This is a genomic window from Streptomyces sp. NPDC001514, from assembly GCF_053597075.1.
Map to the genome: position 1 here is coordinate 56,661 of NZ_JBSFHO010000026.1, position 55,825 is coordinate 112,485.

Below are 55,825 nucleotides of genomic sequence, written 5' to 3' on the forward strand. Positions count from 1 at the left end.
AGCGGACGCGGCTGCTGGTGGAGATCCCGGCCGTGCGGGCCCGGATGACCGAAACCATGGCCGAGACCTCCCTCCTGCTGTCGCGTGTCCTCGCCGAGCACACCGGACGGGAGGCGGACGACCTGGAGGTCCGGGTCTTCACGGCCGCCGTGATGGGCGCTCTGCGCGAGGTGACGATCTACTGGGCGGAGCGCGACCAGCAAGGTGATCTGGTCGCGCTCCTCGACCGCGCCCTGGACACGCTCCAGGGCGGGCTGACCCTCTGAGCTAGCCCCTAAGGTCTCCCTTTCCGCAGGTCCGGCCGTCCCCGTCCGGGTCGAGCCGCAGCGGATCGTCCTTGCCGTTGACCTTCAGCCGGCCGTACCCGTGCGCCGCCAGCCAGTCGCAGCGGGCCTTCGTCGTCGCCTGCACCGGCTGGGGGAAGGCGAGCGGGACGCACACGTTCGCCGAGCCGTAGTGCCGGTCGCAGCCCGCGATCTGCGGGCTCACCGGGGCGGACGAGCGCTTCTTGCCGTTCTTCTTCGGGGACTCGGCGAGGTCACCCGCGAAGTCATGGACATGCGCCGTGGGAGCGTCGCCGGTGGCCGCGAGCGCCGCGGGTGCGGCACCCAGATGGACCCACTCGGCGACCGTCGGAATGCCGTTGGCGTCGACGCCGAACAGCATGTACCAGCCGGGCGGCGCGAGGTTCGGGTTGCCGGTGACGTTCAGGTCGATCGTGCGGTCGTCGATCACGCTCATCGGCAGATCGACGAACCGCTGGTTCGGGTCCGACGAGTGGGTGACGGCCGCCGGACGGATCAGCTCCGCCTTGGCGATCGGCCGGTCGACGGTGATCCGCTGCGTGTCGCCGTACTGCCACTCCCTGTCGATCACCGAAGTGATGTGCGGGCGCGGGCCCTTGAGCAGATACGGCGGCGTGTAAATGGACACGTTGTGGTTGTACGTGCCGTTGCCCGGGTTGTCGCCGACGGCCATCACCCGGCCGTCGGGCAGCAGGAACGCCGAGGAGTGGTACGTCCGCGGGATCGGGTCGGCCGCCAGGCCCTCCTCGTACGTGTTCGTCGTCGGGTCGAAGAACGACGCCTCGTACACCGGGTCGGCCCGGTCGTGCAGTCCGCCGCCGGTCTCCAGCACCTTGCCGTCCGGCAGCAGCACGGCGGAGACGAACATCTTGCCCTCGTCCCCGGTCTGCGGCCGCTTGCCCTGGCCCTGGTCGACGAGGCCCTGCGGGAGCGGCGGACCCGCCGTGTACCGGGGGCTCGGCTGCTTCAGATCGATGATGTCGGTGAGGCGATTGGCCGCCGGGTTGGTCTCGTTGTTGCCGCCGCCGATCGTCAGCACCCGCTGGTCCTGCGCCGGGGGCAGCAGCACGCTCGCGCTCTCGTCGCGCTGGTCCTTGTTCCGCAGGCCCGGCACGTCGGTGATCGTGTTGGCGTCGTAGTCGTAGACCGAGGCGCCCGTGCCCGGGGTGCCGTTGCCGAAGACATGGCTGCCGGAGTAGAAGAGCCGGCCGTCCTGCATCAGGATCATCGACGGGTACAGGCCCCAGTACGACCAGGTCTGATTGACCTGGTTCATCGGCAGCCACGCGTTCTGCGCTGCCGAGAACTTCTCCGCCGTCACATTGCCCGTCGAGTCCTCCTTCAGCCCGCCGAACGAGATGACGTCACCGTTGCCGAGGATCGTCGCCGACGGATACCAGTGGCCGTCGTGCATGTCGTTCGTCCGCGTGTACGTCTCCGTCTCCGGGTCGAAGATGTACGAGTCCTTCAGGCCCTGGTAGCCGATCCTGCCGTCGGCCGACGGATATCCCTTGTTGCCGCTCATCACGAGCACCCGGCCGTCGGAGAGCTGCACATGGCCGGCGCAGAACATGTCGGCGGGGGTGGGGATGTTCTTGTACGTGCCGGCCACCGGGTCGTACACGGCGGAGGTGAAGGTGCCCGCCGCGAACATCGACGCGTCGTTCCCGGAGCCCGCTATGAGGAGCACCTTGCCGTTGCGCAGCACGACCGAGTGCATGGAGCGCACCGGGTTCTGCGTGGGCATGACGTCCCACCTGCCCTTGACGCACTCCTCCGGCGTGCCGGTGCACACCGGGTCGGGCGCGGGCGGGACGACCTCCTCCATCACATAGTCGTCGGTGGTGACGCTGCCGGTGCCGAAGACGGAGACGCCCCAGGTGATCTGGTCCGTGCCCGGCGGGATGACGGGCGTACGGACCTCGCTGCGGGTCCAGCCCGACTCCATGGGGAGGGTGCGCAGGTCGGTCCAGTACTGCCAGCCGAGTGCGGTGTCGTGCCGGAAGAGGGTGAGGGCGGTGTCCGGGGTCGTCGACCTGTACCAGAACGACAGGTCGTACTGGCGCTCCGGGACGACGTGGGGCGCGCAGGTGGCGGACTCGGTGATGAGGGCCTTGCGGTCGCCGTCGAGGCGGCGGGTGAGCTCGACCTTCATCGCGGCGGAGCCGGTGTGGGCGTCGGTCGTCGTGGTGAACGTGAAGTCGTTGTCGCCCCAGCCGGACTTGGACCAGCAGGACGGCATGTCGCCGGTGCCGGCGGTCTCGAAGCCGGGGTTCTTCACGAGGTTGGGGCCCGCGGTGGCGGGCTGCTGGGCCGACAGGAGCAGGCCCATGGTCATGACGGCGACGGTGAGGAGAGCGGTACTTCGGCGTTTGGACGCGATCAACGGAATCAACGGGTGCTCCTTGCTGTGCGACTCCCACGCCCCTTTCGGGGCAGGCTGTGCTTTTCCGGGGGAGCTGCATCCGACTGCCGCTGCGCGGCGGGCCCGGACCCCCGGCCGAAAGAGCGGGTCACCGGGGGGTTCCGGTGCGGTCACGGCGACGCCCACCGGCGTAGACGAGCGCTTCGGTCCCGGCGAAGCGCAGGACGAACGTGGTGAGCAGCGCCAACGCCGTCGCGGGCAGCACCGCTAGCCGGAACTGCCCGACGAACAGGGCGATCAGCGGGATGCGCAGCACCAGATCGGCGTTGGCGAGCAGCGCGAACCGGCCCGCCCGGTCCGCCCAGTGCCGGTGATGGCGCCGGTCACGGAAGAGCAGCACCTCGATGAGGAGGAAGTTCCACAGCACGCCCAGCTGGTTGGCGAGTATCTCGGCGGGCAGATAGTGCAGCCCGGCGCCTACCAGCGCATGCAGCCCGAGGAGGTTGGGGACGAAGCCGGTGAGCCCGATCAGACCGAAGGCGATCATCCGGGCGAGCGGCGACGCCGTGCGCAGCTCGACCAGATGCCGCAGAAAACGCGCGCCTTCCTTCGCCGTCGACTTGGACTCGCCCGCGAAACGGTCCTGGAAGACGAACGGCACCTCGGCGACGGCGGCCGGCCGGCAGCGTACCGCCAGCTCCAGCAGGATCTTGTAGCCCAGCGGCTTCAGCGCATCCGCGGTCACCGCGGCGCGGCGGATCGCGAAGAAGCCGCTCATCGGATCGCTGATCCCGCGCAGCGCACGCGGAAAGAGCCCCTTGGCCAGCCAGGTCGCCCCGCGCGAAACGGCGACCCGGTAGCCGCCCGCGAGCCCGGCGCGGCTGCCGCCCGGCAGATAGCGGCTGGCCACGACCAGGTCGGCGTACTCCTTCTCACCCGTGGCGACGAGATCGGGCACAAGGGCCGGCGGATGCTGCAGATCGGCGTCCATCACGACGATCCAGTCGGACCCGGCGGCCCGCAGCCCCTCGACGACCGCGCCACCGAGCCCGCCGTCGGGCGAGTCCCGGTGGATGACGGACACCGGGAACGGGCAGTCCTGCGCGGCCTCGGTGATCACGGCCGGGGTGTCGTCGGTGGAGTCGTCCACGAAGACGACCTCACAGGGCAGCCGCACGGGTACCGACTCGGCGAGCCGACGCAGCAACTCCCGTACGTTCCCCGACTCGTTGAAGGTGGGGATGACGATGGTGACCACAGCGGGCTCGGCGACGGCGGCCGTCTCCGGCACCTCGGCGGTCCCGCGCACCGGCGCGATGAGCGGGGCGTCCGGCCCCGCCGACAGCCCGGCCCGGAGCCGCGCCAGCGGCGCATCCGCCCCGCTGGCACCCACGCCGCTCCATGCGGACCCGCTTGCATCCGGCTCACCGGCGCCCGGCCCGGCACCGGGACCGGACGGGTGCCCGGAGGTGTGGTGATCGCTTCCGGCGCCGCCGGCCGCGGCGGCCGGCTCGCCCGCCGCACCGCCATGCGGCGGTGCGGCGGGTGCCGGATCCGGGGACTGCGGCGCGAGCCCGGCCGGGTCCCGGGGAGGCCGGGATCCGCGCGGCGGGCGCGACGCGGGCGTCGGTGCGCTGGGCGGGTCGGCGAGACCCTCGGCTGCTCCTGCCTGATGCGCGGTCAATTCCGTTCAACTCCCCCGATTTCGCGGATCTCGATCCGGTCCTCGCCCTCGCCGAAGACGACGACGGGTGTCGAATGCTCCAGCGTGGCCTTCACGTTGGGCAGGTCGCGCGCGTCGCGCCGTACCGTCGGGGAGGCGACGACATAGTCGAGGTCGCGCCAGCCGCCGGGCATCGTCTTCGTGACCGCCGGGTCGAGGTCGGCCTTGTAGAACCAGATCGCGCCGAGCCCGGGCTCGTACCTCGCGTGCACGAGGTCGAGCCAGAGCGCGTCGTCGACGAGGACCCGGGTGCGGGCCGGGTCGGGGACCTCCGTGGCGAGCCAGTGGGCCGCGGCGCGGTACGGGGCGTTGGCGTCGGCCGTCATGGCGGTGCGGTCGCCGTCGTACCAGCGCGGTACGACGTACACGGCGGCGCCCGCCGCCAGCAGCACCGCGACCGTGCGCCGCGCGAGCGTCAGCGGGCGGCCCTCGTCCGGTCGCCGCCACCGGCGCAGCACCGCGTGCGCGACGCTCGCCGCGCCGCCCGCCAGCACCAGCGCCAGGAAGGGCAGCGCCTGGATGACGTACATCGCGGGCAGATAGCCGGACGGCCGCAGCGCGACCGCCGTCAGGATCGCGACGGCCAGCGCGGGCCCGGCGAGCGCCCGCGCGGTCACCGACCGGCGCAGGGTGGCCAGCAGCAGCGCCGCGCCCGCGAGGCCCCCGAGCGGGAGGACGCGGTCGTAGTAGAGCCAGGACCGGAGCACACCGTACGAGCCGGTGCCCTCGGTGAGGAGGAAACCGGAGCCCGGACGGCTCATCTGGTAGGTGATGCCCTCCCACAGCGACACATGGCCCGCGCCCGGCATCAACTCGCCCTTGAGCAGGGCGAACAGCGGGTACGACAAGCCGATCAGCGCGCACGCCGTGACCGCGCCGGTGACCGCGAACTTACGGGTGTCGCGGTGGCTGAAGCGCCACATCGTCACCAGCAGCGCGGGCAGCACGACCAGCATGGTCTCCTTCGTCAGCACCCCGACCGCCGCCGTGAGCCCTGCCGCGAAGTGGTGCCACAGATGCCGGCTCGGCGAGGCAGCGAGGCAGAACGCCAGCAGCATCCACATCACGGCGAGGTTGTCGAGGAAGATCTCCCGCTGGAGGACGACGGACAGCGGCGAGAGACCGAAGAGCACCATCGCGAGCCCCGCCGCCCACCGCGGCAGCAGCAGGCGACGCGCCAGCACGTACAGCAGGACCGCGCTGACCCCGCTGACCAGCAGCATCGCGCCCCGCATCGAGCCGACCGTCATCGACTCGGGCGCGATCAGCGAGGGTATCCACGTGAGCGCCGCGAGCTGGATCCAGCCGAGCGGCGGATGGTCGTACCAGTACGTGTAGTGGGCGAGGCCCTCGCCCTCCTGCACGGCCCACGCCTGGGCGAGGTACGTGCCCTCGTCGTCGCTGAGGGTCGGGAAGTGCTGGATGTTCCAGCCCTGGACCAGCAGGATCGCCACCAGCAGCGCCCCGCACAGCAGCAGATCGGGCCGGGAGGAGCGGAAGCGGACGACGGGCCGGACGGACAGAGGTATTCCGGGATCGGCGGGGCGGGCGGCCGCCACCGGTGGCGCCGCCGTGAGGGTGGAGGTCACGCGAGGACGTCCTCTCGGGATTCGCGGGATTCGCGGGATTCGCGGGATGCGCCGGAGTCGTGGGCGTCGTGGGAGAGATGCGCGCCGACATGGCTGGTCAGCTCCCATCCGCGTCGTCCCCGCAGCTCGCGCCACACGGCGCGTACGGCCGCGCCCGCGAGGACCACCTGGTAGAAGGGGCCGCCGACGATGAGCTTGAGGTAGTGCGGGAAGCGGATCCTGAGCCCGTACTGCGTACCGAAGTCGTGGAGCCCGACGATCTCGAAGACGAAGGTCACCAGCGCGGTGATGAGCGGCAGGAAGGTGATGAAGGCGATCCCGACGGGCACGTCGAGGAAGAGCGCGACCGCCGCGTTGAGCGGGATGACCAGACCGGTGAAGGCCTGCATGAACGGCGTCGTCAGCGTGTAGCGGGCGAGCATCCGCTGCCCGAGCGTGGGCAGTTGCTTCCACTCCTTCTTCCGGTAGACCTGCAGGAAGCCCTGGTTCCAGCGGGTGCGCTGCTTGAGCAGCGACATCAGCGTGCCGGGGGTCTCCTCACGGGTCACCATGTCCGCGTCGTACGCGACGACGACCTTCTTGCCCTTGCTGGACAGGCGGACACCCAGATCGCAGTCCTCGGCGAGGCAGTTCTGGTCCCAGCCGCCGGCCTCGCGCAGCACGTCGGTGCGAACGAAGACGGTGTTGCCGCCGAGCGGGATGAAGCCCTTGGCCGCGTGGAGATGGAGCCGGGAGCGGAACCAGAAGAAGTATTCGAGGCAGTTGCGCAGCGCGTACCACGACGAGTGGAAGTTGATCAGCTGGACACCGCCCTGGACGACGTCCGCGCCGGTGGCGGTGAAGGCGTGGTCGACATGGGCGAGCAGCTCGGGATGGACCTGGTCCTCGGCGTCGAAGACCCCGACGACATCGCCGCGGCAGTGCGGCAGGGCGGTGTTGAGCGCCTTCGGCTTGTTCTTGGTGTCATGGGTGTCGACGACGACCCGCACCCGGTCCGGGTCGCGGGCCGCGGCGCGCGCGGCGACCTCGGTCGTCTCCGGATCGTCGTGCCCGACGATGACGATGATCTCGAAGTCGCGGTGGCTGGACTCCAGCAGCCGGCTGATGGTGTGCTCCAGCACCAGCTGCTCGTGCCGGGCGGGCAGCAGCAGCGAGAACGACAGCCCCTCCGCGCCGACCGGACTCTCGAAGCGTGTCGACGCGAGCGTCTCCGGCGTACGCCACGCATGCATCTGCCACCAGAGCGTGAACGCCGCCATCCAGAACAGCGCCATGGAGACAGCAGAGACGAACACAGATGTGAGCAATTGACCCCCCTCAAGCAGGGGGGACCGGCGTCACGGCAGGCCCCCTCGCCCGCCGCGCGCTTCCCCCCTGAACCCCCCTGCGCATGTCCCCCACGCGCAGCTGCCGTGTCAGCAGTGGAGAGAATAGGCCGAAACTGTGACGGTCGTGTGGCCGATTCGATGAATGACGCGTTTCGGTCAGGCCACCGGATTCCCTCGGAACCCCTTACGTACCAGGCGTCAACTCCCGCATCAGGACATCTACTTCGGTGACCGGCGCGGCGCAGACGAAGTGCCGGCACACGTACGCCGCGGGACGGCCCTGGACCAGCGGGCGGTCCGCGAGCAGCGGAAACTCCGAGCTGTCGGGCTCTCCCACGGCGACCACCGAGCCCGGCGCGGAGCCGAGCAGCGCGGCCTGGTGCAACTCCCGGGTGCCCGGGTCGCCCTGCGGCCCGACCACCGCGATCTCACGCGGACCGTCGAGCAGCGCCTCCGCAACCGCGAGCCCCCAGCCGATGAACCGGGGCGCCCGGGGACCCAGGGCCTTCACCACACCCAACGCCCCTTCGGCGGCGGTGCGATGGACCTCTGAACCGGTGTGCGCGGCGTACGAGAGCAGGGCGCCGGCCGCGGCCGTCCAACCGGAAGGGGCCGCATTGTCCGTGGGGTCCTGCGGACGCCGGATGAGCGGCTCTGCGTCATGCGCAGTATCGAACAGAGCCCCGTCGTCCGAGACGAACTGGTCGAGCACGATGTCCAGCAGAAACCCCGCGAACTCCAGCCACACGCCCTCGCCACTGACGGACGCGAGCGAGAGGAAGCCCTCCGCCACGTCCGCGTAGTCCTCCAGCACCCCGGCGTTCGCGCCCCGGTGGCCGTCCTTGGAGGTACGAGCCAGCCGCGCGCCCTCGTCCATGTGCAGCCGCACAAGCAGATCGGCGGCCTCCGTCGCCCGCTCGACCAGATCGGGCCGGTCGAAGTACGCACCGGTCTCCGCCAGCGCGGCGATCGCCAGCCCGTTCCACGACGCGACGATCTTGTCGTCCCGCCCCGGCCTGGCCCGCTCGGCGCGAGCGGCGAGCAGCCGTGCCTTGACGCCGTCCACCCTTGCGGCGTCCACGGGACCGGCATCCTGCGGCAGCTGGAGTACGGAGGCGCCCTCCTCGAAGGTCCCTTCCTCGGTCACCCCGAAGTACCGCGCCGCGAAGGCCGCATCCTCCTCGCCCAGCACCTCGGTCAGCTGCGCGGGCGTCCAGACGTAGTAGGCCCCCTCCACATGCCTGCCCGTACCTCCCCCAGAGCCTTCGGCCTGGGGGTGCCCCCATCCGTCTTCGACGGCACTGTCGGCGTCCAGCGCGGACGCGAAGCCGCCCTCCGGCGTGCGCAGCTCCCGCACCATGAAGTCCGCGGTCTCCAGGGCGACCCGGCGGGCCAGATCGCTCCCGGTCACCCGCCACAGATGCGCGTACACCCGGCACAGCAGCGCATTGTCGTACAGCATCTTCTCGAAGTGCGGCACCACCCATTCGCGGTCCACCGAGTACCGCGCGAACCCGCCGCCGAGCTGGTCGTAGATCCCGCCCCTGGCCATCGCCTCGCACGTGTCGGCGGCCATCTGCAGCGCCCCCTCGGCGCCCGTGCGCGCGTAGTGCCGCAGCAGGAACTCGACCACCATCGACGGCGGGAACTTCGGCGCCCCACCGAACCCTCCGTGCCCCGGGTCGTACTCCCTGGTCAGCCCCAGCAGCGCCTGCGCGAGCTCCTCCTCCCCGGGCTGCCCCTGCCCCCCGAACGCCAGCGACCGCCCCGCCAGATCCCTGACGATCTTCCCGGCCACCTCCGCGACCTCGTCACGCCGCCCGCTCCAGGCCGATGCGACGCCCTCCAGCACCTGGCGGAAGGAGGGCATGCCGTGGCGGGGGGCGGGCGGGAAGTACGTACCGAAGTAGAAGGGCTCCGCGTCCGGTGTCAGGAACACGGTCATGGGCCAGCCGCCCTGGCCGGTGGCGGCCAGCACGGCTTCCATGTAGACGGCATCGACGTCGGGGCGCTCTTCGCGGTCGACCTTGATGTTGAGGAAGTGCTCGTTCTGGTACGCGGCCGTGTCGTCGTCCTCGAAGGACTCGTGCGCCATGACATGGCACCAGTGGCAACTCGAGTACCCGACACTGAGCAGCACCGGCACCCCACGCTTGCGTGCTTCCTCGAAGGCCTCGGGGGACCAGGGCCACCAGTCGACCGGGTTGCCGGCGTGCTGGAGGAGGTAGGGGGACGTCTCATGGGCCAGGCGGTTCGGCATACCTCCATCCTGCCCCACGGCCCCCGATCAGCCCCGCGACCCGTCCATCAGGCAGCGGGTGCAGGTGGACCCTTACGGATGCACAAACCTTCCAGCAGCGCGGTCAGATAGCGGCGGGCGGTCTCGATGCGGGCGGCGGGGACGCTGTGGACGTTCGCGGCGTAGGCGATTCCACACATGAGCGGGACCAGGTCCTCGGAGGTCAGGTCGGCGCGCACATCCCCGGCGTCACGGGCCCGCTCGAGCAACTGCCCGCCGACCGACCGCAGGGTCCGCTTCAGTTCGGTGGTGCGCGGCAGCGCGTCCGTGGGCGCGGCGGTGACCGTGGACAGGGAAGCGTCGGTGATCTGCGCTTCGATGGTGCGGGTCAGGAAGCCGACGAGGGCGCGCCCGGGGTTGTCGTCGGCCAGCGCCTGCTCGCCGTGGGCGGCGAGTGCCTCCAGGCAGGGGGTGGCGACGGTCTCCAGGAGCGCCTCGGCGGTGGGGAAGTGGCGGTAGACGGTGCCAACGCCCAGTTGGGCGCGGCGGGCGACGTCGTTGAGCTGCAGTGGTGTGCCTTCGTCCACGAGATCGCGGGCCACAGCGACGATCCGTTCCCAGTTGCGGGCGGCGTCCTTGCGCAGAGGGGCGGTCGTCATGGGAGAAGTCTATCTGGATAGCTCATCCGCATTGCTGTGGCGCGCGAACGTGATGAGCCACCCGTTTCCTCTTCGGGGCAACTCCGTGTCGAGCCTGCAAGTTTGGCGCGAGTCCCTGCGGGTCGCGACCGTCGACCTCTTCACACCTCCCGGATGCCCACCTCGCTGCGCTGAGGAGCCGATCCGCGTTGCGGTCGTGCTGATCAGCTTCAGCTCTCGTCACTCCGCCGTGAGTGGCGCGAGGCGCTCACTCAGGTGACGGACGGCTTCGGCGATGCGGGGATCCGTGGCCGAACGGAAGGGGGCGATCGGATGCGCCTGGGGCCCGATGACGACGCCGGTCCGGCCGGTCAGCGAGCCGTCGGTCGCGGCGAGGATCGAGGGCTTGGCCGCCACGGACGCCGGGCCCGAGGTCGAGCGTTCGAACTTCCGCCGGACCAGCGGCCAGAGCAGCCGCAGCCCCGGCGAGACGATCTTCGGATCGCGCATGGTGCCGTTGGTCATGTCGGTCGCGGCGCCGCCGGGGTCTGCTGCGAAGACCGAGACGCCCGTGCCGTCGAGCCGGCCGGCCAGCTCCAGCGTGTAGGCGAGGTTGGCGAGCTTGGCGCGGCCGTACCAGTGGAAGCCGTAGTAGCCGCCGGGCGGCTCGACGTCGTCGAAGACGCGCTTGGCGACGCCGATCGCGCCCGAGGTGACGTTCACGATCCGGCTCGGCACACCGGCTCGGAGTGCGGGCAGCAGCAATTCGGTCAGCAGGTACGGCGAGAGGTGGTTGACGGCGAACGTGGCCTCGATCCCGTCGACCGAGTCCTGCCGGTCCGGGAACATCGCCCCGACGTTGTTGACCAGCACGGCCAGCGGACCGTCGGCGGCGATCCGGTCGGCGAGCGCGCGGACCGCGTCGAGCGAGGCGAGGTCGGCGGCCAGGAACTGGGCGGGATGCGCCGGTGCCGTGGCGTTGATCCGTTCGATCGCACGGGCACCGCGCTCGGCGTTGCGCCCGACCACGGTGACCGCGAGGCCTGCCGCGGCCAGCCCCAAGGCGGTCTCCAACCCGATTCCCGCTGTACCTGCCGTGACCACCGCTGTCCGCTTCATCGCACGACCCCGTTCCGCATATGTGGATAGGTTATCCGGTTGACGCACCATAGCAGATCCGGATGACCTATCCGATTGGGTTGGGTGGGGTGGAATGGCGTTGCGGCACCTCAGCCCGTAGCGCACAGCAGTCGAGCCCTCGGCCGGCTGCAAGCCGGAGATCCCAGCCGTCAAGATCCCCCTGCAGTGGCATGGCGGGACGCCGACGTCCGACACTCGCCACAACGGGCGAATGCCGTGCAGGGCACGTGATCGCCGGACTCCCTCGCGCCGACGCGCGTCAAGCTGGACACTTGACGCCGGAACGGAAGCGGAAGCTCTCGGAGGGGGACCCACATGCGGGACAGCCATCGGGCGGAAGCCGAGCGGCTGTTGGTACGTGCCGTCGAGGAGGAGGTGCGCCGCTCGGGTGGGCGCAGCGACTCCGCGGCGTTGCTCGCGCGCGGGCGGGCGGCGCTGGACGCGATGGCGGGTACGGCGGGCGAGGAGTACACGGCGTATCTGCGGGCGGTCGAGGATGCCGAGGCGGGGCGGCTGTCGCTGGCGGAGGGGTTCAGTCGGCAGAACATGTCGACTGCCGTGCTGGTCACGGCAGTTGCCGCGGTCGCGGCGATCGGCGCGGACGTGGCGCTGGGTACGGCGACGGGGACGGCGCTCGGGGCCGGGGCGGTCGTCGCCGTGGCCGGGGCAGCCGCGACCGTGCTCAAGGTGACCGCGTCGCACTGGCCCGCCGCGCATCGCAGGGCCGGGGCGCTGGGGCAGCCGGGCGGGCCCGAGCAGTTGAGGCTGCAGTGGCTGACGGCACTTGAGGTGCGGGGCATCCGTCCGTTCCTGGATCAGCAGCGGATGCTGGCGGCTTCCACGGCGCGGCCCGCGAAGAAGGCCGCGACGGGGCCGGTGCTGCGCGGCGCGGACCGGAGTCAGGCCGCGCGCAGGCGGAGCGTGCTGGAGCAGTCGTTCGGGCATCTGCCCGCGCCGGCCGGGCCGTTCGCGGGCCGGCGTGAGGCGATGACCCGGATCGCGCAGTGGGTGCACGCCGCCCGGGCGTCGACGGAGACGAAGCCTACGGTGGTCGTCCTGCACGGCGAGCCGGGCTCGGGGCGGACGACGCTCGCGGTACGGGCCGCGCACGAGCTCAAGGACCAGTTCCGGGGCGCGTGCGTCGTCGATCTGCGCGGCGGTTCGGCGGACGAGCAGCCGCTGCCGACACGGGACGCGCTGCTTCATATGCTGAACCGGCTGGGCGCGCCCCGCGAGCAACTGCTGTTCCGGGAACGGTCGTCGGCGGAGCAGCAGGTGCGGCGGCTGAGCGAGCTGTACCACCAGCATCTGACCGGGCTGCCGGTCACGGTGGTCCTGGACGACGCGAGCGACGCCGCTCAGGTCCGGACACTGCTCCCGGAGCGCTCGGACTCGCTGGTGCTGGTCACCGCGCGCGGGCCGCTGGAGCTGCCCGACGACATACCCGCCTGGGTCCACCAGCTGCCGGTGGAGGCGCTGGACGCGGCGGGGGCCGAGGAGCTGCTGAACGTGGCGGCGGAGGAGCCACCGTCGGGGCCGTACGACTCGCAGTCGACCGATGCCGTGCGGGAGTTGTGCGGCGGGCTGCCGTTGGCGCTGCGGATCGCGGGCTCGTCGCTGGGGGCGCGTAGCGCGCAGGAGCTGGCCGCGGACCTGTCCGCCTACGGTCCGGTGGGGCCGGTCGAGCGGGCGCTGTGGCTGCGCTACACCGACCAGCCCGAGCAGGCGCGCCGGCTGCTGCGCAGGCTCGCGCTCGCCGGGCGGGCCTCGCTCGGCGCGGCCGCGGCGGCGGCGCTGCTGGCCACGGACGAGGCGGAGGGGCAGCGGCTGCTGTCCGCGCTGGCGCGGGCCGGGCTGCTCGATCACGTACGGGGCGAGCGCTACCGCCTGCACGATGCCGTACGCGCCTTCGCGCAGGCGCGGCTCCTGGACGAGGAGGAGCCCGCGGAGCGTACGGCCGCGCAGGAGCGGCTGATCATCGGGTACGCGGAGCTCGCGGACTCGGTGATCCGGCTCGTCGACGGAAAGACGTCGACGCGCGCGGATCAGTTCGGGGGGCACGGTTTCGCCTCGCTCGAGGCGGCCCTGCGCTGGCTGGACGACGAGTCGAGCTTCATCACGGCGGCGCTGCGGCACGCCGAGGGCGTCGACCAGCAGGCGGTGCTGAATCTGCTGGGCGCCCTGTGCGACTACTGCCTGCTGCGCGGCGACCTCTACCGCCTGGGCGAGATCAACGAGCTGACGCAGGCCGTCGACCAGGGGCTGCTGGTCCGCTCGGTCCAGTGGCGTACGGGTATCGCCGCCCGCCAGCTGGGCGAGCTGGACAAGGCCCGGACGACCCTGTCGTCGGTGGTGGACCTGTACCGGGAGGCGCAGCACGACGCGGGTGCCGCGCGTGCCCTGTGTTCGCTGGGCATCACGCTGCATCACCAGGGCAATCTCACCGAGGCCGCGGCGAAGTTGCGCGAGGCGATCGAGCTCCAGTCGTCCGATGCGCTCGCCGCCGACCGCGCCTGGACCCTGCACGCGCTGGCCGCGGTGGAGCGGGACCGGGCGAACCTCGCCGAAGCGCTCACCCTGCTGTCCACCGCGCTGACCCTGCACCGCGGCGGCGAGTCCCTGCACGGGGAGGCATGGACCCACTTCCAGCTGGGGCAGGTGTGCCTGCGGATGGGCGATGTGCCGCGCGCGGAGTCGGAGCTGGGCGAGGCGCTGGATCTGTACGGTCGCACGCGCGACGACCGCGGCGAGGCGTGGGCGCTGACCCAGCTGGCCCGTGCCCGGCTGGTCGACGGCGACCCGTCCCCGGCCGTGGACCAGCTCCGCCAGGCGCTGTCCCGGCATCGCGAGAGCGAGGACGCCCGGGGCGAGGCGTGGACCCTCTACTACCTGGGCCAGGCCCTCGAGGAGCGGGGCGACCGCGATCAGGCGATACGGGAGCTGGAGCGGGCCCGCACCATGTTCTCCCGGATGCGGGACGTCTACGGCCTGGCGTGCGCCCGCCACCACTCGGGCCGTGCCACCCGCGACCAGCGCGCCGCGCAGACCGGCAACCTGCGCAACTCCGGCTTCGCCCGCCAGCTTCTCGTGGACGCCCGAGCCGACTTCCACCGTATCGGCGTGGCCCACGGCGAGGCCTGGACCTGTCTGGAACTCGCCATCATCGACGCGGGCAACAACCGCCCGTCCCAGGCCCTCGACCTGTGCGACGAGGCGGCCGCGCTCTTCTCCTCGTACCACGACCGCCGCGGCGCCGACTGGGCCGGCTTCCTGCGCTGCACGCTGCTCCCCTACGCCTCCGCGGGCGGCGTCGAGGTCGGCACGGTCGTCGCGCAGGAGGAGCTCGCCCGCCTCCGCGAGGAACGGCACCCGACGCGCGACGGCAAGCTGGAGGACTGCATGGATGCCTTCGCCCTGGTGCTCGAGCGGGGCGTACGGCTGGAGGACGGCTGGCAGGCGTGGTCACTGGGAATGGTCCCGAACCGGCACGCGAGGGAAGTGATGGGCGTGCCGGTGGAGCCGACGCGGCGCTGAGCCCCGCGGGTGGCCCGGGGGCGACTGCTGCGGGTGGGCCGGGGCGAGCTCCGCGAGCGGGCGCGGGACCTTCCGGGAGAGACCCCGCGGCTAGCCAGGGGGCTGACCCGGGCGGCAGGCCCGGGGGCGGCCGCGCGGCTAGCCAGGGTGGCCCGCGAGAGACCCGCGCGGGGTGTTCACGGGGCTGCCCCCGCGGCTAGCGAGCGGGCTGACCCGGGCTGCAGGCCCGAGGGCGGCCTCGCGGGCGCCCGCGGGGAGTGACCCCGCGCGCAACCCCTGCGGGTAGGCCCCGCCGGTTGGTCCGCGAGAGACCCGCGCGGGTGTTCACGGGGCTGCCCCCGCGCCTAGCCAGGGGGCTGAGCCCGGGCGGCTGACCCGGGCGTCAGCACGGGGGCGGCCGCGCGGGCGCGTGACCCGCGAGCGACCCTGCGGGTAGGCCCCGCTGGGCCCGCGAGAGACCCGTGACCCCTGCGGCTTGCCAGGGGGCTGCCCCGGGCTGCCCCGAGGGCGGCCGGCCGGGGCGCGTCGGGGGTGACCCCGCGGGCGCCCCTACGGGGGCATCCGCCGGGGGGACACCCCCGACGCCTACTCCTTGGCAGCGCCCTTCGGCGACGTCGGCGCGCCCGGCTCCGGCGCCTCCTCGAAGTTCACGCGCCCCATGTGGCGGTTCATGGACTTCATCAGCATCCACACGCCCACGGCGAGCGCCGCGAAGACGATGAAGCCGAGGACACCCGGGGTCACCTTGTTCTCGTCGAGCTCCCTGGCGGCGAGCGGGACGAGGTGTGTCATGGCGAGGTTTGCGCTTGCGCTCATGTCAGGCATTGTCGCGGATGCCCGCGAAGAGGTCGCTCTCGGGGAGGGAGGTGTCGACGAGGGACTTCGCGAGCTCGTACTCCTCGGTCGGCCAGACCTCCTTCTGGATGTCCATCGGGACGCGGAACCAGCCGCCGTCGGGGTCGATCTGCGTCGCGTGGGCGATCAGGGCCTTGTCGCGGATCTCGAAGAAGTCGGCGCACGGGACGTACGTGGTGAGGGTGCGCTCGGCGCGCTGGAACTCCTTCCAACGCTCCAGCCACTCGCCGTACGGGGACTCGAGGCCGCGGGCGAGCAGTGCCTCGTGCAGGGCGACGGTGCGCGGACGGTTGAAGCCCTGGTTGTAGTAGAGCTTCTGCGGCTGCCAGACCGGGCCGTACTCCGGCTCCGGGTACTGCTCGGGGTCCGCCGCACCGTCGAAGGCCACCATCGTGATCTTGTGGGTCATGATGTGGTCCGGGTGCGGGTAGCCGCCGTTCTCGTCGTACGTCGTGATGACGTGCGGGCGGAAGGAGCGGATCCGCCGCACCAGCTCGCCGGCGGCCTTCTCGACGTCCTCCAGGGCGAAGCAGCCCTCCGGCAGCGGGGGCAGCGGGTCGCCCTCCGGGAGGCCGGAGTCGACGAAGCCGAGCCACTCCTGCTTGACGCCGAGGATCTCGCGGGCTTCGTCCATCTCCTTGCGGCGCACCTCGTGGATGTTCTCCTCGATGTACGCGTCGCCCTGGAGCTTCGGGTTGAGGATGGAGCCGCGCTCGCCGCCCGTGCAGGTCACGACCAGCACGTCCACCCCCTCGGACACATACTTGGCCATCGTGGCTGCGCCCTTGCTCGACTCGTCGTCGGGGTGGGCGTGAACGGCCATCAGTCGCAGCTGCTCAGTCAAGACTCGATCCTCAATGATTCGTCGCGAAAGGTCGGGGCCGTCCCGTCGGGGCATCGCTATGGGCCGGCGGTCGGGGGCGGGCGGGCGGCTTCTATAGTGACGGATCCGGGGGACGGAAAATTCCGGCATCCCGAGTCTGGGAGGACGATCATGGGCGCCGTACGCGAAGGGGTTCCCCAGGGCCGCTACGGCCGCTCGGCGGACGAGCGCGCGGACCGTCGACTCAAGATCGTGGGCGCGGTGCTGGGTACCGGCCTGCTCGCCATGGTCGGCTGGTTCGGTTACGACTACGTCAGCGGCCAGCGGATCAGCGCCGAGCTGATCAAGTGGGACGTGACCGCGGACGACCGGGTCCAGGTCCATCTCGAGGTCCGCAAGGACAAGGACGCCAAGGGTTACTGCACCCTGCGCTCCCGCGCCGAGGACGGCAGCGAGGTCGGCCGCAGGGACGTCCGCTTCGACGGTCCCGAGAGCCGTGTCGACCAGATCGTCACGGTGCGTACGACGGCGCGGGCGACCAGTGCCGAGCTGGCGGGCTGTACCGCCGACAGCGGTCCGAAAGGCTGAGACCGGCCTACGTCTCTTCGGCTCTGACCTGCATTGACGCATTTTTAAGGTCTTTTGGTCCTCCCCCTTTTCGCCACTCGTTGTTAGGCTCGTGGTTTCGCCCACTCCTGGAGGCACATGCTTCTGGGTAGGGCGATGCTTTGTATTCCCAGTACCTACGAGGAGCACCTGTGACCCAGACCAGCGAGAACGTCACCTGGCTCACCCAGGAGGCGTACAACCAGCTCAAGGCCGAGCTGGAGTACCTGTCTGGTCCCGCGCGCACGGAGATCTCTGCGAAGATCGCGGCGGCGCGTGAGGAGGGCGACCTGCGGGAGAACGGCGGGTACCACGCGGCCAAGGAGGAGCAGGGCAAGCAGGAGCTCCGTGTGCGCCAGCTGACCCAGCTCCTGGAGAACGCCAAGGTCGGCGAGGCCCCGGAGGCCGACGGCGTGGTGGCGCCCGGCATGGTCGTCACGGTCGCCTTCGACGGCGACGAGAGCGACACCGAGACCTTCCTCCTCGCCTCCCGCGAGTACGCGTCGGGCGACATCTCGACGTACTCGCCGCAGTCGCCGCTCGGCGCGGGCGTCAACGGCAAGAAGGTCGGCGAGGACGCCGAGTACGAGCTGCCGAACGGCAAGACCGCCATGGTCAAGATCCTCGAGGCCAAGCCGTACCAGGGCTGAGTCCCGCCCCCCACAGTCCGTATACGGAAGGCCCCGGCAGCGTCGTCACTGCCGGGGCCTTCCGTCGTATGCGGGTACGGGTACGGATACGGATACAGGTCAGGCCGTCGCCGAGCGGTACTTGCGCACGGCGAGCGTGCGGAAGACCACCAGGATCAGCACCGACCAGATCACCGAAGCCAGGATCGGGTGCTGCATGGGCCAGGCGTCCGGCGTCTTGAAGCCGGGCGGCAGGTTCCCGAACAGCTCGCGGCATGCCTGCACGGTGGCGCTGAAGGGGTTCCACTCGGCGATGGTCCGCAGGAACGTCGGCATCTGGTTGGCGTCCACGAAGGCGTTCGAGATGAACGTCAGCGGGAAGAGCCAGATCAGTCCGCCGGAGGTGGCGGCCTCGGGCGTACGGACCGAGAGGCCGATCAGCGCGCCGATCCACGAGAACGCGTAGCCGAGCAGGAGCAGCAGCAGGAAGCCGAGCAGCACCTTGCCGATGTTCTCGTGCACACGCCAGCCGACGATCAGGGCGACGACGGCGAGCACGACGAGCGTGAGTGCCGTCTGCACCAGGTCCGCGAGCGTACGGCCGGTGAGGACCGCGCCGCGTGCCATGGGCAGCGACCGGAAGCGGTCGATGAGGCCCTTGTGCATGTCGTCGGCGATGCCCGCACCGGCGCCCGCGGTGGCGAAGGTGACGGTCTGGGCGAAGATGCCCGCCATCAGGAACTCACGGTACGCCTGGGGCGAGATGGACCCGCCGACCTGGATGGAGCCGCCGAAGACGTAGGTGAAGAGCACCACGAACATGATCGGCTGGATCATGCCGAAGATGATCATCTCGGGGATCCGTGTCATACGGATCAGATTGCGCTTGGCGACGACGAGCGAGTCGCCGACCGACTGCGTGATGCCGCCGCGCGGGCGGGGGGCTGCCGCGACGCGGTCCGCCGCTTCCTGGACGGTGGTCACTTCACGGTCTCCTTCACGGGCTTCCTGCCCCTGCGATCGGCGACCTCGGCGTCCGTCTCTTCGGCCTGCTCGGCCGCATGGCCGGTCAGCGAGAGGAAGACGTCGTCGAGGGTGGGTCGTCGCAGGCCGATGTCGTCGATCTCGACCCCGCGCGTGTCGAGCTCGCGGATGACCTCTGCGAGCAGCTTGGCGCCGCCCGTGACCGGGACGGTCAGCATGCGGGTGTGGTCCTCGACGGTGACCTCGCCCTTGCCGAAGCCGGCGAGCACCTCGCGCGCCGGGGCGATCTCGTCGGGGCGGTGGACGACGACCTCGACGCGCTCGCCGCCGGTGCGGGCCTTGAGCTCGTCCGACGTACCGCGGGCGATGACCTTGCCGTGGTCGACGACGCAGATGTCGTCGGCGAGATGGTCGGCCTCTTCCAGGTACTGGGTGGTCAGCAGCAGCGTCGTACCGCCGCCGACGAGGTCCTTGATGACCTCCCACAGCCCCTGGCGGTTGCGGGGGTCGAGGCCGGTGGTGGGCTCGTCCATGAACATCACGGGCGGCCGGACGACCAGCGCGGCGGCGAGGTCGAGGCGGCGGCGCATACCGCCGGAGTAGGTCTTGGCGGGGCGGTCAGCGGCGTCGGCAAGATTGAACTGCTCCAGCAGCTCGCCCGCCCTGGCCTTCGCGGCCTTCGCGTTCATCTGGTAGAGGCGGCCGACCATCTGGAGGTTCTCGCGGCCGGTGAGGTATTCGTCGACCGCGGCGAACTGGCCCGAGAGGCCTATGGACCGGCGGACTTCGTTGGGGTGCTTGAGGACGTCGATGCCCGCGACGACCGCCTTGCCGCTGTCGGGCTGGAGCAGGGTGGTCAGCACGCGCACGGCGGTGGTCTTGCCCGCGCCGTTCGGACCGAGAAGTCCGAGGACCGTGCCCTCGGGAACATCGAGATCAACGCCGTCCAGAGCCCGGACGTCGCCGAAGGTCTTCACCAGGCCTTCGGCATAGATGGCGCCTGGCATATGGGTTCTCCCAGTGCAGAGGATGGCTGCGCCTTTTCCCGCGCAAGCTTAGGTTCGGCCAACTCTCCGCGCAGGCGGTTTTCGTGGCCGGCCGCCACCTTAGACGCGATACATCGCGATACACAAGGTGTCGGTGCCACTACGGCGCCACCGCCCCGCCACTGCCGGGTCCATGAGGGTCTCCGCGTGCCCTCAGCGGATGACGCGATACCCCGCCTCGCGCAGCGCCCCCTCGACCTCCGCGCAGTGCTCGGGCCCCTTCGTCTCCAGATGGAGCTCCACCTCGACCTCCGTGAGACCGAGGCGCGGGTCGGTACGGACATGGCCGACGTCCAGGACGTTCGCGTCCACCGCCGAGAGGATGCCGAGCAGCGTCGCCAGCGCCCCCGGCCGGTCGGCGAGCCGCAGCCGCAGCGACAGATAGCGGCCGGCCGCCGCCATGCCGTGCCGAAGGATGCGCTGCATCAGCAGCGGGTCGACGTTACCGCCCGACAGCACAGCGACCACCGGTCCCTGGAACGCGCGCGGATCGCTGAGCAGAGCCGCCACCGTACTCGCCCCGGCCGGCTCGACCACCAGCTTCGCCCGCTCCAGACAGAGCAGCAGCGCCGACGACAGCGCGTCCTCGGAGACCGTCCGCACCTCGTCGACCAGTTCCTCGACGATCGCGTACGGAACGTCCCCGGGGCGGCCCACCTTGATGCCGTCCGCCATCGTCGACGGCGCCTCGATCGACACGGGGCGGCCCGCCGCCAGCGAGGGCGGATACGCCGCGGCACCCTCCGCCTGCACGCCGATGATCTTCACATCGGGGCGCAGCGCCTTCACCGCGACCGCGATGCCCGCGACGAGCCCGCCGCCCCCGATGCCGACGACGATCGTCCGCACCTCGGGGCACTGCTCCAGGATCTCCAGGCCGACCGTTCCCTGACCGGCGATGATGTCCGGATGGTCGAAGGGGTGGATGAACACCGCCCCCGTGTCGCGCGCGTACTCCTGCGCGGCGGCCAGGGTCTCGTCGACGACATGACCGTGCAGCCGCACCTCCGCGCCGTAGTCGCGGGTCGCCGCGACCTTCGGCAGCGGGGCGCCGACCGGCATGAAGACGGTGGAGCGCACGCCGAGCAGCGAGGAGGCGAGGGCGACGCCCTGCGCGTGATTGCCGGCCGAGGCCGCGACGACGCCCGCCGCGCGCTCCTCGGGCCGCAGCCCGGAGATCCGTACGTACGCGCCGCGCAGCTTGAACGAACCGGTCCGCTGGAGGTTCTCGCACTTGAGGTGGACCGGGGCGCCCACCAGCTGCGACAGATGGCGACTGCCCTCCATCGGCGTCAGCCTGGCAACGCCGGAGAGCATCTTCTGGGCCCCCCGCACGTCATCCAGGATGAGGGGGTGAAAGGGGCCAGCCGTACGGAAGCTCATGACAGCAAGTCTCGCAGCTCAGCGGCCTGACGGCGGCCCCGGCCGGACGGTTGTTCACGGGTTTCCTCAGGGCCGGTACGCACCCGCTGTCGTCCGCGTACTCTGTCCCCCACCAACCGACCACCGCACGAGAGAGCCCCCGCAGCCATGCCCACATCTCAGGACATGACGACTGATCTAGACCCCGGTCTCCTCGATGCCCTCCAGCACCAGGTGGCCGTCTTCGCACGCCGGGCCGAGCAGACCCGGCTCGGCGGGGTCGGTCAGGTCCGCAATTCGATGGACCGTGCCGCGTATCTGCTGCTCAACCGGCTGGACCAGGAAGGCCCGATGGGCGTCAAAGCGCTCGCCGCCGGTATGGGCATCGACTCGTCGACCGTCACCCGCCAGGTCGCGCCGCTCGTCGACACCGGCCTGGTCAAGCGCACGTCGCACCCCGAGGACGGGCGCGCGGTCGTGCTCCAGCTGTCGCCGCGCGGGCAGGCCCGCCTGGAGGAGGTCCGCTCCTCGCGGCGCGAGCTGATGGCGCAGGTGACGGACGGCTGGACCGCAGAGGAGCGGGAGTCGTTCTGCACCCTGCTCACCCGCTTCAACACCGCACTGTCGGCCCGCCAGGCCGGGCTGCCGGCCGCCGAGACGGAGACATCGCCCGCGTCGTGAGCCACCGGCCCGCGGCCGGCCCTGCGGCCGCCCCGCGACCGGTCCCTTGACCTGGCCCCTGACCCGGCCCGGGACCCGGTGCCCGACCACGACCTCACCACGGCCTCACCATGGGCGTCCGACCTCTTGACCGGGGGTGTCGCCCTGGCCTGATATGAACTCATGCGGCAGCAGCGGCAGTCCCCGGTCCTGAGCGGCCGTGCCCGTGACTTCGAGGCGTTCGTCGCGGGCGCGGCCGGCCGACTGCTGCACACCGCGACGCTGCTGACCGGCGAGCAGCCCCGCCACAACCCGCAGGCTCAGCGACTCCTCGTCGCCGCGCTGGCGCATACGTACGCGGAGTGGGACCGGCTTCGCGGCGAGGATCCGTACGACCGCACCCGCGCGGAACTCGCCACCCGCTTCGCCCGCTCGGCCTGGCGCTTCCACCGCCCCTCCGACGGTCTGCTGTCCCGGCTCACCCCGCAGGAGCGGCTGATCCTGGTGCTACGGCTGTACGAGGGCGTGGCCGAGGAGCAGACAGCGGCACTGCTGGGCCTGCCGGTGGAGCGGGTACGGACGATCTGCAGCCGCGCGATCACCATCCTGCGTGCCCCTGGCGCTGCCTCGCCGGGTGCCCGCCCCTGGTACCGGACGGCAGGCGCGTCATGAGCGGCATCAGCAGTCCCGGGCGCCGGGAGGAGGAGGTCCGGCGCATGCTGGACGTCCCGCCGGCGCCGGTGCCCGCCGACCTGGTCGCCCGCGCGACCGACCACGGCACCCGGCTCCTGCGCCGCCGGCGCGTCCTGCACCGCGCGGGCTGGTTCCTGCTGCTGGCCGCGGTGGTCGCCTTCGCGGTCTGGGCGACGGTCGTCGAACCGTGGACCGTGCCTCCGGCCGCGACGACACCGGAGATCGAGGGCTGGTGAGAGCCGGGCTCGGGCGGGGCCGGGGGCCGACTCCGGCCCGAGCACACCCCGAGCGCGGCCCGAGCCCGGCCGGGGGTCGCGGCCTACCCTGGGATGAGCGGCGCAACACACCAGCACGGGAGGTCGTCATGACCAGAAAAGTTGCCGACTGCCGCAAGTTCCCGAGCGAGACGGACTGCACGCTCACCATCGCGGGCGAGGAAGAAGAAGTCCTCAGGGCCGCCACAGAGCACGCGGTGTCCGTCCACGGGCACACGGACACCCCGGAACTGCGCGAGCAGCTGCGCGGCATGCTCGAGGACGAGAAGGTCAGCGCCTGACGCGCCGGCCTTCCCGAACCGAGGGCTTGGCCCCCGGACCCCCTGGGACGTGACCGGTACCGTCCGGTCGGCCCGCGTGTCCGTCCTCAATCCCCGGACGGGCTCCTGAGGAGCCCGCCACCGATCTCCACGCCCGAAGGGCGTAGGAGTCAGGGGCCGGGGGCGGAGCCCCGAAAACGGGGTCTGGGGCGCAGCCCCGGTTCGGGAAGGGGCGGGGCGGGGCGGGGAAAGCCCGCCGCAGGCCCCCGGGGCGCGGGGCCCGGGGGCCAGGCCCCGGCCCCCGCGCCCGCGCGTCAGCCCAGCGCGCGCTGCAGGTCCGCCAGCAGGTCGTCCACCGACTCGATGCCCACCGACAGCCGCACCAGGTCCGCCGGGACCTCGAGGGCCGAGCCGGCCGCGGACGCGTGGGTCATGCGGCCCGGGTGCTCGATCAGGGACTCGACGCCGCCCAGGGACTCGCCGAGGGTGAAGACCTGCGCCCGGTTGCAGACCTCGACCGCCGCCTCCTCGCCGCCCGTGACCTGGAAGGAGATCATGCCGCCGAAGTCCTTCATCTGCTTCGCCGCGATCTCGTGGCCGGGGTGCTCGGGCAGCCCCGGGTAGAGGACGCGGGTCACCTTCGGGTGCTTGGTCAGCATCTCGGCGATCCGTGCCGCGTTCGCGCTGTGCCGGTCCATGCGGACGGCCAGCGTCTTGATGCCGCGGAGCACGATCCAGGAGTCGAACGGCCCGGCGACCGCGCCCATCGCGTTCTGGTGGTACGCCAGCTCCTCACCGAGCGCGGCGTCGGCCGTGATCAGCGCGCCGCCGACGACGTCCGAGTGCCCGCCCATGTACTTCGTCAGCGAGTGCACCACCACGTCCGCGCCGAGCGCGAGCGGCTGCTGCAGGTAGGGGCTGGCGAAGGTGTTGTCGACGACGAGCTTCGCGCCGGCCGCGCGGGCGATGCCCGCGACCTGGGCGATGTCGGTGATCCCGAGCAGCGGGTTCGACGGCGTCTCGACCCAGATGACCTTCGTACGGTCGGTCAGTGCGGCCCGTACCGACGACGGGTCGGAGGTGTCGGCGACGGAGTACTCGACGCCCCACCGCTGGACGACCTTGGCGAAGAGGCGGAAGGTACCGCCGTACGCGTCGTTGGGGATGACCACATGGTCGCCGGGGACCAGGAGGGTGCGCAGGAGGCAGTCCTCGGCCGCGAGACCGGACGCGAAGGCGAGGCCGCGCCGGCCGCCCTCCAGCGCCGCGAGGTTCTCCTCGAGCGCGGTCCGGGTCGGGTTGGCGCTGCGGCTGTACTCGTAACCGCCGCGCAGCCCTCCCACCCCGTCCTGCTTGTACGTGGACACCTGGTAGATGGGCGGGACGACCGCGCCGGTCAGCGGGTCCGCGGTGTTGCCCGCGTGGATGGCGATGGTCTCGAAGCCGTGCTCGTGACCGTGCTGGTGGGAATGCTGGTCGCTCATGAGGCCCGAGCCTAGTCCCGGTAGGTCAATGACCCCGCGTCGTCCGGGACAATGGCGGCATGGAGATTCTCTGGTTCCTGATCGCGATGGCCATGCTCACCGCGGTCATCGGTCCGCTGATACGACGCCGCCGGGGCGCCATCCGGCCGGCCGCGCCCGGCTCGCCGGACGCCGCGGACCCGGCCGCGTACGGCTTCGTACGGCAGGAACTGCTCGACCTGCGGCTGCCGGGACCCGATCAGGACCTCCTCGACGTCCTCGACGTCGTGCAGCGCACGCAGGACTGGCGGGCCGCCTCGCAACTGCTCGCCGGCACACCGAAGGAGGACGAGCAGCGCTGGCAGCGGGTGCAGGCCTTCGCGGGCGCGGCCTCGCTGGAGCTCCAGCAGCAGCCGGGCACGGGCGGCTCCTGGCTGCGCACGTGGCGTGCGGAGTCCCCGAAGGACGCGGGCGGCGCGGCCGTGCACGCGGAGTTCCTGGTGCAGCAGGCGTGGCGGTCGTCGTCGGCCGGTGCGGACGACTTCCGGATCATCCTCGAGGAGGCCCGTACGGTCTGCGGCGAGGCCGCCCTGCTGGCGCCGGGTGACCCCGTTCCGTACATCGTCGAGCTGGCCGTGGCCCGTGGACTCGGCTACTCCCACGAGGAGTTCGACCAGGTGTGGGCGAAGGTGGTCGACCGCACACCGACGCACATGGGCGCGCATCTCGCGGCCCTGCAGTACTGGTGCGAGAAGTGGCACGGCTCCCGCGAGGAGGCCGACCACTTCGCGACGACGGCCGCGGCCCGCGCCCCGGAGGGCTCGCTGCTCTCGGCGCTTCCGCTGTTCGCGGTGTACGAGCACCTGCCCGAGGTCAATCTGGTGACCGGCTTCTACGAGAGCGCGGTCGTCACCCGGGCCGTCGAGGGCGCGCTGTACGCGACGCAGACCGCCGGCGCGGACGATCCGGTGCTTCCGCACGTACGGCATCTGCTGGTGCTCTTCCTGGTGCAGATGGAGCGCTGGGGCGAGGCGATGCAGCAGTTGGTGCGGGTGGACGGGCACGTCGGGGCGCTGCCGTGGACGCAGAGCGGCGATCCGGCTGCGGCGTACACGGTGTACCGGGCGCTGGCGGTCGCGGGGTACGAGGCGAACGGCGGCAGCCCGGCGACGCTGCTGCACTGAGACACGCTGCTAGGTCCTGTCCGCGTCGGCGACGAGACAGAACCGCCCCTGAGGACACCGTTCGCCGGTCCCACCCGGTCCCACCCGGTCCCGTCCGGACCCATCCGGCGGACCCGTCCGGACCCGTCCGGACCAGCGGAAATCCACCTTGCCACTTGCTGCATCGCCGGGTGATACTCCCTGTCCCCCCACACCACTTCGTCATGTCCGTTTCCCGTGGGGGGATCGCCCGATGGGCACCACTCTGCGTGCACTGCGCGCCGTCATTCTGCTCGCCGGCTTCTATCTGCTCGGCTTCGTTCTGCTGGCCGCGCTGGCCGGAATCGACTACGCGCTGTACCTGTGGGCGCCGACCGCGGCCGCCGCCAAGCTTTACGTCGTCTCCGTCCTGCTCGCCATCCCCGTCGTGCGGGGACTGTTCATGCTGCGCACGCCCAAGGACGAGGGCATGGCGGGGCTGCGCGTCACCGAGGCCGACGAGCCCCGGCTGTGGGCGACGGTCCGTGAACTGGCGGAGCAGGTGGGCACCCGCGCGCCCACCGAGATCGTGCTCACCGGCGATGTCAACGCGGCAGTGACCGAGGACGCCCGCTTCCTGGGCCTGCTGGCGGGCCCCCGCCGCCTCTACCTCGGCGTACCGCTGATGCAGGGCCTCAGCGAGGGCCAGCTGAAGGCCGTGCTCGCCCACGAGCTGGGCCACTTCTCGAACTCCGACACCCGGCTCGCCGCCCTCACCTGGCGCGGGCGCACCCAGGTGGTGCGCACCATCGCCCACTTCGAGGAGCGGGCCGCAAGGACGCGGGCCAAGGAGCAGGCCCGCCAGGAGAAGAAGAACGCCAAGGCCGTCGCCAAGGGCAAGAAGGCCAAGGACGTCGAGACGGGAGCCGCCGGGATCACGTACCGGATGATGGCGAAGATCTACACGGCGTACGCCAAGCTCTACTTCCGCGCCACGCTCGCCGGTTCCCGCCGGCAGGAATACGCCGCCGACGCGGCCGCCGCCCGGATCGCGGGCCGCGACGCCACCGCCGCCGCACTCCGCGAGATCCCGGCGCTCGACGCCGCACACGACTTCTACATGGGGCGCTACGCGACGCTGGGCGCCGGTGCCCGGCTGCTGCCGCCGCGCGGCGAGGTGTTCGGCGGCTTCGGCCGGATGCTGACCGCCCGTGAACTCGAACTCGTCCCGATGCGTGCCGACCTCCCCACCGAGCCCGTATCGCCCTACGACTCGCACCCGCCCATCGCGGAGCGCGTCCGCCGGATCGAGGCCCTGCCCGACGACGGCCGCACCGACGAGGCGCCGGGCGCGGCGCTCGGGCTGCTCGCGGACCCGGACCGCACGGTTGCCGACCTCGAAGAGGCCGTGCTCGTGCCGGACGTCCTCACCTTCCGGCGCACGGCCGACTGGCAGGAGCTCCTGGACGGCTCGATGGCGGCGCAGCTGACCGCGCTCGACACCCCGGTGCACCGGGCGCTCGCGATGTACACCCAGGAGCGGCCGACCCTGGCCACGCTGCTGAAGGTGATCGACGACGGACAGCTGTGGAAGGTGGCGCAGCGACTGCCGCTGTCGGACGAGGCGGCGGCCGCGAAGGGGCGCGCCTTCCGGGAGTTCGTACGCCCCTCCCTGCGCAAGGCGCTGAGCAGCATGGCCCTCGCCGAACTCGGCGCGCACGACCGGCTCCGCTGGGAGTTCTCGTGGTCGGAGGCGGCGACGGTGCACCTGCCGAAGAACGCCGACGGCACGGACGCCGACCTGGACGCGGCCGTGGCCGCGGCGGTCGCGGACGTACCGGACACGGCGCCGCTGCGCGCCCTCCTCTCGCCTGTCCGGGAGGGCTGAGCCGTGATGATCGTGCTCTGGGTCGTCCTGACCCCCATCGTCCTCGGGCTGCTGGCGCTCGGGATCTGGTTTCTGAAGGCCATCGTCCAGGGCGCCCTCGAAGGCTGGCGCGGCGAGCTTCCGTACGAACTACCGGACGAGGCCGCCGCGCTCGGACTGCTTCCGCCCGAGCGGCAGAACACCGAGCAGGCGGGGCCGGAACCGGCCCCTCTGACGGCTGCGCTGGCCTCTGCCGTGGCCGGGAACTGGAAGCCCGCCGCAGCCCTCCTGGAGGAGACCGGCCGGAGCTGGGAAGCCCGTTCCTACGTCTGCGGGCGCCTGGCCGAGAACGCCGCCGAGGACGACACCTGGCTCCTCGCCTGGGAGGCCGCCCACCCCGGCGACCCGGACGCCGCGACGGTGCGGGCGCGCAGCACCGTGTTCCTGGCCTGGAGGATCCGCGGCGGCAAGCGCGCGCAGTACACGACCGGCGAGCAGTTCGAGGGCTTCCACCGCACCCTGGCCTCCTCCCGCGAGGAGACGGCCCGCGCCGCGGCGCTCGCCCCGCAGGACCCGACCCCGTACGTCGGCGCGATCTGGACCGCGCTCGGGCTCGGCCACCCGCACGCCGAGATGGACAGGATCTGGACGCAGGTCACCTCGCGTGCCCCGCACCACTACGAGGCGCACTACGCGGCGCTGCAGTACTGGTGCGCGAAGTGGCGCGGCTCGGAGCAGCCGGCCCGCGACTTCGCCGCCCGCGCGGCCGCCGACGCGCCCTTGGGCACCCTGCTCAAGGTCCTCCCGCTCATCGCCCACTTCGAGCACGACGAATCGGACGACACGGCGGTCGACAACACCCCCGAGATGCACGCCCTCGTCGACGCCGCCCTGGCCGACGCGGCCGCGGCCGACCCCGACCACCCGCGCCTGCCCGAGGTCCGCCACCTGCTGGCGTACTACCTGACGCTGCAGAGCCGCCACGAGGCGGCGCTGGAGCAGTACCGGCTGGTGGACGGCTGCATCGGCGCGCTGCCGTGGCGGTACAGGTCGGACCCCGCGGAGAGCTACTGCAGACAGCGTGACGAGGCTGTGCTCGGAGCCGCGCAGGCCGAGCAGGCCACGCAGGCGCGCTGACCACCCATCACCTGTCGCCCATCGCACCCACTCCCTCCCCCCACTCCCCCACTCTCCCGCTCCCCCGCTCCCCCTCTCCATTGCCCCTTCTTGACCCCATCCGAGGACCCTCCATGCCCCGCCTGATCCCCCTGATCGTCATCGCCATAGCCGTCTACGTCTTCGTGAAGAACCGCCGCAAGGCCAAGTCCGCCGCACCCGCCTCCCCGAACCTCAGGACGGACCAGCGCTCCGTCGAACTCGGCCTCGTCCCCGCAGCGCACATCGACGGCGAGAACGCCGGCCCGCGCGCCCCCGAACTCACCGCCGCCCTGGCCGCCGCCCGCGCCGGCGACTGGGAGTCCCCGGCCGCGCTGGTCGCCTCTGCCGGCAAGGACTGGGAGCTGCGCAACCTGTACGTCGCCGAGCTCGCCGACGTGGCCGCCGACGAGGACGCCTGGCTCCTCGCCTGGGAGGCGGCGCGCCCGGACGACGCGGACGCCGCTGTCGTACGCGCCAAGAGCACGGTCTTCCTCGCCGGCACCGTGCGCGGCAGCGCCGTGGCCAAGGAGACCAGCCAGGAACAGTTCGACGGCTTCCACCGGCTGATGCTGCGCGCCCGGACCGAGGTGGCACGCGCCCGAGAGCTCGCCCCGGACGACGACCCGACACCCGCCATCTGTGAGATCTGGCCCGCCGTGGCCCTGCGCTACCCGCACGACGACATGCGCGAGCTCTTCGCGGAGATCACCGCGCGCGCCCCGTACCACTACTCGGCGCACTACAGCGCCCTCCAGTACTGGTGCCGGAAGTGGCGCGGCTCGGTCGAGCTCGCCACGGAGTTCGCCGCGAACGCCGCCGCGTCCGCGCCCCTCGGCAGCCTGCTCCACGCGCTCCCCCTGATCTGCTGGTACGAGCACGAGAGCTTCGGCCACACATCGCGCGGTTACCGCACACCCGAGGTGTCGGCCCTGGTCGACGCCCTGGCGGCCGACGTGGCGGCGGCCGACCCCGGCCACCCGCGGCTGCGCGAAGTACGGCTGCTGCTCACCTGGTACCTGGTGGAGCTGCGCCGCTACCCGGAGGCACTGGAGCAGTTCCGCCTCGTGGACGGCTACGCGGGTGCGTTCCCGTGGGACTACTCCTCGGACCCGGTGGGGCGCTACGTGGCGGCCCGGGAGCTGACCGTGCGCAACGCCGGCTGACCCGGCCGCCGGCCCGGCCGCCGACCCGGCGGAGGAATCCCTGGCGGGGTCCGTACGTTCCTGTGTACGGACCCCACACCCCGAGGAGCCCCGCATGTTCCTGTCCCGCCGCGTCCCCGAGCTGCCCACCCCGGAGCAGGCCCTCCGCGGCCGCGAAACCCCGGCCTTCGACGTCCCCGCCCGCCACACGGCCCTCGGCAACCCCCTCCTGGGCCCGTACCCGGAGGGCCTCGAGGTCGCGGACTTCGGCCTGGGCTGTTTCTGGGGCGCGGAGCGCAAGTTCTGGCAGACCCCGGGCGTCTGGACCACTTTGGTCGGCTACCAGGGCGGCCACACCCCGAACCCGACGTACGACGAGGTCTGCTCCGGCCTGACGGCTCACACGGAAGCGGTCCGCGTCGTCTTCGACCCCAGCGTCGTCCCGTACGAGCAGCTCCTCAAGCTGTTCTGGGAGTCCCACAACCCCACCCAGGGCTTCCGCCAGGGCAACGACGTCGGCACCCAGTACCGCTCGGCGATCTACACCCACTCCGCCGCGCAGGCGGCGGCCGCGGAGTCCTCCCGCGAGGCCTACCAGAAGGTCCTCACGGGCGCCGGCCACGGGACGATCACCACGGAAATCCTCCCTGCGGAGGGCCGCACCTTCTACGCCGCCGAGGCGTATCACCAGCAGTACCTGGACAAGAACCCTGGCGGGTACTGCGGGATCGGCGGGACGGGCGTCAAGCTGAGTACCCCGTTCGAGACCAACTGGGGCGCGTCCTGCCCCACCGGTATCGCTCCGGCACCGGATGCGGCGGACAAGTAGCCCGGCTCCAGGCCGACGGACGCTCTGACCACGTATCCGTCATTCGGAACAAGGAGGCGGAGTGTCGTACACGCGTGCGACACTCCGCCTCATGCTGGGTATCACCGATCTGCCGACGTATCTCGCAGGACTGGTCCTGATCGTTCTTCTTCCCGGGCCGAACTCGCTGTACGTGCTCTCGGTCGCCGCGCGCCGTGGTGTGCGCACCGGATACAAGGCCGCTGCAGGTGTGTGGTGCGGTGACACCGTGCTGATGGTGCTGTCCGCGGCGGGCGTCGCCTCGCTCCTCCAGGCCAATGCCCTGCTCTTCGCCGTGGTGAAATTCGCCGGCGCGGGCTATTTGACCTGGCTGGCGATCGGGATGCTGCGGGCCGCCTGGTCGATGTGGCGTTCGCGCCGGGAGCTGACCGCCGCGCCCGACGAAGCGTCGTCCCGCGCCTCCGATGAACGGCCGTTCCGCCGGGCCCTGGTGATCAGCCTGTTCAACCCGAAGGCGATCCTGTTCTTCATCGCCTTCTTCGTGCAGTTCGTGGATCCGGCGTACCCGTACCCGGCAGTGTCCTTCGCGGTGCTCGGCGGCCTCGCCCAGCTGGCGAGCTTCCTCTACCTCACACTGCTGATCTTCACCGGCACCCACCTCGCGGCCGCCTTCCGCCGCCGCAAACGACTGTCAGCGGCCGCCACGTCCGCGGCGGGCGCCCTGTTCCTGGGCTTCGCGGTGAAGCTGTCACTGGGCAGCCCATGACGTGCCGCGTCCTCGCCCGACGCGGCTCTTCTGCTGTGCAGCTGAATCCCTACCGGGAACGGGCCACATGGCAGCGCGGGATCGGGGTCGCGAAGGCGGAGGGGTAAGCGCCGGCGTCACCCACACCCGTCTGTACGCCGGCCGACGCCCATGGAAACTCCACCGCCATGCTCACCGTCCTTCTCATCCAGGCGTGAGGGGCATCTCAGTGGGTCGCTGACCGCGTATGGCAAGGTATGCCGACGACTCACGCCGGCCGGGCCTCGCGAGGGAGTCCGGCCCGGCCGCTTTCCGGGCACCGGGACCCTGCGGCGGCGCCCCGGGAGCCGGAGTGTTCGCATGTCAGACGGGAGCGTCCCGTACTGATCACGCCCGACCTTTCAGGAGTACCACCCATGAACGGGAAGCGCCGCCGCCTTCTCTTGGCCGCCATCGACCCCATGCTCGAGCCCGGTGAGCAGGTCGAGGTGGCGACCATCGTGAATCTGAGTTCCGTCTCCGTCCGCCGGACGGCGGTGTTCGCGGCAGCCTCGGCGATCATGAGCGGCGGCGCAATGTCCGTGATCCCGACGCCGACCCCCATGTACTTGGCGATGACCGACCGTCGCATCTTCGTCTTCCGGGCGAACCCGACGTTCGCCCGGCCGGAGGAACACCTGATGACGATCCCGCGCGCCGGTCTCGTCCGCACGGAGATCAAGGAGCGCATCCTCAACTCGTCCTTTGTCGTCTCCTCCGGGGACAGCGAGAAGGGCCTGAAGATCATCTTCCCGCTGATCGGCCGCAAGGACCGGGACGCGATAGCGGCCGCCTTGCCCGTGGCCGGCTGACTGCCGCAGGACCGGGCAGGAGTCGAGTGACGGGGTGACGTGGACGGGACGGTTCGCCGCCGCCCCGTCGCGTCCCCCGGCACCGCAGCGGCTTCCTGCAGCTCTACGGGGCGTACAAAAAATCAATGGCCGTTCGAACCGGCCGGCCGCACCCTGTACGCCATGGAAGCACCGCAACGCGGGATCCGTGCGACCTACACGGCATCCACGATCACTGTCTACCAGGCATACACTCCGGAAATCGGCCTGCCTGCCGCCCGTGAGGCCCGTTTCCCCACCATGTGGAAACGGGACCGGATGACGTGGATCAAGCCGTCGTTCCTGTGGATGATGTATCGCTGCGGCTGGGGGACGAAGGCTGGTCAGGAGACCGTCCTGGCTGTCGAGATCACGCGCGACGGTTTCGAATGGGCGTTGCGCAACGCGTGCCTGTCGAGCTACGTACACGGAGTGCATCCCGACCTCCGCACCTGGCAACGCCAACTGAAGCAGGCCCCGACCCGCGTGCAGTGGGACCCCGAGCGGGATCTGCACATGCGCCCGCTGTCGTACCGCTCCCTGCAACTTGGGCTGTCCGGTGAGGCCGTACGACGCTATGCGGACGAGTGGGTGGTCTCCATCAGCGATGTGACTCGACTCGCACGCGAGATCCACACACTCGTGAGCCGGGGCGAACTGGACTCCGCGGCACGCCTGCTGCCCCAGGAGCGTCCATATCCCGCCGAAGAGGACCTACTGTCCCACCTGCGTCACTGACCCGGGCAAGCGCAACGAACGGCCGGCTGTCGACCGCGGGTCAACCGCTGCGCGGAGGACTCCACAGGCGACCGTCCGGTCCTACGGCGGAGTCGCAGGCGTCGCAGAGCGTCAGCTCGATCGGGCGCGAGTCGCGGAGGCCTCCGGCCTCTCCGCAGCGTTCGCACACGGTTGCGCTGAGCCGACGGAACCGCTGCACCAGCTCACCCAGCCGGGCAGATTCGGCCACTGTCCAGTCGCCGCCGGGCTTCTTCCACGGGCGAGGGTGTGCCTGGAATGCGAGGACTGCCCACTTCTGCTTCACCGCCAGAAGCTCGTAGTCGGGGAATTCCGCCACGACCGCTTCATGGCACAGCAGTACCAGGGGCAGCCAGCCAGGCCCTACGGCAAAGCCATACGAGGGGTCGCGGAAGTGGCGGCGGACCTGTGCCAGTTCTGCATCTGGGTCAGGGACGGGGCGTGGCTCGGGACGGCTGCTCACCGGGCTGCTCCGTTCTGGTCGGATCCGCCGCCGGGGGCCCTGGGGCCCGGGTGCGGCGGAAGGCCGTGATGAGGTTCCACGCGGCAACGAGGAGGAGGAGGCCGGTTCCGGCCGGGATCAGGGAGGTGCCGGCGCCCAGGGCCACCACCGTCATCTGCATCCGTCTCTCGGACCTGGTCGTCCCATTCCGCATCCTCTTCGTGTGCCCCGCACCGTCCCCATGTGCCTGGACGGCGCAGCGTACAGCCCTCGCCCAGGCACTCCTCCCCGGGCCGGAATCGAGTTGACCGGGTCGGACCGAGCCCGCTTGCATGGTCGCCCAAGGTGCGGGGGTTTCCGTCCAGTCCGGGGGTGCGCATGGGTGCCGGAAAGATGCACGCCGACGAGGTCGACACCGATGTGTCTCTCGTGCGGCGGTTGCTCGCCGGTCAGTTTCCGCAGTGGGCGGGGCTTCCCGTCGAGGCGGTCGACTCCGCCGGGACGGTCAACGCCGTCTACAGGCTCGGCGAGGACATGGCCGTACGACTCCCTCGCATCGCCGGCGGCGCCGAGGACGTGGACCGGGAGCAGCGATGGCTGCCGCGCCTCGCCCCGTTGCTTCCGGTTGCCATTCCCGTCCCGATCGGGATGGGCAGGCCCGCCGAGGGCTACCCCTGGCCCTGGTCCGTCTACTCCTGGCTCGACGGCCAGAACCCGACCGTCGACCGCACGGACCGCACGGACCGCACGGAGCGCACGGAGCGCACGGAGCGCACGGAGCGCAACGACCGCGTGACCGACCGGGAAAGGCTCGCGAAGGACCTCGCGGCGTTCGTCGTCGCTCTGCAGCGGATCGATCCGGCGGACGGGCCGCCCGCGTATCGCCACGAGCCCCTGGCGGTACGTGACGCCGCGACGCGCGACGCGATCGAGAAGCTGCACGGAGTCGTCGACACCGCCTCGGCGACCGCCGCGTGGGAGGCGGCCCTGCGGGCGCCCGAGTGGCAGGGCCGGGCCGTATGGGTGCACGCAGATCTGTCACCGGGAAATGTGCTGGTCAGCGGTGGCCGGCTGACGGCGATCATCGACTTCGGGTGCGTGGGGGTCGGCGAGCCCGCAGTCGACCTGATCGCCGCGTGGAGCCTGCTGAACGCCGATGCGAGGGACGTCTTCCGCATCGCCGTGGGCGCCGATGACGCGACCTGGGCGCGCGGGTGCGGCTGGGCGCTGTCGATCGCGCTCCTCGAGCTTTCGTACTACCGGATCACGAACCCGGCGATGGCTGCCACCGCACGCCACGTGATCCACGAAGTGCTCTCCGACCACGAGAACGGTCGCGTGGCGAAGGTGAGTTGAACCGGGTCACCGACCTCACCGACGTGTGGTCCGCGCGAGCGGCCGAGGTGGGCGGGCCCCAGCTGTCGCGGTGCGGCCCCGCGCGTGCGGCGGCTCGATCCGGACGTGCCGGACTACTCCATCACCGTGGATCCCGTCTGCCTCGCCCCTGAGCCAGGGCGCTCGCGCCCGCACGTCGACAGGCTGCACCAGCGGCGGCGGCCGCCCTCGTCGAGGAAGAGCCAGCCGCAGTCCGAGCTGGGGCAGGTGCGGATCGTGAAGCGGCGCGGATCCGCGAGGAGTTCGGCGGCGGTACGGGCGGTCGCGAGAGCGGGGAGGCGAAGGCCGGCGGACGGGGGCAGGCGCCAGTGGCCGAGGCCGTCGTCGGTGCGGGTGAAGACCGAGAGCCGGGCGGCGTCCTGGGCGAGGGCCGCCACGGCCTTGAAGGCGCGGGCGTCGTCCGGGTCGGTCAGGCAGGCGTACAGGTGGGTACGGAACTCGCGGGCCTCGTCCAGCGCGGCGGCCGCCTCGTCGGGGTGCTGCTGGGCCTGTCGGCGCAGGCGGGTGACGTCGTGGTCGTCCGCCAGGTTCATGTGACCGGCCCATACGGCGAGGGTCTCGTAGCGGCGCAGCCAGTCCGAGCCGGGTATCCGCGCGTGGCGCTCGCCCCAGCCGGCGTATGTGTTGCAGAACTCCAGTGCCGGATTGCCGCTCGTGCTCCACGGCAGCCACTCGTCGTCGACCCGCACCGCGTACAGGGGCGCCGGTGGCCTGTCCAGCCGGGGGTCGCCGTGCAGGATGCGGTCGTGGAGTGTCGTCAGCTCGGTGCCCGGCTCGATGCCCAGCCCGTCCACCAGGGCCTTTCGGGTGTGCCGGTAGAGCTGGAGGGCGTCGGCCCGGCGGCCGCTGCGGTAGAGGGCGGTCATCTGGGCGGCGACGAGCCGTTCGCGCTCCGGACGCTCCTGGGCCATCGGGGTCAGATCCGCCAGGACCCGTTCGTGCAGGCCCATGGTGAGCTGGGCCTCGGCTCGCTGCTCAAGGGCGGACATGCGCAGTTCGGAGAGTGCGCCGCCGAGCCGCTCGCGCAGCCCGTCGTCCGCCACGTCGGCGAGCAGCGGACCGCGCCACAGCGCCAGGGCCCGGTCGTAACAGCGCAGCCGCTCCCCGGGATCCCCGACAGCGGCCGCACGCTGGACGAGGGTGCGGAACTCATGAGCGTCCGTCACATGTCCGTCGTGGTGCACGGAATAGCCGTCGTGCCGCGTCGCGATGTGGAGCCCGTGCGGTGCGAGGCCGGCGCGCAGTCTTCCGATGTACGTGTGGACGGTGCCGCGGGCCGAGTGGGGCGCCGCCCCGTCCCACAGCAGATCCACGATGCGGGCGGTCGTCACGACGCTCCCCGCGTCGAGCAGCAGGATCGACAGCAGGCACCGCTCCTGGCGGCGGCTGCCCAACAGGATCGGCTGTCCCTCGTGGCGGGCCTCGAACGGACCGAGCAGCTTGAACTCCATGGCGGGTGTCAGCCTAACCATGGCCGCGGTGCGGACGTGGTGAGAGTGTGGTCAGCGGCCGCGGTGAGGCTGAGGTCGCTGAGGTCCTTGTCGTCCTCAGAGCCCACCTCACCAGGGAGCATCCATGCGACGTACCACTGTTGCGCTGTCGGCGCTCGCCGCCGTCCTCCTCAGCGCGGCACCCGCCTCGGCCGCCACCGCCTCCACAGCCGCCGCCACTGTCACGCCTCCGGGCTGGGAGCCGGCGCCCTCGGCTCCCTGGAGCGTGCCCGCGGGTGCGCGGTGCGACTTCCCCGTCGACGGCGAGCCCGTCGTCGACGAGGTCGTGCGGCGCGTGCTGGAGAGGAGTCCCGACGGCTCCGCGAAGCGCGTCGCGTACACGGGGGATCTGGTCGTACGGGTCACGAACACCGATACCGGCACCTCCTACGACGCGGACGCGAGCGGCACGGCCGTCGTCGAGTACCGGGCCGACGGGTCGCAGTTCTGGTCCGTGCTCGGGCCCGTACTCGTCGGATTCAGGGAGGGCGGGGGCACGCTGGCGCGCGGGCTGTACGTCATCGACGGGGCGTACACCATGGAGATCAGCGCCACCGGGTACAAGACCGTGACCATGGCGCACGGCACCGTCGACGATCTCTGCGCCCGCATCGACTGACGCCCGTGTCCGCGGACCCTGCCCCCGCACCAGCACGCCCGGGTGCGGGGTGCGCGGGTATGGGCGGGGGCAGACCATGGACCTATGCGCATCCACAAGGTCCGCCCCGACATCGGCGTCCTGAGCGACAGCCTGCCGGTGCCGGGGATCGGGTATCTGTCCGTCAACGCCTTCGTGCTGCTCGCCGCGCAGCCCGTCGTCGTCGACACCGGGCTCGGGCTGCCCGACAGGGACTTTCTGGAAGCGCTCGGGTCCGTGCTGGACCCCGCCGATGTGCGGTGGATCTGGCTGACGCACCCGGACCGTGACCACACCGGTGGGATCTTCGATCTGCTCGCCGCGGCGCCCGAGGCCCGTGTCGTATGTACGTTCGGGACGGCTGCATACATGTCGGCCGAGCGGCCGCTCCCGTTCGACCGGCTGCACCTGCTGAACCCGGGCCAGTCCCTGGACGTCGGCGACAGGACGCTCACGGCCTTCCGGCCGCCGCTCTACGACAACCCCACGACCATCGCCTTCTTCGACGACCGGTCGGGGGCGTGCTTCAGCTCCGACTGTTTCGGCGGGCCCATGCCCAGCGTGGACCTCGCGGAGGCCGACGACGTGGGCGAGGTCGACGCCGAGGATCTGCAGGCCACACAGATGCTGTGGGCCACGGTGTACAGCCCGTGGCTGGAGAACATCGATCCCGGGAAGTTCCTCGGCACCTTCCAGCCGATACGGGACCGGAACCCCGGCCTCATCCTCTCCGCCCATCTGCCGCCGGCCCCGGGCGTCACGGCCCACATGCTCGACACGCTGGGCGCGGCGGCGGGCGCGTCGCCGTGGGTGGGGCCGGACCAGGCGGCCCTGTGGCTGATGCGCTCCGGGTTCGAGCCGGACGGAGACGAGGAGGACGAGGACGCGGACGCGGACCAGGAGTACGACGCGCAGTGAAACGGGCCTACCGGGGAACGCCCGGCGGCTCACCGGCGAAGGCTGCAACTACGGTGCGAAGCCGATGACCCGTTCCGGGATGATCCGCACGATGACACGGACCTCCTCCGGCTTCTCCGCGGGCGGGTCGATGCCGAGGTACTTGTGCGAGAGCTCGTACGGGAGCGTCTTGTCCGGGTCGTCGACGAGCTCGGCCGTGGTGCCGTCCAGCAGGGTACGGACGTTCTCGTCGAACGTGACCGGCATGGCTCGGGCTCCAACTCGTCTGCGGGACCTGTGACATGGAGGGCGTGGCGCCCCTGAGTGCGTCAACCCCGGGCCGGGGACACCCATTCCCGTCCCGCCGGACCCCGGCCGCAACCCGAACGGTCACGCCGCGTTCTGCTGCACCTCCCTGAGGCGCGCGGCGGTCTCGGCGGCCTCATACCCCGGTGGAACGCCGTCGATGAGGATGACGTCGCCCCTCAGGTGCCGGGTGCGCAGCGGGGCGAGCTCCTGGTAGGCCTCGGAGTCGTACCAGCCGCGGGCTGCGTCCATCGAGGGGAAGCCGATGATCACGAGCGCAGCGGGCCACTCCCCCTCGCGCACGTCACGCTGCGGGGCGCCGTGCACGAGGAAGCGGCCGCCGTAGGGGTCCAGGGTGGCCTGGATGCGTTCCATGTAGGTGAAGACCTCGTCGTCGAGGCGGGCCGGGGGAAACAGGTTGGCGATGGCGTATGCGCTCATGCCCCGATCGTGCCCCCGGCCCACCCGGCCGGTCGATTACCTCGGAGGTCGTACTCCTGGAGCCGCCGGGTTGAGCCGGATCGCCGTGACCCGGATCGCCGTGACCCGGATCGTCGTGGCTCAGATCGTCGAGATGTCGATCACGAAGCGGTACCGGACGTCACTCGCCAGCACCCGCTCGTACGCCTCGTTGATCTGGTCGGCCCGGATCACCTCGATCTCCGCGCCCAGCCCGTGCTCGGCGCAGAAGTCGAGCATCTCCTGGGTCTCCGGGAGGCCGCCGATGCCCGACCCGGCGAGCGTCTTGCGCCCGCCGATCAGGGAGAAGAGGTTCAGCGACACGGGCTCCTCGGGGGCACCCACGTTCACCAGAGCCCCGTCCGTCTTCAGCAGGCCGAGGTACTTGTCCAGCGGGAGCGGTGCGGAGACCGTGTTGACGATCAGGTCGAGGGTGCCCGCGAGGGCCTCGAACGTCGCCTCGTTGCCGGTCGCGTAGTAGTGGTCGGCGCCCAACCGCAGTCCGTCGTCCTTCTTGCGCAGCGTCTGCGACAGCACGGTCACCTCGGCGCCCAGCGCGTGCGCGATCTTGACGCCCATGTGGCCGAGGCCGCCGAGGCCGACGATGGCGACCTTCTTGCCGGGGCCGGCGTTCCAGTGCCGCAGCGGGGAGTAGGTCGTGATCCCGGCGCACAGCAGCGGCGCGGCCTCGTCCAGGGACAGCCCGTCGGGGATGTGCACGGTGAAGGCCTCGTCCACGACGATGTGCGTGGAGTAGCCGCCGTAGGTCGGCTCCCCGTTCTTGTCGAGGCCGTTGTACGTGAAGACGCCGCCGCCCGTGCAGTACTGCTCGAGCCCGGCCTTGCAGTTGTCGCACTCACGGCAGGAGTCGACGAGGCAGCCGACGCCGACCCGGTCGCCGACGGCGAACTTGGTGACGCCCGGGCCCACCTCCGTGACGATGCCGGCGATCTCGTGGCCGGGGACCATCGGGAAGATGCCCTCGCCCCAGCCGTTGCGGGCCTGGTGGATGTCGGAGTGGCAGATGCCGGCGTACTTGATGTCGATCAGCACGTCGTGGTCGCCGACCGCCCGGCGCGGAACGGTGGTGCGCTCCAGCGGGGCGCCGGCAGCGGGGGCTGCGTATGCGGGGACAGTGGAAGCTTGTGTGGTCATGGCGTCCAGCGTGCTCGGGTTTCCGCCGGCCACCCAGGTCTCTGTCGTTCGTACGTCCGCCGTGCCTACTACCAGCAGGGTCAGGCTCGACCGCGTCCTTCCGGATGCGGAACGGAATACTTGAGGGTATGGACCAGCGCGTCGAACTCAGCGAATTCCTGCACACGCGGCGGGCCCGGCTGAAGCCGGAGGACGTGGGCCTGCCCTCGTTCGGCCGCCATCGCCGGGTGCCCGGGCTGCGCCGCGAGGAGCTGGCGCAGCTGGCGGGCGTGTCCGTCGCGTACTACACCCGGCTGGAGCAGGGCCACGGTCAGAACGTGTCCATCGAGGTACTCGACTCGATCGCCCGGGCCCTGCGTCTGTCGGACACGGAGCGCGACCATCTGGTCCATCTCGCGAAGCCGAACCAGAAGAAGAAGAAAAGGGCGGCGCGAACGGCGCAGAAGGTGCGGCCGCAGCTCCAGATGCTGATCGACGCGATGGACGGGGTGCCCGCCTTCCTCATCGGGCGGCGGATGGACATCCTGGGCTGGAACCGGATGGCGCGGGCGCTGCTCGGCGACTTCGCGGGGATGGCACCGGAGGAGCGGAACATGGCGCGGCTGGTGTTCCTCGACCCGGGCGCACGCGATCTGTACGTCGACTGGGACGGCAAGGCGGTCGAGGTGGTGAGTGTGCTGAGGCTGTGCGCGGGCTGCTTCCCGGACGATCCGCAACTGGCGGCGCTGATCGGCGAACTGTCGGTCAAGAGCGACGAGTTCCGCACACTGTGGGCGGCGCACACGGTGCTGGAGAAGGGACACGGCACGAAACGGCTGCGCCATCCGCTGGTGGGCGAACTGACCCTGTCCTACGAGACGTTGAGGCTGCCGGACGACGACGACCTGTCCCTGGTGACATACCACGCGGAGCCGGGGACGGCGTCGGCGGAGTCGCTGGGGCTGCTGGCGCAGTGGGGAGTGGACGAGGCGGCCGCGATCGACCGGCGTTGAACCGCGTCGCCATGACGGGCGCTGCCATGACGGGCGTTGATACAACCGGCGTTGTACGAGCGGTGGTCATACGACGACGGCGGCTCCCGGGGTGTCCCGGTAGCCGCCGTCGTCGTGTCGCGCGCGTCAGACCGCGGAGCCGGCCTTCCACTGCGCCCAGCTCAGGTTCCAGCCGTTGAGGCCGTTGTCGGGGGAGATCGTCCTGTCCTTGGAGTTCTTGACGATCACGACGTCACCGACGATCGAGTTGTCGAAGAGCCAGGCGGCCGGCTGGTTCGGGTCGCCCGCGCCCTTGACGTCGTTCAGACCGACACAGCCGTGGCTGGTGTTGGCGCTGCCGAAGATCGAGTCGGCGCCCCAGTAGTTGCCGTGGATGAAGGTGCCCGACGTGGACAGCCGCATGGCGTGCGGGACGTCCTTGATGTCGTACTCGCCCTTGCCGTCGTCGTCCGTGAAGCCGACGGTGGCGCCGTTCATCCGGGTCTCCTTGAACTTCTCGGAGATCACCATCTGACCGTTGTAGGTCGGGTTCTCGGGGGAGCCGGCGGAGATCGGGATGGTCCTGATCGTCTTGCCGTCCTGGGTGACCTTCATGGTCTTGGTGGCGGCGTCGACGGTGGAGACCTGGTTGCGGCCGATGGTGAAGGTGACCGTCTTCTGCTGGACGCCGAAGACGCCGTCGGCGCCCTCGACGCCGTCGAGGTCCAGCTTCAGCGTGACGGAGGAGCCCTCCTGCCAGTACTGCTCGGGGCGGAAGTCGAGCCGCTGGGAGTTGAACCAGTGGCCGACGACCTCCTGGCCGCTGCTGCTGGAGACGGTGATGCCGGACTGGACGGCCTTGCGGTCCGTGATCGCCTTGTTGAAGTTGATCGAGACCGGCATGCCGACGCCGACCGTGGAGCCGTCCTCGGGCGTGAAGTTCCCGATGAAGCTGTTCGCGGGCGAGACGGTCGTGAAGGACGCGTTCTCGTGCGCCTCGCGGCCCTTGGAGTCCTTGGCGGTGGCGGCGATCTTGTAGGTGGTCGCGCGCTCCAGCTGGCCGTCGGGCTGCCAGCTCTTGCCGTCCGCGGCGAGCGTGCCCTTGACGGCCTCGCCGGCGGCCGTGGTCATGGTGACCTCGGTGAGCGTGCCGGCACTGACGGTGACCTTGGCGTCCTTGTTGATGGAGGTGTTGGTCGCGCCGTTCTTGGGCGAGATGACTATTCGGGCGTCCGACGCGTCCTTCGCGGCCGCCTCGTCCACCTGCTCCTGTGACTTCTTCGAGCTCTCGGCGGAGGCACCCGAGTCGGCACTGCTACTGCTGCAGCCGGTGAGCACCAGCACGCCGCCGAGCATTGCGGACGCGGCCATGAGCCTCTTGCGCCGCTTGCTGTCCGTCATCACACGCTTCTCCATCGTTGCCGATTCCCTGCCAACTCTTTCAAGAAGACCCAGAAAGGTCCGTCCGGTTCCACATCTGAGGAAAGATGTGGGCAACACCACTGATCGACGCGTATCCGGGGGCGCCGGTTCCCGCTCAGGGGAACCGGATTGCACGACCGGTCCTCCCAAGAGATGCACGGATGCGAACGGGCCCCGGTTCGCGGTGCGGCGATCCCGGGCCCGTTGCGCTGCGGCCACGGCGTGTTACGACCGTGTGCTGCCACCTTCGTCCTCGTCCTCGTCCTCGACGCCCTCATCCTCCTCGTCGAGATCCCACTCCTCGGCATCGGGGTCGTAGTCGATCTGCTCGCAGCTCCAGGACGCCTGGGCGAGCTCGATCCCGGGGACCTCGCTGACCAGATCGAAGGGGTCGATGAGATAGGCGAGCGCCTCGGCGGAGTCCTCGTACACGGCGGAGCGGGCGTGGGTGCGCTCGCCGTCGGGCATGTAGTCGTCCCCCTCGACGCGCTCCAGCGCGGCGCCGGTCAGGGCTTCCGGTTCCGCGACCTCGAGTACCAATTCGACGTGTAGGCGCACATAGCGTGATGTCTCAGAAGTGGTCATACGACGGAGCGTAGGCCCCGTGGCACCCGGGCTTTCCTGCGACCCGCTGCTTTCACTAGCATCGCGGCAGCATCACCGCAGACGGCCAATTAGCCGTTGTCACAAGGGGGATCGATTCCGTGTCCGTCGCTCGCCGCCCGCTGCTGACCGCTACCGCGGCAGGCACCCTGCTCTGCGCGCTGTGGTTCGTCCCCTCGGCGAACGCGACGGCTGACGCCGAGGGGGCCGGACAGTCTTCCGGAACTTCCGCTTCCGCCTCTGCAGCCGAGTCCGCGGCCGAGTCCGCGGCCGGCTCCGCATCCGCTGCCGCGTCCCGGCAGGGCGGCTCCGAGGAGCTGCGCCTCGCCGAGACGGGCAGCGTGGACACGACGCCGTACCTGATCGGCGGCGTGACCTTCCTGGGCATCGGCGCGGGGTTCGTGACCTTCGCCGTGCGCCAGGGCGCGCGTATCTACTGAGCGCGCGTATCTACTGACCGTACGCAGCGATCACGCCAGCGGGCCGGTCACCGGCTCCACGGCCGCGACGAGCTCTCCGTCCCGTACGAACGCCTCCGCGGCCGCGAGATCGGGCGCGAGGAAGCGGTCCGGGCCGGGGCCCTCGACGCCCGCCGCGCGCAGCGCCGCGATGGCCGCCTGCGAAGCGGGGGCCGGGGTGAGGCCGCGCCGCAGCTCGATCGCGCGGGTCGAGGCGTACAGCTCCACCGCGATGATCCGGGTGAGGTTGCCGACGGCCGTGCGCAGCTTGCGGGCGGCCGACCAGCCCATGGAGACGTGGTCCTCCTGCATGGCGGAGGACGGGATGGAGTCGGCGGAGGCCGGGACGGCCAGCCGCTTCATCTCGCTCACCAGCGCGGCCTGCGTGTACTGGGCGATCATCAGACCCGAGTCGACGCCGGCGTCGTCGGCGAGGAAGGGCGGCAGGCCGTGGGAGCGGTTCTTGTCGAGGAGCCGGTCGGTGCGGCGCTCGGCGATGGACCCGAGGTCGGCGGCGGCGATGGCGAGGAAGTCCAGGACGTACGCGACGGGGGCGCCGTGGAAGTTGCCGTTGGACTCGACGCGTCCGTCGGGGAGCACGACCGGGTTGTCGACGGCGGAGGCGAGCTCACGCTCGGCGACGAGCAGGGCGTGCGCCAGGGTGTCGCGTCCGGCGCCCGCGACCTGGGGCGCGCAGCGCACCGAGTACGCGTCCTGGACGCGGGGCGCCTCCTCCTCCTGGAAGTGGCCGGTGAGCTCGGAGCCCTTGAGCACGGCGCTCATGTTGGCGGCGGAGGCGGCCTGGCCGGGGTGGGGGCGGATGGCATGCAGTTCGGGGGCGAGGACCTTGTCCGTACCGAGCAGCGCCTCCAGCGAGAGGGCGGCGGTGATGTCGGCGGAGGTGTAGAGCTGCTTCAGGTCGGCGATGGCCATGATCAGCATGCCGAGCATGCCGTCGGTGCCGTTGAGGAGGGCGAGGCCCTCCTTCTCGCGCAGCTCGACGGGAGCGATGCCATGGGCGGCGAGGAGCTCGCCGGCGGGGCGGACGGTGCCGTCGGGGCCCTCCGCGTCGCCCTCCCCCATGAGCGTCAGCGCGCAGTGGGACAGCGGGGCGAGGTCGCCGGAGCAGCCGAGCGAGCCGTACTCGTGGACGACGGGGGTGATCCCGGCGTTGAGCACGTCCGCCATGGTCTGCGCGACCTCGGGGCGTACACCGGTGTGCCCGGAGGCCACGGTCTTCAGTCGCAGGAACATCAGCGCGCGGACGACCTCGCGCTCGACGCGCGGGCCCATGCCGGCGGCGTGCGACCGCACGATGTTGCGCTGGAGCTGGGCGCGCAGCTCATGACCGATGTGCCGGGTCGCGAGCGCACCGAACCCGGTCGACACCCCGTACACCGGCTCGGGCTTCGCGGCCAGCGCGTCCACGATCCCGCGCGCGGCGGCGAGCGCGGTGAGGGCGTCCTCGGAGAGCTCGATGCGGGCGTTGCCGCGGGCGACGGCGATGACATCCTCGACGGTGGTCCCGGATGTCCCCACCACGACAGTGTGCATATCCATATTCAGCACCCTACGGATTGAATCCCTTTCTGTCACCACCCCTCGGCGGAGGGACTCCTTACACCGGCCCGGGGGCGTGCGCCGTGGGTGCCGCCCCCGTCATGGGTGACGCGCGTCGCGGAAGCGGCGGCGGTCCTGCGGGGTGGACGGCGGGGTGTCCGCGAGGGAGAGGACCGTCTCGTCGCGCCCCGCCACCACCGGCCCACGCGACCTCGCCGCCTTCGCGCGGTACTGCGCCGCGTCCGCGAGACGGAAGAGCCGGCGGGCGGACCGTACGGCACCGATGGGGTCGCCCGTCGATGCGACACCGCACGCCACGCCCTCACCCAGTTTCAACTCACCCGCCCGCTCGCAGAGTTCGTCCGCGACCTTCACCACCTCGTCCGCCGTCGGCCCCACCGTCAGCAGACAGAACTCGTCACCGCCGAGCCGCGCCGCCAGCGCCCCCGGCAGCATCGCGCCGCACAGCGACAACACCGAGCCGAATCGCTCCAGCAGGCGGTCGCCCGTCGCATGGCCAAGCGTGTCGTTGACCCGTTTCAGGCCGTTCAGGTCGCAGACCACCAGCGAGACCACCGCCCCGTCCGCCCGGTACCGCTCGATCGCCTCGTCGAGCCGTACGTCGACGGCGCGCCGGTTCGCGAGCCCGGTCAGCGGGTCCGTGAAGGCGAGTCGCCGCACCTCCTCCAGGCGCTCCTGCTGCGCGATCCCCGCCGCCACGACCGACGCCAGCACCGTCGCGAAGTCCGCGTCGTCCCGGTCGAACACGGGCTGCCCCACCGCCCTGGCCACGTACAGCTCGCCCCACGCCCGCCCGTGCAGCACGATCGGCGCGACGACGCAGCAGCCCCGCCCCCGCTGCCGCAGCGCGTCGACGCGCTGGTGGCTGTACCCGTGTTCGCCGGTGGCCGGGCCTTCCGCCGTCTCGACCCACGCGCGCGGCGCACCGCCCCCCGCCCACTGCTCGTGCAGAAATTCCGTGATCTCCGGGAAGCGGTACACGGGATACGTTTCCCCGTCCGGAAACTCCTCCTCGTCCGCGGCCCTTTCCCCCGCGTTGACGAGCACCTTCAGCCGGCCGTGGTCCCGCTCCCAGACCGACAGCGCGGCAAAGCTCCCGGTCAGCGCGGAGCACGCGCCCATCGCGGCCGCCCGCCACGACTCCCGCGGAGTGTGCGCGGCGGCCATCGACTGTGCGAGCGCCACAACGGCTCGCAGTCGCACATCCTCACCCATCACCCCAGCTTAGGGACAATTGAGGCAATATCACTCCCCGGGCCACTCCGGCTTGCGCTTCTCGTTGAAGGCCGCGACACCCTCGGCCCGGTCGCCCGAGAACGCCACCGACCGCCACGCCGCGTCCTCGACCTCCAGACCGGCCCGCAGGTCGAGACCGTGCCCGAGCCGCAGCGCCCGCTTGGCCGCCCGCAGGCCCACCGGGGAGTTGGCCGCGATCGTCTCCGCCATGGCCAGGGCGCGCTCGCGGTCACGGCCGGCCGCCACCAGTTCGTCCACCAGGCCCAGGGCCCTCGCCTCCGGACCCTCCACCCGACGCGCCGAGAAGATCAGCTCCGCGGCCCGCGCCGCACCCACCCGACGCGGCAGCAGCTGCGTACCGCCGCCGCCGGGGATGACGCCCACCGAGACCTCCGGCAGGCCCACCACGGCCGTGTCGTCGGCCACGATCAGATCGCAGGCGAGCGCCAGCTCGAACCCGCCGCCCAGCGCGAAGCCGTGCACCGCCGCGATCGTCGGCATCGGGAGCTCCAGCACCCCGGTGTACGCCGCACGGGCGGTCGGCCGCTGCCGCACCAACTCCGCGTCCGTGAAGGAGTTCCGCTCCTTGAGGTCGGCGCCCACGCAGAAGGCCCGCTCGTTCGAGGACGTCAGCACGGTCACCCGTACCGTCGAGTCCGCCGACAGGGCCTCGCACGCCGCGCCGATCGACCGCGCCATGTCCGTGGAGACCGCGTTCATCGCCTTGGGCCGGTCGAGTACGAGTTCCGCGACGTGCCCGTCCCCATGGCGGCGTACGACGACGAACTCCCCGAAGCGCTGCTCGGACATGATCAAAGCCTCCCGGTGGGTTAACGGTGGTTCACCGGGAGGATCCTAGGTCCTGTCCGGTCGATCAGGCCGGATCAGTGAGCGGGGTCTGGTGCCGTACATCGCAAGGCGGAGGAGGAAATCGACGCGGTGGGGGCACCTCCCGTGCCCGAAGGGCTACGGGGGAGTCGGTGACCGACGACAACGCAGCGAGGTGCGGTGCCAGGGCACGCGAGCCCGGCAAGATCGGCCGGACAGGACCTAGGTGGACCGCCTCGTCAGCAGCCAGGGCTCCACCACACCGAGCCCGCGCACGGGCCGCTGCCACATGGGCTGCAGCGCGAAGCGGTACTTCGGCAGGGAGGCCGGCTCCTCGCCGTTCTTCTCGGCCTCGGCAGCCTCCTCGGCCGCCTGCGCCTCCGACACCGGCGCGTCGCCCGTGCGCGACAGCTCCTCCGCGAAGGCCCCGTCCACCAGCACCGCGTCCTTCGGCGCTATCGAGGTGAGCCGGCTCGCCAGGTTCACCGTCGTCCCGAAGACATCGCCCATCCGGGTCGTGACCGTCCCGAACGCGATACCGACCCGCAGCGCCGGCATCGACTCGTCGTGCGTCATCGTCTCGATCAGCCGCAGCGCGATCTCCGCCGCCGTACCCGCGTCGTCCGCCGCGTACAGCACCTCGTCGCCGAGGGTCTTGATCAGCCGGCCGCCGTGCGCGGCGACCAGGTCCGCGCAGGTCGTCTCGAACGACTCGACCAGCTCGCCGAGCTCCTCCTCCTCCAGCCGGCGGGTCAGCCGTGTGAAGCCGACGAGGTCCGCGAAGCCGACAGCGAGCCGCCGGTCGACCATCTCCTCGTCGTCCGCGGCCTGGACGACCCGGCCGGTCGCGGCGGCGAGCTGGCGCCGCCAGACGTACACAAGGAACTCCTCCAGCTCCGGCAGCAGCAGCTCGACCAGGGGATACGTGACCTCGGTACGGGTCATCCCCGGCTCCGGCGGCTCGGTCAGGCCCTCCAGGAAGGAGTCGATCTGCCACTCGGCGAGCCGTGCCGTGGTCTGTCCCGTCGAGCGGGCCACCTGTACGGCCATGGGCTCGCTCAGCAGCCCGGCCTCGACAAGACCGGCGAGGCGGCGCAGGGCGAGGACGTCGGCCTCGGTGAGGGCCTTGGCCTGGCCGATGTCGGCGAAGCCCATGGCCCGCCAGAAGCGAGAGGCGAGATCCATGGAGACCCCGGCCGTGCGGGCGGCCTGGAAGGGGGTGTAGCGGCGGTCGGCGCCGAGGATCAGTTGCTCCAGGCGGATGGCGAGCGGGTCCTTGGTGGGCTCGGCCGTGTGGTCGACCTCGTGGTGCGGGGTCGGGTGCGAGTCCGACGACTGCTGTCTGCGTCCGCCCGATCCGCCGGAACCCCGGGAGCCACCGGCTCCACCCGAGGCCGCGAAGCCGCCGGGGCCACCCGATCCGCCCGAGCCGCCGGAGTCACCCTGACCGCTCGATCCGGCCGATCCGCCGGAACCCCGGGAGCCACCGGCTCCAACCGAGCCCGCGGAGCCACCGGCCCCATCTGAGCCCGCGGAGCCGCCGGGACCGCCCCATCCGCCCGAGCCGCCGGGACCGCCCGAGGACGCGCCAGACCCACCGGAGGATCCGGAAGCGCCCGCGCCGGAACCGGAAGTCGTGTCGTCGACGGTCACCGGCCGCCTCCTGCCCGTTCCCTGCGCACTGCCCTGCCGATCTGTCATGCCGTGCCGGTCCGCGCATGCCGCGAACCCCCGGCGCGGCCTCAACGATACGGCAGGTGTGCCCTAGCTCACGTCCCCGTGCCCTGGCCGGTCAGGGGGTGTCTTGTGGATCTTGCCGGGCTCGCGCGCCCCGGCAGGCTCCCCCGGAGTTCACGCCGGGGGTGCCGCCGGCCACGTTGTCGTCGGTCAACGACTCCCCGTAGCCGTTCGGGCACGGAGGTGCCCCCATCGCGTCGATTTCTCCCTGCCGCAGGCGGGCCCCACCTCGGCCTTGCAGCTGCGCGCACCCCCTGGCATCAGCCGCCCCGCGGCCGACCCCCTAGCCAGGTCCTGTCCGGTCGATCAGGCCGGATCAGCGAGCGGGGTCTGGTGCCAGGGCACGCGAGCCCGGCAAGATCGGCCGGACAGGGCCTAGCCGCCCGGGCGCAGGTGGACGATGTCGCCCGCCCCGATGGGGTGATCCTCGCCGTCCGGGGTGGTCAGCACCAGCCGTCCGTCGCCGTCTATGGCGACCGCCTCGCCGGTGAGCGTACGGCCGCCGGGCAGCTCGGCACGGACCGTGAGGCCCAGGGTCGAGCAGCCCGCCGCGTACGTCTCCTGGAGCCGCGAGAGATGCGGGTCGCCGTTCGCGGCGCACCACTCCCCGTACCAGTGCTCGAGCGAACGCAGCAGCGCCCTCAGCAGCGGGTCGCGGTCGGTGGAGACGGCATCGGCGAGGGCGAGGGAGCCCGCCCCGGGAACCGGCAGCTCGTCCTCGCGCAGAGTGACGTTGATGCCGATCCCGATGACGACGCCGTCGTTCCCGATGCGCTCGGCGAGGATGCCGCCGGTCTTGCGGTGCTCGCCGCCGACCTTGACCAGCAGGTCGTTCGGCCACTTGAGGGCGAAGTCGGTGCCCGCGGCGCGGGCCAGCCCGGTCGCGGCCGCGACACCGGTGAGCAGCGGCAGCCAGCCCCAGCGCTCGACCGGCACATCGGGCTTGAGCAGTACGGAGAGGAAGAGCCCGGAGCGCGCGGGCGCCGTCCAGTTGCGGTCGAGGCGACCGCGCCCCGCGGTCTGCTCCTCGGCGACGAGCACGGCGCCCTGGGGGAGCCCGGGGGCGTCGGCGGCTCGCGCCGCGAGGTCGGAGTTGGTGGAGCCGGTCGACTCGACGATGTCGAGCGAGGTCCACAGGCCGCCCGGACGCAGCAGGGCGCGGCGCAGCGCGGATGCGTTCAGCGGGGGCCGGTCGAGATCGGACCAGCGGCCTTCGGGATCGGCGGGAGGCGTCATGCCGCCCAGCTTGGCCTCTCCGACCCCGGAGACGCGAACCAGGGGGCGCGTCAGGCGGGGCGGGGGCGCGTGCGGCAGGGCAGGGAGAAAACCACGGCGCGTCACCCACGCAAGCGCACCCGGGTGTGGCAAACGCCGCACTGCCGAACCGTATCCGCGCCGATACGCTACGAGTCAGTAGCCACTACCCAACATCCCCCGTGACCAGGCAGGGAGCCGCATCGCGATGTCCGAGCCGGCAGAGCCCCAAAAGATCGACATCCACACCACCGCTGGCAAGCTCGCCGATTTCCAGCGCCGCATCGACGAGGCGACGCACGCGGGCTCCTCGCGCGCGGTCGAGAAGCAGCATGCCAAGGGCAAGCTGACGGCCCGTGAGCGCATCGAACTGCTCCTGGACGAGGGGTCGTTCGTCGAGCTGGACGAGTTCGCCCGGCACCGCTCCACCGATTTCGGCATGGAGAAGAACCGCCCGTACGGCGATGGAGTGGTCACCGGCTACGGCACGGTCGACGGCCGCCCCGTCGCGGTGTTCTCCCAGGACTTCACGGTCCTCGGCGGCTCCCTGGGCGAGGTCTTCGGCCAGAAGATCATGAAGGTGATGGACTTCGCGCTGAAGACCGGCTGCCCGGTCGTCGGCATCAACGACTCCGGCGGCGCCCGCATCCAGGAGGGCGTCATGGCCCTCGGCATGTACGGCGAGATCTTCCGCCGCAACACCCACGCCTCCGGTGTGATCCCGCAGATCTCGCTGATCGTCGGCCCGTGCGCGGGCGGCGCGGTCTACTCCCCCGCGATCACCGACTTCACGGTGATGGTCGACCAGACCTCGCACATGTTCATCACCGGACCCGACGTCATCAAGACGGTCACCGGTGAGGACGTGGGCTTCGAGGAGCTGGGCGGCGCCCGTACGCACAACACCACGTCCGGTGTCGCGCACCACATGGCGGGCGACGAGAAGGACGCGATCGACTACGTCAAGTCCCTCCTCTCGTACCTGCCGTCGAACAACCTGTCCGAGCCGCCGGCCTTCCCCGAGGAGGCCCTCCTCGACCTCACCGACGAGGACCGCGAGCTGGACACGCTGATCCCGGACAGCGCCAACCAGCCGTACGACATGCACACGGTCATCGAGCATGTGCTGGACGACGGCGAATTCCTGGAGACGCAGGCGATGTTCGCGCCGAACATCCTCACGGGTTTCGGGCGCGTCGAGGGCTTCCCGGTCGGCATCGTCGCCAACCAGCCGATGCAGTTCGCGGGCTGTCTCGACATCAACGCGAGCGAGAAGGCCGCGCGCTTCGTGCGCACCTGCGACGCGTTCAACGTCCCGGTGCTGACCTTCGTGGACGTCCCCGGCTTCCTGCCGGGCGTGGACCAGGAGTACGGCGGCATCATCCGGCGCGGCGCCAAGCTGATCTACGCCTATGCGGAGGCGACCGTTCCGCTGATCACCGTGATCACGCGGAAGGCCTTCGGCGGCGCGTACGACGTCATGGGTTCCAAGCACCTCGGCGCCGATCTGAACCTCGCCTGGCCGACCGCGCAGATCGCGGTCATGGGCGCGCAGGGCGCGGTGAACATCCTGCACCGCCGCACGATCGCGGCCGCCGGTGACGCGGAGGCACAGGAAGCGGTCCGTGCCGAGCTGATCACGGAGTACGAGGACACCCTCCTCAACCCGTACATCGCGGCCGAGCGCGGCTACATCGACGCGGTGGTCATGCCGTCGGACACCCGCGCGCAGATCGTGAGGGGCCTGCGTCAGCTGCGGACGAAGCGGGAAAATCTTCCTCCGAAGAAGCACGGCAACATCCCCCTGTAACCCTCCGGACCGAGAGGAGCCGCTGTGATCAAAGTCGTACGGGGCAACCCGACCCCGGAGGAGCTGGCCGCCGCACTGGCGGTGGTCCAGGCGCGCGCCGCGGCGACGGCTTCCGCCGCGTCCGGCGCGCCCCGGGTGCCGGAGGAGTGGTCGGATCCGGCACGCATCGCGCGGGCACGGGCACTGCGGCCGGGCCCGCGGGCGTGGACGCGCACGTTCTGGCCGGGGTAAGGGCTCGGAAACGGACGCGTCCACCCACAGAACTTCACCACGACAGGAGCTTCACCACGGCCTCGCCGGCCCGTGATGAGTCCGTTGTCACCGGGGCGCCTGAGTACGGATACTCAGGCGCCCCGGGCGTGACCGCAGCACGATCGAGAGCATGCTGTGGTCCGACCCGGAGAACGAGCCTCCAAAGGAAATGCGCGACATGCAGGCGATGATGCGCCGCGCGGGAATTCTGCTGGCGCTCGCGATGATCGTCGCGATGTTCGCCGTCGGGCTGCGCTGAACCGGTCTGCGCCGAGTCCGCCTGCGCCGAGCCGGCCTCGGCCGACGGGATCCCCGGACCGGGGCCCGCCCCCGCCTCGTCCCCCTACGATGGCCCGCATGACCGTTCAGTCGCGCCGCCGTGTCGTCCTCGCCTCCGCCTCCCCCGCCCGCCTCGCCCTGCTCCGGAACGCCGGACTGGCCCCCGAGGTGATCGTCAGCGGTGTCGACGAGGACGCCCTGACCGCCCCGACCCCGGGCGAGCTGGCCCTGGTGCTCGCCGAGGCGAAGGCCGCCGCGGTCGCGGGCCGCGACGAAGCCGGCGGGGCACTGGTCATCGGCTGCGACTCCGTGCTGGAGCTCGACGGCGAGGCCCTCGGCAAGCCGGCCGACGCGGAGGAGGCCACGGCCCGCTGGAAGTCGATGCGCGGCCGCGCGGGCATCCTGCGCACCGGCCACTGCCTCATCGACACCGCCACCGGCCGCCGCGCCTCCGCGACCGCCTCCACGACCGTGAACTTCGGCGACCCGACGGACGACGAGATCGCCGCGTACGTCGGGAGCGGCGAACCGCTGCACGTGGCGGGCGCGTTCACGCTGGACGGCCGCTCGGCGCCGTTTGTCGACTCGATCGAGGGCGACCACGGCAATGTCATCGGCCTGTCGCTGCCGCTGCTGCGGCAGCTGCTCGGCGAGCTGGGGATCCGCATCACGGACCTCTGGGTCGAGCGCGACGAGGCGTAGCACCCGGTCCGGGTCCAGGCGGGTCCCCTAGGCGGGCGCGGTTCCGTCCGTCGGCGCCGGGGCCGACTCGTCCGTCGGCGCCCGACCGTCCGGCTCGCTCTTCTCGTAATCCCCGTACGCCACCAGGGACAGCACGATCAGCCCCAGCACGACCATCATGAACGCGAAGGCGGACCAGCCGACCAGGCCGACGCAGAGCGCGCCCAGTACGCCGTTCACGACCGCGCAGACGATCAGCAGGACACGCGCGAACCGGCCCGGTGCGCGGTCGCGCAGACCGGCGAGCAGCAGGATCAGTCCGCAGGCGGCGAGGTAGGCGCCGAAGACGCCGCCCATCACCCAGGTGCTGGTCGACATCACGTCGGGGTCCAGGCCGTCCAGGGACATGCTCTGGTTGTCCACGACCGTGGCGAGGATCCCGTTGATCGCCACGATTCCCACGGCTTCCAGGAAGAGCACGAGCGCGGCCACCACGGCCACCGGTCTGCGCGCCACAGCGCCCACCCCTCAGTTCCGGTCCGGTTCTCAGCGTCTGTTACCTGCAGTACGAACGACACCGCGAACGCTACTAACGGGTAAACCTCCGGACAAGGGCCCGGACACGGGCAAAGAATCATTCGGCCATTCGTAGGGACTCGACAAAGAAACGTGTCGCGCCGCTGAACGCCTGCGCAGAGACCTTGGCCACATCCGAGGGCTACGCTGCACAGCAGGAACCCGGCGTACCGTGGTGCGACAAGGGGTTTCGCGGCATGGATGCGTCCCGAATCACCCTCCGTGTGGGCAAGCTCACGACTGGGAACGGGTCGAAACGTCGTGTCGGTAGTCCCTAAACTCAGCGTGTTTCAGCGAAGTCTTCGGCGCGGTGACCCGCCGAGTGCTTCGGCCGGGTGAACGAGCCCGGCCGGAGGCCGGCCCGCGGCGTAGCCGCACACCGGGGGTGGTATCCCCCGGGATCAACACAGCAAGGAGGGAGCCATCGTGCGCAAGGTGCTCATCGCCAACCGAGGCGAGATCGCTGTCCGCGTTGCCCGTGCATGCCGGGACGCCGGGATCGCGAGCGTAGCCGTCTACGCCGATCCGGACCGTGACGCACTGCACGTCCGCGCGGCCGACGAGGCGTTCGCCCTGGGCGGTGACACCCCGGCGGCCAGCTACCTGGACATGGGCAAGGTCCTGCAGGCCGCGGCCGATTCGGGTGCGGACGCGATCCACCCCGGCTACGGCTTCCTCTCCGAGAACGCCGATTTCGCGCAGGCCGTCATCGACGCGGGCCTGACCTGGATCGGCCCGCCGCCGGCCGCGATCCGCGATCTGGGCGACAAGGTGGCGGCCCGTCACATCGCCCAGCGTGCCGGGGCCCCGCTCGTCGCAGGAACGCCCGACCCGGTCTCGGGGGCCGACGAGGTCGTCGCGTTCGCCAAGGAGCACGGGCTCCCGATCGCCATCAAGGCCGCCTTCGGCGGCGGCGGACGCGGTCTGAAGGTCGCCCGCACGCTGGAGGAAGTGCCCGAGCTGTACGACTCCGCGGTGCGCGAGGCGGTCGCCGCCTTCGGGCGTGGTGAGTGCTTCGTCGAGCGGTACCTGGACAAGCCGCGGCACGTGGAGACCCAGTGCCTGGCCGACCGGCACGGCAACGTCGTCGTCGTGTCGACGCGTGACTGCTCGCTCCAGCGCCGCCACCAGAAGCTGGTCGAGGAGGCGCCCGCGCCGTTCCTGACCGACGAGCAGAACGCGGAGCTGTACCGCGCCTCCAAGGCCATCCTCAAGGAGGCCGGTTACGTCGGCGCCGGCACCGTCGAGTTCCTCGTCGGCACGGACGGCACGATCTCCTTCCTGGAGGTCAACACCCGGCTGCAGGTGGAGCACCCGGTCACCGAAGAGGTCACCGGCATCGACCTGGTCCGCGAGATGTTCCGGATCGCCGACGGCGAGGAGCTGGGCTACGACGACCCGGCGCTGCGCGGGCACTCGTTCGAGTTCCGCATCAACGGCGAGGACCCGGGCCGCAACTTCCTTCCGGCGCCCGGCACCGTCACCGTCTTCGCGCCGCCGTCCGGCCCCGGTGTCCGCCTGGACGCCGGTGTCGAGTCCGGCAGCGTCATCGGCCCGGCCTGGGACTCCCTGCTGGCCAAACTGATCGTCACGGGCGCCACCCGTGAGCAGGCGCTCCAGCGCGCGGCCCGCGCCCTGGCCGAGTTCAACGTCGAGGGCATGGCCACCGCCATCCCGTTCCACCGTGCGGTCGTCGCCGATCCGGCGTTCGCCCCCACCGACGGCACCCCGTTCACGGTCCACACCCGCTGGATCGAGACCGAGTTCGTCAACGAGATCCCGGCCTTCTCCGCGCCCGTCGGCGAGGAGACGGAGGAGGAGCCGGGCCGCGAGACCGTCGTGGTCGAGGTCGGCGGCAAGCGCCTGGAGGTCTCACTGCCGTCGTCGCTGGGCATGACGCTCGCGCGTACCGCCGCGGCGGGCGGCGCGAAGCCGAAGCGCCGCGTGGCGAAGAAGTCCGGCCCGGCCGCCTCCGGCGACACCCTCGCCAGCCCGATGCAGGGCACGATCGTCAAGGTCGCGGTCGAGGAGGGCCAGGAGGTCAAGGAGGGCGACCTCGTCGTCGTACTCGAGGCGATGAAGATGGAACAGCCGCTGAACGCGCACCGTTCCGGGACGATCAAGGGCCTGGCGGCGGAGGTGGGCGCGTCGCTCACGTCCGGCGCGGTGATCTGCGAGATCAAGGACTGAGCCTTCGGATCTTCGTCTCCGTGTGGGCCTGCCGGGTAAGCCCGGCGGGCCCACACGTGCGTAGGGGCGCAGGGGCGTATGGGCGCAGGGGCATACGGCATCCTGGATGCCATGACCACGAGCACGAGCACGGAGGCGGGTACGGAGGCGGGTACGGCACGG

Annotated in this window: 52 protein-coding genes (1 of these 52 running past the window's edge); 26 read left to right on the forward strand and 26 right to left on the reverse strand. The window is 71.3% G+C overall.

Translation table 11 applies throughout. The annotated features are described in order from the left end of the window. Positions 1-266, forward strand: the final stretch of a protein-coding gene (locus tag ACWCXB_RS25120) for a TetR/AcrR family transcriptional regulator (protein WP_450725739.1). It extends 349 nt beyond the left edge of the window; 266 of the gene's 615 nt are visible here — the last part of the coding sequence; its start codon lies off the left edge, out of view; it ends in the stop codon at positions 264-266. 1 nt (position 267) lies between these two features. On the opposite strand, the gene ACWCXB_RS25125 is transcribed toward ACWCXB_RS25120, so the two are convergent. From ACWCXB_RS25125 to ACWCXB_RS25155, 7 genes are all read right to left on the reverse strand, one after another. After that, on the reverse strand, positions 268-2,643 hold the full coding sequence (locus ACWCXB_RS25125; RefSeq protein ID WP_450725821.1) for a galactose oxidase-like domain-containing protein: 2,376 nt from the start codon (positions 2,641-2,643) through the stop codon (positions 268-270). Positions 2,644-2,818: 175 nt separating this feature from the next. Next, complete coding sequence (locus ACWCXB_RS25130; RefSeq protein WP_450725822.1) at positions 2,819-3,988, reverse strand: glycosyltransferase; 1,170 nt, start codon at positions 3,986-3,988, stop codon at positions 2,819-2,821. 362 nt (positions 3,989-4,350) lie between these two features. Further along, positions 4,351-5,982, reverse strand: a complete 1,632-nt coding sequence (locus ACWCXB_RS25135) for an ArnT family glycosyltransferase (RefSeq protein ID WP_450725740.1) — start codon at positions 5,980-5,982, stop codon at positions 4,351-4,353. Then, complete coding sequence (locus tag ACWCXB_RS25140; RefSeq protein ID WP_450725742.1) at positions 5,979-7,256, reverse strand: glycosyltransferase; 1,278 nt, start codon at positions 7,254-7,256, stop codon at positions 5,979-5,981. The genes ACWCXB_RS25135 and ACWCXB_RS25140 overlap by 4 nt, the downstream gene beginning before the upstream one ends. A gap of 238 nt (positions 7,257-7,494) precedes the next feature. Further along, on the reverse strand, positions 7,495-9,570 hold the full coding sequence (locus ACWCXB_RS25145; protein ID WP_450725743.1) for a thioredoxin domain-containing protein: 2,076 nt from the start codon (positions 9,568-9,570) through the stop codon (positions 7,495-7,497). A gap of 47 nt (positions 9,571-9,617) precedes the next feature. Then, complete coding sequence (locus ACWCXB_RS25150) at positions 9,618-10,208, reverse strand: TetR/AcrR family transcriptional regulator (protein ID WP_450725745.1); 591 nt, start codon at positions 10,206-10,208, stop codon at positions 9,618-9,620. A 219-nt stretch (positions 10,209-10,427) separates the two neighbouring features. Continuing rightward, positions 10,428-11,306, reverse strand: coding sequence for an SDR family NAD(P)-dependent oxidoreductase (locus ACWCXB_RS25155; protein ID WP_450725746.1), 879 nt, complete (start codon positions 11,304-11,306; stop codon positions 10,428-10,430). Positions 11,307-11,642: 336 nt separating this feature from the next. Between ACWCXB_RS25155 and ACWCXB_RS25160 the strand changes: the two genes are divergently transcribed. Further along, positions 11,643-14,861: a tetratricopeptide repeat protein gene (locus ACWCXB_RS25160; RefSeq protein ID WP_450725748.1), complete on the forward strand. Its 3,219-nt coding sequence runs from the start codon at positions 11,643-11,645 to the stop codon at positions 14,859-14,861. Between the two features lie 585 nt (positions 14,862-15,446). Here the strand turns inward: ACWCXB_RS25160 and ACWCXB_RS25165 are convergent. Then, positions 15,447-15,686 carry a hypothetical protein gene (locus tag ACWCXB_RS25165; RefSeq protein WP_450725750.1) on the reverse strand — a complete coding sequence of 80 codons (240 nt, stop codon included), beginning with the start codon at positions 15,684-15,686 and terminating at the stop codon, positions 15,447-15,449. Further along, positions 15,679-16,560: a mycothiol conjugate amidase Mca gene (gene mca, locus ACWCXB_RS25170; RefSeq protein WP_450725752.1), complete on the reverse strand. Its 882-nt coding sequence runs from the start codon at positions 16,558-16,560 to the stop codon at positions 15,679-15,681. Before mca ends, ACWCXB_RS25165 begins: the two co-directional genes overlap by 8 nt. 150 nt (positions 16,561-16,710) lie before the next feature. Here mca and ACWCXB_RS25175 point away from each other — a divergent pair, with 150 nt between their 5' ends. Next, complete coding sequence (locus ACWCXB_RS25175; RefSeq protein ID WP_450725754.1) at positions 16,711-17,127, forward strand: DUF4307 domain-containing protein; 417 nt, start codon at positions 16,711-16,713, stop codon at positions 17,125-17,127. A gap of 170 nt (positions 17,128-17,297) precedes the next feature. Continuing rightward, positions 17,298-17,795 carry a transcription elongation factor GreA gene (gene greA / locus ACWCXB_RS25180; RefSeq protein ID WP_450725756.1) on the forward strand — a complete coding sequence of 166 codons (498 nt, stop codon included), beginning with the start codon at positions 17,298-17,300 and terminating at the stop codon, positions 17,793-17,795. Between the two features lie 99 nt (positions 17,796-17,894). Here greA and ACWCXB_RS25185 read toward each other — a convergent pair whose 3' ends face one another. The 3 genes from ACWCXB_RS25185 to ilvA form a co-directional block, all read right to left on the reverse strand. Next, the gene (locus ACWCXB_RS25185) at positions 17,895-18,758 is read right to left on the reverse strand and encodes an ABC transporter permease (protein WP_450725757.1); all 864 of its coding nucleotides are present in this window, start codon (positions 18,756-18,758) and stop codon (positions 17,895-17,897) included. Beyond that, positions 18,755-19,765: an ATP-binding cassette domain-containing protein gene (locus ACWCXB_RS25190; protein ID WP_450725758.1), complete on the reverse strand. Its 1,011-nt coding sequence runs from the start codon at positions 19,763-19,765 to the stop codon at positions 18,755-18,757. Before ACWCXB_RS25190 ends, ACWCXB_RS25185 begins: the two co-directional genes overlap by 4 nt. Before the next feature lie 192 nt (positions 19,766-19,957). After that, entirely contained in the window at positions 19,958-21,187 is a 1,230-nt protein-coding gene (gene ilvA, locus ACWCXB_RS25195) for a threonine ammonia-lyase (protein ID WP_450725759.1), read from the reverse strand. A gap of 147 nt (positions 21,188-21,334) precedes the next feature. Between ilvA and ACWCXB_RS25200 the strand changes: the two genes are divergently transcribed. From ACWCXB_RS25200 to ACWCXB_RS25215, 4 genes are all read left to right on the forward strand, one after another. Continuing rightward, on the forward strand, positions 21,335-21,847 hold the full coding sequence (locus tag ACWCXB_RS25200; RefSeq protein WP_450725761.1) for a MarR family winged helix-turn-helix transcriptional regulator: 513 nt from the start codon (positions 21,335-21,337) through the stop codon (positions 21,845-21,847). A 162-nt stretch (positions 21,848-22,009) separates the two neighbouring features. After that, positions 22,010-22,498, forward strand: coding sequence for a sigma factor-like helix-turn-helix DNA-binding protein (locus ACWCXB_RS25205; protein ID WP_450725763.1), 489 nt, complete (start codon positions 22,010-22,012; stop codon positions 22,496-22,498). A 44-nt stretch (positions 22,499-22,542) separates the two neighbouring features. Continuing rightward, on the forward strand, positions 22,543-22,755 hold the full coding sequence (locus tag ACWCXB_RS25210) for a hypothetical protein (RefSeq protein ID WP_450725765.1): 213 nt from the start codon (positions 22,543-22,545) through the stop codon (positions 22,753-22,755). 128 nt (positions 22,756-22,883) lie between these two features. Beyond that, positions 22,884-23,075: a DUF1059 domain-containing protein gene (locus tag ACWCXB_RS25215; protein WP_450725767.1), complete on the forward strand. Its 192-nt coding sequence runs from the start codon at positions 22,884-22,886 to the stop codon at positions 23,073-23,075. Between the two features lie 293 nt (positions 23,076-23,368). On the opposite strand, the gene ACWCXB_RS25220 is transcribed toward ACWCXB_RS25215, so the two are convergent. Further along, positions 23,369-24,538, reverse strand: coding sequence for a cystathionine gamma-synthase (locus tag ACWCXB_RS25220; protein ID WP_450725769.1), 1,170 nt, complete (start codon positions 24,536-24,538; stop codon positions 23,369-23,371). Between the two features lie 59 nt (positions 24,539-24,597). Here ACWCXB_RS25220 and ACWCXB_RS25225 point away from each other — a divergent pair, with 59 nt between their 5' ends. The 8 genes from ACWCXB_RS25225 to ACWCXB_RS25260 all read left to right on the forward strand — a co-directional run bounded on the left by ACWCXB_RS25225 (position 24,598) and on the right by ACWCXB_RS25260 (position 32,986). Beyond that, a complete protein-coding gene (locus tag ACWCXB_RS25225; protein WP_450725770.1) occupies positions 24,598-25,701 on the forward strand; it encodes a hypothetical protein in 1,104 nt (367 codons plus the stop codon). A 232-nt stretch (positions 25,702-25,933) separates the two neighbouring features. Next, on the forward strand, positions 25,934-27,547 hold the full coding sequence (locus ACWCXB_RS25230) for a M48 family metalloprotease (protein ID WP_450725772.1): 1,614 nt from the start codon (positions 25,934-25,936) through the stop codon (positions 27,545-27,547). A 6-nt stretch (positions 27,548-27,553) separates the two neighbouring features. Beyond that, positions 27,554-28,663, forward strand: a complete 1,110-nt coding sequence (locus ACWCXB_RS25235) for a hypothetical protein (protein ID WP_450725824.1) — start codon at positions 27,554-27,556, stop codon at positions 28,661-28,663. A gap of 113 nt (positions 28,664-28,776) precedes the next feature. Further along, entirely contained in the window at positions 28,777-29,847 is a 1,071-nt protein-coding gene (locus tag ACWCXB_RS25240; RefSeq protein WP_450725773.1) for a hypothetical protein, read from the forward strand. 94 nt (positions 29,848-29,941) lie between these two features. Continuing rightward, a complete protein-coding gene (gene msrA, locus ACWCXB_RS25245; RefSeq protein ID WP_450725774.1) occupies positions 29,942-30,655 on the forward strand; it encodes a peptide-methionine (S)-S-oxide reductase MsrA in 714 nt (237 codons plus the stop codon). Between the two features lie 91 nt (positions 30,656-30,746). Next, a complete protein-coding gene (leuE, locus tag ACWCXB_RS25250; RefSeq protein ID WP_450725775.1) occupies positions 30,747-31,400 on the forward strand; it encodes a leucine efflux protein LeuE in 654 nt (217 codons plus the stop codon). Between the two features lie 395 nt (positions 31,401-31,795). Next, positions 31,796-32,230, forward strand: coding sequence for a hypothetical protein (locus ACWCXB_RS25255; RefSeq protein WP_450725777.1), 435 nt, complete (start codon positions 31,796-31,798; stop codon positions 32,228-32,230). Between the two features lie 162 nt (positions 32,231-32,392). Further along, positions 32,393-32,986 (forward strand): DUF4291 domain-containing protein, encoded by a 594-nt coding sequence (locus ACWCXB_RS25260; RefSeq protein WP_450725779.1) that lies wholly within the window; start codon positions 32,393-32,395, stop codon positions 32,984-32,986. A gap of 40 nt (positions 32,987-33,026) precedes the next feature. On the opposite strand, the gene ACWCXB_RS25265 is transcribed toward ACWCXB_RS25260, so the two are convergent. Next, positions 33,027-33,323 carry a hypothetical protein gene (locus ACWCXB_RS25265; protein ID WP_450725781.1) on the reverse strand — a complete coding sequence of 99 codons (297 nt, stop codon included), beginning with the start codon at positions 33,321-33,323 and terminating at the stop codon, positions 33,027-33,029. A 501-nt stretch (positions 33,324-33,824) separates the two neighbouring features. On the opposite strand from ACWCXB_RS25265, the gene ACWCXB_RS25270 reads away from it, so the two are divergent. Next, positions 33,825-34,802, forward strand: coding sequence for an aminoglycoside phosphotransferase family protein (locus ACWCXB_RS25270; RefSeq protein ID WP_450725783.1), 978 nt, complete (start codon positions 33,825-33,827; stop codon positions 34,800-34,802). A 113-nt stretch (positions 34,803-34,915) separates the two neighbouring features. Here ACWCXB_RS25270 and ACWCXB_RS25275 read toward each other — a convergent pair whose 3' ends face one another. Beyond that, positions 34,916-36,292, reverse strand: a complete 1,377-nt coding sequence (locus tag ACWCXB_RS25275; protein WP_450725784.1) for a BTAD domain-containing putative transcriptional regulator — start codon at positions 36,290-36,292, stop codon at positions 34,916-34,918. A gap of 124 nt (positions 36,293-36,416) precedes the next feature. Here ACWCXB_RS25275 and ACWCXB_RS25280 point away from each other — a divergent pair, with 124 nt between their 5' ends. Both ACWCXB_RS25280 and ACWCXB_RS25285 read left to right on the forward strand, forming a co-directional pair. Beyond that, a complete protein-coding gene (locus ACWCXB_RS25280; RefSeq protein ID WP_450725785.1) occupies positions 36,417-36,950 on the forward strand; it encodes a hypothetical protein in 534 nt (177 codons plus the stop codon). Positions 36,951-37,034: 84 nt separating this feature from the next. Then, positions 37,035-37,886, forward strand: a complete 852-nt coding sequence (locus ACWCXB_RS25285; protein ID WP_450725787.1) for an MBL fold metallo-hydrolase — start codon at positions 37,035-37,037, stop codon at positions 37,884-37,886. A 48-nt stretch (positions 37,887-37,934) separates the two neighbouring features. Here ACWCXB_RS25285 and ACWCXB_RS25290 read toward each other — a convergent pair whose 3' ends face one another. From ACWCXB_RS25290 to ACWCXB_RS25300, 3 genes are all read right to left on the reverse strand, one after another. Beyond that, on the reverse strand, positions 37,935-38,132 hold the full coding sequence (locus ACWCXB_RS25290) for a hypothetical protein (protein ID WP_450725789.1): 198 nt from the start codon (positions 38,130-38,132) through the stop codon (positions 37,935-37,937). A 123-nt stretch (positions 38,133-38,255) separates the two neighbouring features. Continuing rightward, positions 38,256-38,612, reverse strand: a complete 357-nt coding sequence (locus ACWCXB_RS25295; RefSeq protein WP_450725790.1) for a DUF1330 domain-containing protein — start codon at positions 38,610-38,612, stop codon at positions 38,256-38,258. Between the two features lie 120 nt (positions 38,613-38,732). Continuing rightward, complete coding sequence (locus ACWCXB_RS25300) at positions 38,733-39,785, reverse strand: NAD(P)-dependent alcohol dehydrogenase (protein ID WP_450725791.1); 1,053 nt, start codon at positions 39,783-39,785, stop codon at positions 38,733-38,735. Positions 39,786-39,913: 128 nt separating this feature from the next. Here ACWCXB_RS25300 and ACWCXB_RS25305 point away from each other — a divergent pair, with 128 nt between their 5' ends. Continuing rightward, positions 39,914-40,777: a helix-turn-helix transcriptional regulator gene (locus ACWCXB_RS25305; protein WP_450725793.1), complete on the forward strand. Its 864-nt coding sequence runs from the start codon at positions 39,914-39,916 to the stop codon at positions 40,775-40,777. Between the two features lie 126 nt (positions 40,778-40,903). On the opposite strand, the gene ACWCXB_RS25310 is transcribed toward ACWCXB_RS25305, so the two are convergent. Together ACWCXB_RS25310 and ACWCXB_RS25315 are read right to left on the reverse strand one after the other, a co-directional pair. After that, positions 40,904-42,172 (reverse strand): L,D-transpeptidase, encoded by a 1,269-nt coding sequence (locus ACWCXB_RS25310; RefSeq protein ID WP_450725794.1) that lies wholly within the window; start codon positions 42,170-42,172, stop codon positions 40,904-40,906. A gap of 231 nt (positions 42,173-42,403) precedes the next feature. Next, the gene (locus ACWCXB_RS25315) at positions 42,404-42,763 is read right to left on the reverse strand and encodes a hypothetical protein (RefSeq protein WP_450725796.1); all 360 of its coding nucleotides are present in this window, start codon (positions 42,761-42,763) and stop codon (positions 42,404-42,406) included. 119 nt (positions 42,764-42,882) lie between these two features. On the opposite strand from ACWCXB_RS25315, the gene ACWCXB_RS25320 reads away from it, so the two are divergent. Further along, positions 42,883-43,221: a hypothetical protein gene (locus ACWCXB_RS25320; RefSeq protein WP_450725798.1), complete on the forward strand. Its 339-nt coding sequence runs from the start codon at positions 42,883-42,885 to the stop codon at positions 43,219-43,221. A gap of 30 nt (positions 43,222-43,251) precedes the next feature. On the opposite strand, the gene hutH is transcribed toward ACWCXB_RS25320, so the two are convergent. The 5 genes from hutH to ACWCXB_RS25345 all read right to left on the reverse strand — a co-directional run bounded on the left by hutH (position 43,252) and on the right by ACWCXB_RS25345 (position 49,857). Next, a complete protein-coding gene (gene hutH, locus ACWCXB_RS25325) occupies positions 43,252-44,793 on the reverse strand; it encodes a histidine ammonia-lyase (protein WP_450725825.1) in 1,542 nt (513 codons plus the stop codon). 105 nt (positions 44,794-44,898) lie between these two features. Beyond that, entirely contained in the window at positions 44,899-46,035 is a 1,137-nt protein-coding gene (locus ACWCXB_RS25330; RefSeq protein ID WP_450725800.1) for a diguanylate cyclase domain-containing protein, read from the reverse strand. A gap of 30 nt (positions 46,036-46,065) precedes the next feature. Beyond that, positions 46,066-46,866, reverse strand: a complete 801-nt coding sequence (locus tag ACWCXB_RS25335) for an enoyl-CoA hydratase/isomerase family protein (protein ID WP_450725802.1) — start codon at positions 46,864-46,866, stop codon at positions 46,066-46,068. A 240-nt stretch (positions 46,867-47,106) separates the two neighbouring features. Next, a complete protein-coding gene (locus ACWCXB_RS25340) occupies positions 47,107-48,537 on the reverse strand; it encodes an adenylate/guanylate cyclase domain-containing protein (RefSeq protein WP_450725803.1) in 1,431 nt (476 codons plus the stop codon). A gap of 459 nt (positions 48,538-48,996) precedes the next feature. Then, positions 48,997-49,857, reverse strand: coding sequence for a biotin--[acetyl-CoA-carboxylase] ligase (locus tag ACWCXB_RS25345; RefSeq protein WP_450725805.1), 861 nt, complete (start codon positions 49,855-49,857; stop codon positions 48,997-48,999). Between the two features lie 226 nt (positions 49,858-50,083). On the opposite strand from ACWCXB_RS25345, the gene ACWCXB_RS25350 reads away from it, so the two are divergent. The 4 genes from ACWCXB_RS25350 to ACWCXB_RS25365 all read left to right on the forward strand — a co-directional run bounded on the left by ACWCXB_RS25350 (position 50,084) and on the right by ACWCXB_RS25365 (position 52,918). Further along, positions 50,084-51,685, forward strand: a complete 1,602-nt coding sequence (locus ACWCXB_RS25350; RefSeq protein ID WP_450725807.1) for an acyl-CoA carboxylase subunit beta — start codon at positions 50,084-50,086, stop codon at positions 51,683-51,685. 24 nt (positions 51,686-51,709) lie between these two features. After that, positions 51,710-51,916, forward strand: a complete 207-nt coding sequence (locus ACWCXB_RS25355; RefSeq protein ID WP_385416370.1) for an acyl-CoA carboxylase epsilon subunit — start codon at positions 51,710-51,712, stop codon at positions 51,914-51,916. Positions 51,917-52,067: 151 nt separating this feature from the next. Next, positions 52,068-52,196, forward strand: coding sequence for a morphogenic membrane protein MmpB (mmpB, locus tag ACWCXB_RS25360; protein WP_450725808.1), 129 nt, complete (start codon positions 52,068-52,070; stop codon positions 52,194-52,196). Positions 52,197-52,285: 89 nt separating this feature from the next. Beyond that, positions 52,286-52,918, forward strand: a complete 633-nt coding sequence (locus tag ACWCXB_RS25365) for a nucleoside triphosphate pyrophosphatase (RefSeq protein WP_450725809.1) — start codon at positions 52,286-52,288, stop codon at positions 52,916-52,918. Positions 52,919-52,945: 27 nt separating this feature from the next. On the opposite strand, the gene ACWCXB_RS25370 is transcribed toward ACWCXB_RS25365, so the two are convergent. Continuing rightward, positions 52,946-53,422: a hypothetical protein gene (locus ACWCXB_RS25370; protein WP_450725810.1), complete on the reverse strand. Its 477-nt coding sequence runs from the start codon at positions 53,420-53,422 to the stop codon at positions 52,946-52,948. Between the two features lie 477 nt (positions 53,423-53,899). Here ACWCXB_RS25370 and ACWCXB_RS25375 point away from each other — a divergent pair, with 477 nt between their 5' ends. Beyond that, on the forward strand, positions 53,900-55,663 hold the full coding sequence (locus tag ACWCXB_RS25375; RefSeq protein WP_450725812.1) for an acetyl/propionyl/methylcrotonyl-CoA carboxylase subunit alpha: 1,764 nt from the start codon (positions 53,900-53,902) through the stop codon (positions 55,661-55,663). Positions 55,664-55,825 lie beyond the last annotated feature (162 nt).

Coding starts and splice junctions, on each gene's coding strand:
- ACWCXB_RS25225 (WP_450725770.1), top strand. CDS start 24,598: ATGGAGATTCTCTGGTTCCTGATCGCGATGGCCATGCTCACCGCGGTC.
- ACWCXB_RS25165 (WP_450725750.1), bottom strand. CDS start 15,686: ATGCCTGACATGAGCGCAAGCGCAAACCTCGCCATGACACACCTCGTC.
- ACWCXB_RS25350 (WP_450725807.1), top strand. CDS start 50,084: ATGTCCGAGCCGGCAGAGCCCCAAAAGATCGACATCCACACCACCGCT.
- hutH (WP_450725825.1), bottom strand. CDS start 44,793: ATGCACACTGTCGTGGTGGGGACATCCGGGACCACCGTCGAGGATGTC.
- ACWCXB_RS25295 (WP_450725790.1), bottom strand. CDS start 38,612: ATGAGCGCATACGCCATCGCCAACCTGTTTCCCCCGGCCCGCCTCGAC.
- ACWCXB_RS25140 (WP_450725742.1), bottom strand. CDS start 7,256: ATGGCGCTGTTCTGGATGGCGGCGTTCACGCTCTGGTGGCAGATGCAT.
- ACWCXB_RS25285 (WP_450725787.1), top strand. CDS start 37,035: ATGCGCATCCACAAGGTCCGCCCCGACATCGGCGTCCTGAGCGACAGC.
- ACWCXB_RS25240 (WP_450725773.1), top strand. CDS start 28,777: ATGCCCCGCCTGATCCCCCTGATCGTCATCGCCATAGCCGTCTACGTC.
- ACWCXB_RS25315 (WP_450725796.1), bottom strand. CDS start 42,763: ATGACCACTTCTGAGACATCACGCTATGTGCGCCTACACGTCGAATTG.
- ACWCXB_RS25210 (WP_450725765.1), top strand. CDS start 22,543: ATGCTGGACGTCCCGCCGGCGCCGGTGCCCGCCGACCTGGTCGCCCGC.
- mmpB (WP_450725808.1), top strand. CDS start 52,068: ATGCTGTGGTCCGACCCGGAGAACGAGCCTCCAAAGGAAATGCGCGAC.
- ACWCXB_RS25230 (WP_450725772.1), top strand. CDS start 25,934: ATGGGCACCACTCTGCGTGCACTGCGCGCCGTCATTCTGCTCGCCGGC.
- ACWCXB_RS25190 (WP_450725758.1), bottom strand. CDS start 19,765: ATGCCAGGCGCCATCTATGCCGAAGGCCTGGTGAAGACCTTCGGCGAC.
- ACWCXB_RS25160 (WP_450725748.1), top strand. CDS start 11,643: ATGCGGGACAGCCATCGGGCGGAAGCCGAGCGGCTGTTGGTACGTGCC.
- ACWCXB_RS25255 (WP_450725777.1), top strand. CDS start 31,796: ATGAACGGGAAGCGCCGCCGCCTTCTCTTGGCCGCCATCGACCCCATG.
- ACWCXB_RS25235 (WP_450725824.1), top strand. CDS start 27,554: ATGATCGTGCTCTGGGTCGTCCTGACCCCCATCGTCCTCGGGCTGCTG.
- ACWCXB_RS25145 (WP_450725743.1), bottom strand. CDS start 9,570: ATGCCGAACCGCCTGGCCCATGAGACGTCCCCCTACCTCCTCCAGCAC.
- ACWCXB_RS25125 (WP_450725821.1), bottom strand. CDS start 2,643: ATGACCATGGGCCTGCTCCTGTCGGCCCAGCAGCCCGCCACCGCGGGC.
- ACWCXB_RS25200 (WP_450725761.1), top strand. CDS start 21,335: ATGCCCACATCTCAGGACATGACGACTGATCTAGACCCCGGTCTCCTC.
- ACWCXB_RS25175 (WP_450725754.1), top strand. CDS start 16,711: ATGGGCGCCGTACGCGAAGGGGTTCCCCAGGGCCGCTACGGCCGCTCG.
- ACWCXB_RS25220 (WP_450725769.1), bottom strand. CDS start 24,538: ATGAGCGACCAGCATTCCCACCAGCACGGTCACGAGCACGGCTTCGAG.
- ACWCXB_RS25345 (WP_450725805.1), bottom strand. CDS start 49,857: ATGACGCCTCCCGCCGATCCCGAAGGCCGCTGGTCCGATCTCGACCGG.
- ACWCXB_RS25280 (WP_450725785.1), top strand. CDS start 36,417: ATGCGACGTACCACTGTTGCGCTGTCGGCGCTCGCCGCCGTCCTCCTC.
- ACWCXB_RS25290 (WP_450725789.1), bottom strand. CDS start 38,132: ATGCCGGTCACGTTCGACGAGAACGTCCGTACCCTGCTGGACGGCACC.
- ACWCXB_RS25365 (WP_450725809.1), top strand. CDS start 52,286: ATGGCCCGCATGACCGTTCAGTCGCGCCGCCGTGTCGTCCTCGCCTCC.
- ACWCXB_RS25260 (WP_450725779.1), top strand. CDS start 32,393: ATGGAAGCACCGCAACGCGGGATCCGTGCGACCTACACGGCATCCACG.
- ACWCXB_RS25275 (WP_450725784.1), bottom strand. CDS start 36,292: ATGGAGTTCAAGCTGCTCGGTCCGTTCGAGGCCCGCCACGAGGGACAG.
- ACWCXB_RS25305 (WP_450725793.1), top strand. CDS start 39,914: ATGGACCAGCGCGTCGAACTCAGCGAATTCCTGCACACGCGGCGGGCC.
- ACWCXB_RS25330 (WP_450725800.1), bottom strand. CDS start 46,035: ATGGGTGAGGATGTGCGACTGCGAGCCGTTGTGGCGCTCGCACAGTCG.
- ACWCXB_RS25270 (WP_450725783.1), top strand. CDS start 33,825: ATGGGTGCCGGAAAGATGCACGCCGACGAGGTCGACACCGATGTGTCT.
- leuE (WP_450725775.1), top strand. CDS start 30,747: ATGCTGGGTATCACCGATCTGCCGACGTATCTCGCAGGACTGGTCCTG.
- ACWCXB_RS25310 (WP_450725794.1), bottom strand. CDS start 42,172: ATGGAGAAGCGTGTGATGACGGACAGCAAGCGGCGCAAGAGGCTCATG.
- ACWCXB_RS25150 (WP_450725745.1), bottom strand. CDS start 10,208: ATGACGACCGCCCCTCTGCGCAAGGACGCCGCCCGCAACTGGGAACGG.
- ACWCXB_RS25335 (WP_450725802.1), bottom strand. CDS start 46,866: ATGTCCGAGCAGCGCTTCGGGGAGTTCGTCGTCGTACGCCGCCATGGG.
- ACWCXB_RS25215 (WP_450725767.1), top strand. CDS start 22,884: ATGACCAGAAAAGTTGCCGACTGCCGCAAGTTCCCGAGCGAGACGGAC.
- ACWCXB_RS25155 (WP_450725746.1), bottom strand. CDS start 11,306: ATGAAGCGGACAGCGGTGGTCACGGCAGGTACAGCGGGAATCGGGTTG.
- msrA (WP_450725774.1), top strand. CDS start 29,942: ATGTTCCTGTCCCGCCGCGTCCCCGAGCTGCCCACCCCGGAGCAGGCC.
- ilvA (WP_450725759.1), bottom strand. CDS start 21,187: ATGAGCTTCCGTACGGCTGGCCCCTTTCACCCCCTCATCCTGGATGAC.
- ACWCXB_RS25205 (WP_450725763.1), top strand. CDS start 22,010: ATGCGGCAGCAGCGGCAGTCCCCGGTCCTGAGCGGCCGTGCCCGTGAC.
- ACWCXB_RS25300 (WP_450725791.1), bottom strand. CDS start 39,785: ATGACCACACAAGCTTCCACTGTCCCCGCATACGCAGCCCCCGCTGCC.